Origin of the sequence: Aliivibrio fischeri ATCC 7744 = JCM 18803 = DSM 507, assembly GCF_023983475.1 — a bacterium.
Taxonomy (GTDB): domain Bacteria; phylum Pseudomonadota; class Gammaproteobacteria; order Enterobacterales; family Vibrionaceae; genus Aliivibrio; species Aliivibrio fischeri.
This window is the reverse complement of record NZ_CP092713.1, coordinates 173,014-230,684: the sequence shown is the minus strand read 5'-3', so window position 1 is coordinate 230,684 and position 57,671 is coordinate 173,014. Positions and strand designations below refer to the sequence as shown.

Annotated in this window: 56 protein-coding genes (2 of these 56 only partly in view); 35 read left to right on the top strand and 21 right to left on the bottom strand. The window is 37.0% G+C overall.

The features are described from left to right. A protein-coding gene (locus tag AVFI_RS14710) for a ParB/RepB/Spo0J family partition protein (RefSeq protein WP_005423904.1) crosses the window boundary here: on the bottom strand, positions 1–110 show its start. 865 nt of this gene lie to the left of the window's left edge; the window shows 110 of its 975 coding nt (coding positions 1–110); the start codon lies at positions 108–110; the stop codon falls past the left edge of the window. Positions 111–113: 3 nt separating this feature from the next. Further along, positions 114–1,337, bottom strand: a complete 1,224-nt coding sequence (locus tag AVFI_RS14705; RefSeq protein WP_005423906.1) for a ParA family protein — start codon at positions 1,335–1,337, stop codon at positions 114–116. 1,083 nt (positions 1,338–2,420) lie between these two features. Between AVFI_RS14705 and AVFI_RS14700 the strand changes: the two genes are divergently transcribed. The 3 genes from AVFI_RS14700 to AVFI_RS14690 all read left to right on the top strand — a co-directional run bounded on the left by AVFI_RS14700 (position 2,421) and on the right by AVFI_RS14690 (position 6,952). Next, on the top strand, positions 2,421–4,406 hold the full coding sequence (locus AVFI_RS14700; RefSeq protein WP_005421664.1) for a replication initiator protein RctB domain-containing protein: 1,986 nt from the start codon (positions 2,421–2,423) through the stop codon (positions 4,404–4,406). Between the two features lie 349 nt (positions 4,407–4,755). After that, positions 4,756–5,103, top strand: a complete 348-nt coding sequence (locus tag AVFI_RS14695) for a RidA family protein (protein WP_054775955.1) — start codon at positions 4,756–4,758, stop codon at positions 5,101–5,103. A 307-nt stretch (positions 5,104–5,410) separates the two neighbouring features. After that, entirely contained in the window at positions 5,411–6,952 is a 1,542-nt protein-coding gene (locus tag AVFI_RS14690) for a DUF4832 domain-containing protein (RefSeq protein ID WP_054775956.1), read from the top strand. Between the two features lie 8 nt (positions 6,953–6,960). Here AVFI_RS14690 and AVFI_RS14685 read toward each other — a convergent pair whose 3' ends face one another. Together AVFI_RS14685 and AVFI_RS14680 are read right to left on the bottom strand one after the other, a co-directional pair. Beyond that, entirely contained in the window at positions 6,961–7,131 is a 171-nt protein-coding gene (locus AVFI_RS14685; RefSeq protein ID WP_155650968.1) for a hypothetical protein, read from the bottom strand. Between the two features lie 179 nt (positions 7,132–7,310). After that, positions 7,311–8,417 (bottom strand): M20/M25/M40 family metallo-hydrolase, encoded by a 1,107-nt coding sequence (locus AVFI_RS14680; RefSeq protein ID WP_054775957.1) that lies wholly within the window; start codon positions 8,415–8,417, stop codon positions 7,311–7,313. 225 nt (positions 8,418–8,642) lie between these two features. Between AVFI_RS14680 and msrB the strand changes: the two genes are divergently transcribed. Next, positions 8,643–9,785: a peptide-methionine (R)-S-oxide reductase MsrB gene (gene msrB, locus AVFI_RS14675; protein ID WP_054775958.1), complete on the top strand. Its 1,143-nt coding sequence runs from the start codon at positions 8,643–8,645 to the stop codon at positions 9,783–9,785. Between the two features lie 74 nt (positions 9,786–9,859). Here msrB and gfa read toward each other — a convergent pair whose 3' ends face one another. Next, the gene (gfa, locus tag AVFI_RS14670) at positions 9,860–10,423 is read right to left on the bottom strand and encodes an S-(hydroxymethyl)glutathione synthase (RefSeq protein WP_054775959.1); all 564 of its coding nucleotides are present in this window, start codon (positions 10,421–10,423) and stop codon (positions 9,860–9,862) included. A 404-nt stretch (positions 10,424–10,827) separates the two neighbouring features. Between gfa and AVFI_RS14665 the strand changes: the two genes are divergently transcribed. The 7 genes from AVFI_RS14665 (at position 10,828) to AVFI_RS14635 (ending at position 18,732) form a co-directional block, all read left to right on the top strand. Then, positions 10,828–11,700: a patatin-like phospholipase family protein gene (locus AVFI_RS14665; protein WP_065594683.1), complete on the top strand. Its 873-nt coding sequence runs from the start codon at positions 10,828–10,830 to the stop codon at positions 11,698–11,700. Positions 11,701–11,754: 54 nt separating this feature from the next. Next, a complete protein-coding gene (locus AVFI_RS14660; protein ID WP_017019970.1) occupies positions 11,755–13,203 on the top strand; it encodes a catalase in 1,449 nt (482 codons plus the stop codon). A gap of 220 nt (positions 13,204–13,423) precedes the next feature. Then, complete coding sequence (locus tag AVFI_RS14655; protein ID WP_005421688.1) at positions 13,424–13,963, top strand: hypothetical protein; 540 nt, start codon at positions 13,424–13,426, stop codon at positions 13,961–13,963. A 267-nt stretch (positions 13,964–14,230) separates the two neighbouring features. Next, positions 14,231–15,409 carry a lytic polysaccharide monooxygenase gene (locus tag AVFI_RS14650; protein ID WP_188863779.1) on the top strand — a complete coding sequence of 393 codons (1,179 nt, stop codon included), beginning with the start codon at positions 14,231–14,233 and terminating at the stop codon, positions 15,407–15,409. A 211-nt stretch (positions 15,410–15,620) separates the two neighbouring features. Next, positions 15,621–16,160, top strand: a complete 540-nt coding sequence (locus AVFI_RS14645; RefSeq protein ID WP_054775960.1) for a porin family protein — start codon at positions 15,621–15,623, stop codon at positions 16,158–16,160. A gap of 227 nt (positions 16,161–16,387) precedes the next feature. Beyond that, on the top strand, positions 16,388–17,998 hold the full coding sequence (locus tag AVFI_RS14640; RefSeq protein WP_081301976.1) for an ABC-F family ATPase: 1,611 nt from the start codon (positions 16,388–16,390) through the stop codon (positions 17,996–17,998). A 95-nt stretch (positions 17,999–18,093) separates the two neighbouring features. Then, positions 18,094–18,732, top strand: coding sequence for a 3'-5' exonuclease (locus AVFI_RS14635; protein WP_017019964.1), 639 nt, complete (start codon positions 18,094–18,096; stop codon positions 18,730–18,732). Between the two features lie 45 nt (positions 18,733–18,777). Here AVFI_RS14635 and AVFI_RS14630 read toward each other — a convergent pair whose 3' ends face one another. Continuing rightward, a complete protein-coding gene (locus AVFI_RS14630; protein WP_188863780.1) occupies positions 18,778–20,244 on the bottom strand; it encodes a lipid-binding SYLF domain-containing protein in 1,467 nt (488 codons plus the stop codon). Between the two features lie 524 nt (positions 20,245–20,768). On the opposite strand from AVFI_RS14630, the gene rsgA reads away from it, so the two are divergent. From rsgA to AVFI_RS14585, 9 genes are all read left to right on the top strand, one after another. Beyond that, positions 20,769–21,830, top strand: a complete 1,062-nt coding sequence (rsgA, locus tag AVFI_RS14625) for a ribosome small subunit-dependent GTPase A (RefSeq protein ID WP_005421700.1) — start codon at positions 20,769–20,771, stop codon at positions 21,828–21,830. A 187-nt stretch (positions 21,831–22,017) separates the two neighbouring features. Further along, positions 22,018–22,434, top strand: a complete 417-nt coding sequence (locus AVFI_RS14620) for a glycine zipper domain-containing protein (RefSeq protein ID WP_065598191.1) — start codon at positions 22,018–22,020, stop codon at positions 22,432–22,434. 82 nt (positions 22,435–22,516) lie between these two features. Further along, the gene (locus AVFI_RS14615; protein WP_005421703.1) at positions 22,517–23,059 is read left to right on the top strand and encodes a porin family protein; all 543 of its coding nucleotides are present in this window, start codon (positions 22,517–22,519) and stop codon (positions 23,057–23,059) included. A 131-nt stretch (positions 23,060–23,190) separates the two neighbouring features. Further along, complete coding sequence (locus AVFI_RS14610) at positions 23,191–23,910, top strand: FadR/GntR family transcriptional regulator (protein ID WP_080562716.1); 720 nt, start codon at positions 23,191–23,193, stop codon at positions 23,908–23,910. A gap of 93 nt (positions 23,911–24,003) precedes the next feature. Then, the gene (locus tag AVFI_RS14605; protein WP_054775962.1) at positions 24,004–24,909 is read left to right on the top strand and encodes a 2-dehydro-3-deoxygalactonokinase; all 906 of its coding nucleotides are present in this window, start codon (positions 24,004–24,006) and stop codon (positions 24,907–24,909) included. Beyond that, on the top strand, positions 24,902–25,543 hold the full coding sequence (locus AVFI_RS14600) for a 2-dehydro-3-deoxy-6-phosphogalactonate aldolase (protein WP_017019959.1): 642 nt from the start codon (positions 24,902–24,904) through the stop codon (positions 25,541–25,543). The genes AVFI_RS14605 and AVFI_RS14600 overlap by 8 nt, the downstream gene beginning before the upstream one ends. A gap of 32 nt (positions 25,544–25,575) precedes the next feature. Further along, positions 25,576–26,568 carry a TRAP transporter substrate-binding protein gene (locus AVFI_RS14595; RefSeq protein ID WP_017019958.1) on the top strand — a complete coding sequence of 331 codons (993 nt, stop codon included), beginning with the start codon at positions 25,576–25,578 and terminating at the stop codon, positions 26,566–26,568. 57 nt (positions 26,569–26,625) lie between these two features. Beyond that, positions 26,626–27,132 carry a TRAP transporter small permease gene (locus tag AVFI_RS14590; protein WP_012534945.1) on the top strand — a complete coding sequence of 169 codons (507 nt, stop codon included), beginning with the start codon at positions 26,626–26,628 and terminating at the stop codon, positions 27,130–27,132. Next, on the top strand, positions 27,132–27,389 hold the full coding sequence (locus tag AVFI_RS14585) for a TRAP transporter large permease subunit (protein ID WP_236782094.1): 258 nt from the start codon (positions 27,132–27,134) through the stop codon (positions 27,387–27,389). Before AVFI_RS14590 ends, AVFI_RS14585 begins: the two co-directional genes overlap by 1 nt. 147 nt (positions 27,390–27,536) lie before the next feature. Here AVFI_RS14585 and AVFI_RS14580 read toward each other — a convergent pair whose 3' ends face one another. Genes AVFI_RS14580 through AVFI_RS14570 form a run of 3 tightly spaced genes read right to left on the bottom strand, consistent with a single transcriptional unit; the run spans position 27,537 to position 31,700 of the window. Beyond that, positions 27,537–28,976, bottom strand: a complete 1,440-nt coding sequence (locus tag AVFI_RS14580; protein ID WP_252653951.1) for a response regulator — start codon at positions 28,974–28,976, stop codon at positions 27,537–27,539. Further along, entirely contained in the window at positions 28,976–29,887 is a 912-nt protein-coding gene (locus AVFI_RS14575; RefSeq protein ID WP_188863915.1) for an ATP-binding protein, read from the bottom strand. Before AVFI_RS14575 ends, AVFI_RS14580 begins: the two co-directional genes overlap by 1 nt. Next, a complete protein-coding gene (locus AVFI_RS14570) occupies positions 29,880–31,700 on the bottom strand; it encodes an AAA family ATPase (protein WP_188863914.1) in 1,821 nt (606 codons plus the stop codon). The genes AVFI_RS14575 and AVFI_RS14570 overlap by 8 nt, the downstream gene beginning before the upstream one ends. 235 nt (positions 31,701–31,935) lie before the next feature. On the opposite strand from AVFI_RS14570, the gene AVFI_RS14565 reads away from it, so the two are divergent. Further along, the gene (locus AVFI_RS14565) at positions 31,936–33,339 is read left to right on the top strand and encodes an RES family NAD+ phosphorylase (protein WP_188863913.1); all 1,404 of its coding nucleotides are present in this window, start codon (positions 31,936–31,938) and stop codon (positions 33,337–33,339) included. Between the two features lie 157 nt (positions 33,340–33,496). Here the strand turns inward: AVFI_RS14565 and AVFI_RS14560 are convergent, their stop codons facing one another. After that, entirely contained in the window at positions 33,497–33,709 is a 213-nt protein-coding gene (locus AVFI_RS14560) for a helix-turn-helix domain-containing protein (protein WP_054776224.1), read from the bottom strand. 206 nt (positions 33,710–33,915) lie between these two features. On the opposite strand from AVFI_RS14560, the gene AVFI_RS14555 reads away from it, so the two are divergent. The 3 genes from AVFI_RS14555 (at position 33,916) to AVFI_RS14545 (ending at position 36,629) form a co-directional block, all read left to right on the top strand. Continuing rightward, positions 33,916–34,359 carry a hypothetical protein gene (locus AVFI_RS14555; protein ID WP_236782104.1) on the top strand — a complete coding sequence of 148 codons (444 nt, stop codon included), beginning with the start codon at positions 33,916–33,918 and terminating at the stop codon, positions 34,357–34,359. Continuing rightward, positions 34,356–35,756, top strand: a complete 1,401-nt coding sequence (locus AVFI_RS14550; protein WP_188863912.1) for a DEAD/DEAH box helicase — start codon at positions 34,356–34,358, stop codon at positions 35,754–35,756. The genes AVFI_RS14555 and AVFI_RS14550 overlap by 4 nt, the downstream gene beginning before the upstream one ends. A gap of 75 nt (positions 35,757–35,831) precedes the next feature. Further along, complete coding sequence (locus AVFI_RS14545; RefSeq protein WP_054776222.1) at positions 35,832–36,629, top strand: hypothetical protein; 798 nt, start codon at positions 35,832–35,834, stop codon at positions 36,627–36,629. 462 nt (positions 36,630–37,091) lie between these two features. On the opposite strand, the gene AVFI_RS14540 is transcribed toward AVFI_RS14545, so the two are convergent. The 4 genes from AVFI_RS14540 to AVFI_RS14525 are packed head-to-tail and all read right to left on the bottom strand — an operon-like array spanning position 37,092 to position 42,680. Continuing rightward, positions 37,092–37,550, bottom strand: coding sequence for a hypothetical protein (locus tag AVFI_RS14540; protein ID WP_054776221.1), 459 nt, complete (start codon positions 37,548–37,550; stop codon positions 37,092–37,094). Positions 37,551–37,553: 3 nt separating this feature from the next. Next, complete coding sequence (locus AVFI_RS14535; RefSeq protein ID WP_199414919.1) at positions 37,554–39,602, bottom strand: hypothetical protein; 2,049 nt, start codon at positions 39,600–39,602, stop codon at positions 37,554–37,556. Next, positions 39,602–41,362, bottom strand: coding sequence for a hypothetical protein (locus tag AVFI_RS14530; protein ID WP_188863911.1), 1,761 nt, complete (start codon positions 41,360–41,362; stop codon positions 39,602–39,604). Before AVFI_RS14530 ends, AVFI_RS14535 begins: the two co-directional genes overlap by 1 nt. Next, complete coding sequence (locus AVFI_RS14525; protein ID WP_199414918.1) at positions 41,355–42,680, bottom strand: tyrosine-type recombinase/integrase; 1,326 nt, start codon at positions 42,678–42,680, stop codon at positions 41,355–41,357. Before AVFI_RS14525 ends, AVFI_RS14530 begins: the two co-directional genes overlap by 8 nt. A gap of 105 nt (positions 42,681–42,785) precedes the next feature. Here AVFI_RS14525 and AVFI_RS14520 point away from each other — a divergent pair, with 105 nt between their 5' ends. The 5 genes from AVFI_RS14520 to AVFI_RS14500 all read left to right on the top strand — a co-directional run bounded on the left by AVFI_RS14520 (position 42,786) and on the right by AVFI_RS14500 (position 48,021). Continuing rightward, complete coding sequence (locus tag AVFI_RS14520; RefSeq protein ID WP_272872605.1) at positions 42,786–43,835, top strand: TRAP transporter large permease; 1,050 nt, start codon at positions 42,786–42,788, stop codon at positions 43,833–43,835. 11 nt (positions 43,836–43,846) lie between these two features. Continuing rightward, positions 43,847–44,995, top strand: a complete 1,149-nt coding sequence (dgoD, locus tag AVFI_RS14515; protein WP_065624547.1) for a galactonate dehydratase — start codon at positions 43,847–43,849, stop codon at positions 44,993–44,995. 2 nt (positions 44,996–44,997) lie between these two features. Then, positions 44,998–46,689, top strand: a complete 1,692-nt coding sequence (ilvD, locus tag AVFI_RS14510; protein ID WP_188863604.1) for a dihydroxy-acid dehydratase — start codon at positions 44,998–45,000, stop codon at positions 46,687–46,689. Further along, positions 46,686–47,591 carry a dihydrodipicolinate synthase family protein gene (locus tag AVFI_RS14505; RefSeq protein WP_054775697.1) on the top strand — a complete coding sequence of 302 codons (906 nt, stop codon included), beginning with the start codon at positions 46,686–46,688 and terminating at the stop codon, positions 47,589–47,591. The genes ilvD and AVFI_RS14505 overlap by 4 nt, the downstream gene beginning before the upstream one ends. Before the next feature lie 178 nt (positions 47,592–47,769). Further along, complete coding sequence (locus tag AVFI_RS14500) at positions 47,770–48,021, top strand: hypothetical protein (protein ID WP_005421716.1); 252 nt, start codon at positions 47,770–47,772, stop codon at positions 48,019–48,021. Between the two features lie 56 nt (positions 48,022–48,077). On the opposite strand, the gene AVFI_RS14495 is transcribed toward AVFI_RS14500, so the two are convergent. Together AVFI_RS14495 and AVFI_RS14490 are read right to left on the bottom strand one after the other, a co-directional pair. After that, positions 48,078–48,230 carry a hypothetical protein gene (locus AVFI_RS14495; RefSeq protein ID WP_005421718.1) on the bottom strand — a complete coding sequence of 51 codons (153 nt, stop codon included), beginning with the start codon at positions 48,228–48,230 and terminating at the stop codon, positions 48,078–48,080. Positions 48,231–48,375: 145 nt separating this feature from the next. Then, positions 48,376–48,606, bottom strand: a complete 231-nt coding sequence (locus AVFI_RS14490; RefSeq protein WP_005421723.1) for a hypothetical protein — start codon at positions 48,604–48,606, stop codon at positions 48,376–48,378. A 316-nt stretch (positions 48,607–48,922) separates the two neighbouring features. On the opposite strand from AVFI_RS14490, the gene AVFI_RS14485 reads away from it, so the two are divergent. Continuing rightward, on the top strand, positions 48,923–49,108 hold the full coding sequence (locus tag AVFI_RS14485; RefSeq protein WP_005421726.1) for a hypothetical protein: 186 nt from the start codon (positions 48,923–48,925) through the stop codon (positions 49,106–49,108). Positions 49,109–49,440: 332 nt separating this feature from the next. Further along, complete coding sequence (locus AVFI_RS14480; RefSeq protein ID WP_065594691.1) at positions 49,441–50,958, top strand: peptide MFS transporter; 1,518 nt, start codon at positions 49,441–49,443, stop codon at positions 50,956–50,958. Between the two features lie 42 nt (positions 50,959–51,000). Here AVFI_RS14480 and AVFI_RS14475 read toward each other — a convergent pair whose 3' ends face one another. Next, entirely contained in the window at positions 51,001–51,426 is a 426-nt protein-coding gene (locus tag AVFI_RS14475) for a MarR family winged helix-turn-helix transcriptional regulator (RefSeq protein WP_054775696.1), read from the bottom strand. A 147-nt stretch (positions 51,427–51,573) separates the two neighbouring features. Between AVFI_RS14475 and AVFI_RS14470 the strand changes: the two genes are divergently transcribed. After that, positions 51,574–51,876 carry a DUF3861 domain-containing protein gene (locus AVFI_RS14470; RefSeq protein ID WP_017019947.1) on the top strand — a complete coding sequence of 101 codons (303 nt, stop codon included), beginning with the start codon at positions 51,574–51,576 and terminating at the stop codon, positions 51,874–51,876. A gap of 111 nt (positions 51,877–51,987) precedes the next feature. On the opposite strand, the gene AVFI_RS14465 is transcribed toward AVFI_RS14470, so the two are convergent. After that, positions 51,988–53,226, bottom strand: coding sequence for an NADH:flavin oxidoreductase/NADH oxidase family protein (locus tag AVFI_RS14465; RefSeq protein WP_069582632.1), 1,239 nt, complete (start codon positions 53,224–53,226; stop codon positions 51,988–51,990). A 170-nt stretch (positions 53,227–53,396) separates the two neighbouring features. On the opposite strand from AVFI_RS14465, the gene AVFI_RS14460 reads away from it, so the two are divergent. Then, on the top strand, positions 53,397–54,305 hold the full coding sequence (locus AVFI_RS14460) for a DMT family transporter (protein WP_069582631.1): 909 nt from the start codon (positions 53,397–53,399) through the stop codon (positions 54,303–54,305). A gap of 74 nt (positions 54,306–54,379) precedes the next feature. On the opposite strand, the gene AVFI_RS14455 is transcribed toward AVFI_RS14460, so the two are convergent. Beyond that, positions 54,380–54,625, bottom strand: a complete 246-nt coding sequence (locus tag AVFI_RS14455; protein WP_236783569.1) for a LysR substrate-binding domain-containing protein — start codon at positions 54,623–54,625, stop codon at positions 54,380–54,382. A gap of 24 nt (positions 54,626–54,649) precedes the next feature. Here AVFI_RS14455 and AVFI_RS14450 point away from each other — a divergent pair, with 24 nt between their 5' ends. Further along, positions 54,650–55,114: a peroxiredoxin-like family protein gene (locus AVFI_RS14450; RefSeq protein ID WP_236733486.1), complete on the top strand. Its 465-nt coding sequence runs from the start codon at positions 54,650–54,652 to the stop codon at positions 55,112–55,114. A 124-nt stretch (positions 55,115–55,238) separates the two neighbouring features. Here the strand turns inward: AVFI_RS14450 and AVFI_RS14445 are convergent, their stop codons facing one another. Together AVFI_RS14445 and AVFI_RS14440 are read right to left on the bottom strand one after the other, a co-directional pair. Beyond that, positions 55,239–55,874, bottom strand: a complete 636-nt coding sequence (locus AVFI_RS14445) for a CatB-related O-acetyltransferase (protein ID WP_054775692.1) — start codon at positions 55,872–55,874, stop codon at positions 55,239–55,241. Positions 55,875–56,128: 254 nt separating this feature from the next. Continuing rightward, positions 56,129–56,503, bottom strand: a complete 375-nt coding sequence (locus AVFI_RS14440) for a hypothetical protein (protein WP_012534861.1) — start codon at positions 56,501–56,503, stop codon at positions 56,129–56,131. 246 nt (positions 56,504–56,749) lie between these two features. Between AVFI_RS14440 and AVFI_RS14435 the strand changes: the two genes are divergently transcribed. Then, positions 56,750–57,671, top strand: partial view of a Fic family protein gene (locus tag AVFI_RS14435; RefSeq protein WP_065624537.1) — the 5' portion only. The gene runs 434 nt beyond the window's last position; 922 of the gene's 1,356 nt are visible here — the first part of the coding sequence; its start codon is at positions 56,750–56,752; its stop codon lies off the right edge, out of view.

Below are 57,671 nucleotides of genomic sequence, written 5' to 3'. Positions count from 1 at the left end.
ACTTGAGCTTGTGATTTAGCTGCTTTTTGTGCTTCGACAGGCGTTGTTGCACGACGCTTATTAGTTTTACCAAATAATTTTGCGTTTAAGTCAGAAGTTTTAATCGCCATGAATTAGTACTCCCCTTTATTTAATGAATTCCAGTGACTGTGTAATACGCGTTCAAACTCTAGTGCGCTTTTCTTAACAGCATCTTGAGCTACAGCAAGTGTCTTCTTACCACCTTCAAAATCAGCGGCAGTTAAGTCAAATACGGTACTGTATGTATCTGCACAAATTTCAAATGCTCGGCTTCTTGGGATGGTCGCCATCATAACTTGATCAGCCAATAAATAATTCATTTCCGTTAACACAGAAACTTGTTTTTTATTGTCATCTTCAAACATGGTTGGCATTAAGCGAACAAACTCTAAACCGTGCCAGTCTTCTGGGAACATTTCATAAACCGTTGGTAAATGTTGGAAAAAGTTAACCGTTGAAGCCCAGTCTAAACGTTTTGCAGCACATGGAATTAATAACGAATTCGATGCGTACATTGCATTCCAAACTAATGGATCTACGTGTGGACCGGTATCAATCATAATGACATCAAATTGATCGGCAATTGGATCAATCACTTTTTCTTTCAATAATTTAACGATATCTAGAGAGCCATTTGTTGATAAATCTTGCCATGCTTCAGCATTAAACATTGCATCTTCAGGGAAAGCTGAAATCGTTTTTAAATTTGGATATTGCGTGTTTAAAAGCACATTTTTGGCCATGAACTCGCCATCAATAACCTCACCTTCAGGTACATTATCTAGCATAATATCAACAGCAGAATAAATAGTATCTTGTTCTGACACGCTAATCTGAGGGTTTAAAAATAGACGAAGTGAGCCTTGTGGATCTAAATCGATTAGACAGATACGGTATCTTTTTTCCAGGTTTAACGCTAAACATGCAGCCAAATGTACAGCTGTCATTGATTTACCAGTACCACCTTTTTGGTTCTGAACATTAACCACCCAAGGTTTATTGTTAGCATTTTTCTTCTGTTCATGAAATGTTGGAACGCCTGCCGCATCCATTAACATATGCGCTTCAGTCAAAGAAATTGAGTAATGATTCGCATTATTTTTTGTAAATTGATGACCTTCAGATTCTAAACGAGTAATCGCTTCATCTAACTTACGTCTTGTTAAACCAGAACGAGTTTCCATCATTGCTTTCGACATTGGAGGGAAGTGTTCATTATTTCTTTCTTCAAGTACTAACTCAATACGATCAGATTGAACTTGCTGAGTTTGCTCTGCCAATGCAGCTAAATTGGCAATGGTTTGTTCTCTATTCATTATATTCGCCATCAGTATTAACGATGAAAACAATTGTACAGCATAAAAGCAATAATTCAACAAATAGCTGAACATGAATTTAATTATGTGATATTCATTAAAAAAGAAATTTTAAATATCAAAGCTGACATTTACAGTTAAAAAACACTAAAAATAATCAAGATAATCACGACCAAAATAAGTTAAATTTAAAGTGTTACAGTGTCACCATTATTAATTTACAGTGTAAATTTTCACGGAAGCGTGAAAAAGATAGACTAAATTACGGCTGATGTATTTTCAATTAATTTTATGAAAAAATTTAAATGTAATATAAGAGATATATTGAGTCTATTCACTAAGCTATTTATATAAAATAGAAGCATGATCAAGGCTAATATTTCAGTAATAAACAGGTGTAAATCGATAGAATGTAAGTTCTGGACTAAGAAGCATGATCAAGAACTAATCTACTTCGGAAGCATGAAACTTTCCTCCTAAATTACAGAGGATGTATATCTGACAAGGCTTCAGAGAAGATCAATGAAAATATCAAATAATTCAGTCAGCTTGATCTCAGAAGAATGATACTTGATCATTCTTCTGAAATACGATTAAAACACATTAGACATAAGATCATCTTAATTTTATAGCTATAAATGAATTAAAAACGTATTTTAGACTAATCTTTGGTTCTTAAATGTCATCCATCAATAAAATACACCTCTCAAAAAGGGATAAAATAGAAATTCTGTGGATAACTTGTGTTTAGACCATGATCATTCTTCAATGAAACTCATGATCATCGATTCAAGTGGACTATGATCATGCTTTTGAGATTTAATGATCATTGATCCAGAACCATAATGATCATGCTTTCTAGATATTCTTGATCATGCTTTCATAAGTTTATTTTTTTAACCGTTTATTTTCAGCAACTTAAAAGTAAAAAACCAACCAGATCATAGATCAATATAATCATATAGATCAGAATTAATCATAAAGATCAGTTTAAAAGAATAATAATTTTTTTCTTTCTTTAAAGATCCATTTCCATTAACCTATACGAAAGAATGATTAAAATACAATTAATGTCAGTTGAAAATGAATCATATAAAACCTACAGATAAAGAAAAGATCTACATTCCTCTTCCAAGAGATCACAAAGGTGGACACTTATTTGAAATCCCAACAAACTTAGTTGACTGGATTTCACAGTATCAACACTTTAAAGGTGTCACTAAAAGCATTTTAGAATTAATGAATCTTATTTCTTTAAAAGGATTTTCATCTCCAGATGGTTTAGTTTCTACAACTGAAATAATTGAAACAACTGATGGTCATTTGACTCGTGCAGCAATACAGCAACGTCTGCGAACTGCTGTAAATATAGGATTATTTGAACAATTTCCAGTTCGTTTTGAACATGGCCTAGCTGGAAAAACCATGCTTCATAAATTTATTAATCCTTCTCAGCTCATTTCTGCACTTGGCATAACAAGTCTTAAATCAGAACAAAGTCACGAACAAGAAAAACAAAAGCGCTCAAAAGCATTAGCTCAAACACAAGTAAACCGACAATTCCTAACAGAACACGGTTTAAGTGTACCTCCTAGCATGCGTGATGAAGCAGATCAATTTGTAGTATCTCCAACTAACTGGGCAGGGATCATAGATCAAGCTTTAGCTCCACCACGAACAAGAAAAAATTATCAAAAAGCCATGGTTGCTATTTCAGGAACAAAAGCAATTATTGAAACAAGATCTTCCAAAAACATCATGACAGTTGATGATCTTATGACACTTTTTGCTTTATTTACTTTAACTGTTCAATACCATGATCATCATCAAGACGATTATCATATTCAGACAAAAACAATGGGAAATAAAACCCCTATTTATATTACTGATATTCTTACACTTCGTGGTAAAAAAGACTCTGGACCTGCACGAGATTCTATTCGTGAAAGTATTGATCGTATTGAATTTACAGACTTTCAATTACATGAATTAACAGGCCGTTGGTTAAGTGAAAATATGCCAAAAGGCTTTAAGAGTGATCGTTTTCGCTTTTTAGCTAGAACGATCACTGCATCTGATGAAGCACCGAAAGAAGGCAAAGATGGTGAGATCAAGATCAAACCAAATTTGTATATTTTAGTTTGGGAGCCATCGTTTTATGATGAATTATTAACCAAAGATTACTTCTTTTTGTTTCCACCTGAGATTTTAAAGCAGCATACATTGGTATTTCAGCTCTATAGCTTCTTCAGAAGCCGTTTAGCACGTCGAATGACTGATAACCTACTCCTAAGTGAAATTAACCAAAAACTCGCTCGTAACGTCGATTGGAGGCGTTTTTCATTAGATCTTATTCGAGAACTAAAGAAATTAGCGAAAGATAAAGTTACTGAAGAGCTGTTTATTGTTAATTTATGGGGTTATCACTTAACGATTTCGATGTTAGATAGTTCAGAAAAGTTGCCTGATTATCAAATTGATATTCGTTGTGATCCTGAAGAGGTGATTCGATACTCTCGCGCAAGAACAACGAATGCTGGAAAGCGTAATATGGCACCAACAATGCCAAACCCTTTACGTAACGAGATCATGCCAAAGCAAGACCTTGATCAGCTTTCCACGATCATTGATGGTGAATTTGAGCCTATTAAACGCAATGATCCAAGTAAGAGTGGTCGTTTAGGCCGTAGGGTTAAGTTACGTAAACATTCAGCTGAAATTAATGCTGATGAATTAACTATCACATTAACCAAATACACGTCAGAACAAGCGCTAGAGCGTAGTATTACTGCTTTATCTGCTATGACAGGGCATAGTTCATCCTCTATTTCTGATGAGTGCAAAGAACTATTAGATAAACTAGATTATTTGAAAGTTGCAGGTGAGATCTTACCTTACGAAACATTGAGTAAAACGATTGAATTTTACAATAGTCAAGATCATGGCAAGCATCTGTCCATTGAAAACTTGATCTCTGGTTTAGCTGTACGTAGAAAGATCTGTAAATTGGTTTATTCTCAGAACTATGATCAAGATGTTCTTCATGCATTAGATGAAATGGCAGGGTAGTCAATATATTGACATAGCTATGGCTGTTTATTGACAATATGATGACATAAAGAAAAGGGTGGAGGCTATTATTACTAACGAATAGACAACCTTTGTCCTTTACCAATCGAAAGATTGGCTCATATTGTTACACATCTTACTTTTATTGTTTAAATAATTGTATTGGCGAGCCTCAGAGCTCGCCGTTTTTTTATCTGCAATAAATCATTTTTACATTGCCCGTATCCTATGGCTCCATGATCATTCTTCCATTGAAAAATAAGGTGTTAGAGCGTTCGATACTCGTAATTATGAATAATTTTTATTACTCTATACGCCTATTTATTTTCTATTATTGAGATGACTTCCTATGATTGAACGCCAAGAAACAAAACAACGCATGAGCCGCATCGTAAAACACAATGGAACGATTTATTTGTGTGGTCAAGTATGTGCTGATGCAACAAAAGACATCACAGAACAGACACAAACTATGCTAGATAAGGTGGATCTTCTGTTAGAGCAAGCTGGAAGTTCTCGTGAGCATATGCTGTCAGCTACGATCTACATTAAAGATATGAAAGATTTTGCTGAAATGAATGCGGTATGGGATGCATGGGTTCCTGAAGGCTATGCACCAGCACGTGCATGTGTTGAAGCAAGTATGGCTCGTGACGCTTTATTGGTTGAGATCTCAGTTATCGCGGCTGAAAAGTAATGTAAATTAAGTGATTACCAATTTTTATTGGTGATCACTGTTTTTTAAATCAAACACTCTTGATCATCTTTCCGTAATTCTTCTGCTTTCTTTGATCCCTACCTCGTTACACCTTGATCATGTTTCTGTGAAGAGGATAAGATCTGCATGACTTATCATGATCATGCTTCTGCTCTTATTCAATTTTTTGTTATTTTTTATAGCTATCTATTTCATATATAAGAAATTTAATTTCCCTGACATTCCTCTAACAGAAAACTTTGTTTATTCCGTACACTGCCCGCGTCTTAATTAGTTTGGTTTTTTCATGTCTGTTTTCAAATATTCACCGCTCTTTTTCTCTTTGTTTTTAACTGCTTGTGGCTCTGATTCTGAAGATTCATCAGATACTTCAAGTTATTGTGATACGAGCATGGGGAGTAGGGTGACTGAAAATGGTGGAATGAAAACAACCTTTCCTAAAATCAGCTGCCAAGTTTTAGTGAATCCGGATATGGGGTTTACTGATTTTCATTCTATTTCAATTAAAGATAACCAATGGAAGCCTGTTCCTTCATATCCTGAAACAAGCACTGTTTATTATCGATGGGATTGGTCGGTTTTGCAGCCTACGGATTCTGATTCATTCGATTTCTCTGAAATAGAAGAAGTGGTAACTAAGGCGCAGAAAGCCAATAAAAAATTAGCTCTACGTATTGTAGCAATGGAAAATACGGGCTACGGAGCAGCAGAAAGCGAATTACCAACATGGTTAATGAACACTATTTCTGGAACAGATTCTCCGACTGGTGTGTTTGTTCCAGATTATACTAGTCCTGAGTTTTTAAATGCGGCCAATAAGCTAATAACTAAGTTAGGAGAAGTATTTGATGACCCTGATTTAATTACCAGTATTGATATCGGCATGGTTGGCTCTTGGGGTGAATGGAATTTAGAAGATGCTTATCCTGGTGATGGTACGTTAGGGTTATACGCTAGTGGTGAGAAAGGATTATTTTCTAATTTTTCTCGTTTTTCTGAATACGCTGATATGTTCGAATCTGCTTTTACTCAAGTACCTAGAGTCATGTTAATTGGTTCTGCTCATGAAAATGAAACCTTTTTAGCTCAAGCAACAAGCAGTACAAAACCAGCTGGGTGGCGTGCAGATTGTTTGGGTGATAAGTACGGTTATTTTTCTAATAGCTGGAGTCATATGGATGAAGGCTACCCTGAGGCATTAGCAAACGCTGAACAACATGGTTCGCCGAATATTAAAAGCATCTGGAAACAAGCTCCAGTTCAGTTTGAAACTTGTGATGATATGACGGTATGGAAAACACATCATTCATACACAATTGACGATGTCACTGAAGTGTTTAATTATGCGCTTGATCATCACGCCTCATTGATTAACGCAAAATCAAAACCGATTCCTGATGAATTTCAACCAGCGGTTCAAGAGGTACTTAAAAAGCTCGGCTATCGTTTTGAATTAATCTCTCTAACGCATTCTAAAGAGGTTTTAGCATCAAGTTCGATGTCAATTACGTCTGAATGGAAAAACAGTGGTGTAGCGCCATCTTACTATCCATATCGACTTGCTTACCGCTTTGTTGATGCTTCAGGAAATGTGGAAGCAAAACAAGAGACCTCAAGAAATGTTCTTGATTGGTTGCCAGCAGAAACAAGAACGGACAGGGCACCTGTGATTAATATTCAAGATAATATTAAGGCTCCTGCGTCAACAGGCATATATGATTTACAAGTCGCTTTAGTAAATGATCTTGGGGGTGCACAAATTAAGCTTGCGATAGACATGCCCCAAGAAAATAACTGGTACACGATTTCTAAGGTTACGATTAATTAATGTCTTATTTAAGGTAGTCTAAGTAATAAAAAATCGTAAAGATGTATGGTCTCTGAGCGAGTTGGTGCTTGCTCATTGATTTGGATTAATTGATGTTTAATCGTGTAGATCCGAAAACCGACAATAGAGATAAGAATAAACGCAATGACGTAGATAATTGTATGATTTGATATGTTCATGCTGCCCCACCTTATTGAAAAATCAATGATAACGACTGCTTAAATTAACCATATACTAATTGTGGTTTTAATTCTGATAACTGGATTAAAAAAACAGCATTAAAGTTGAATTTTTATCCAAAAAAAACAGCCACTATTATAGAGTGGCTGTTTTATTATATTTACGATAAACGTTAAGATTAACGAGTTAGATACGCTGCAACGAAACGAGTAATATCAACCATATCTGATACTTTAATGAACTCTTCTGTTGTATGTACTTTTGACATGCCAGTAGAAAGATTAACGGTTGTTAAGCCTTTTTCATTAAATACGTTTGCATCTGAGCCACCACCGGTCGGTTTAGTAAATGGTTCGATATTAATGCTTTCAAACGCTTCTTTAATGCTTGCAACATGTGGGTTTTCATCTGCAATTTTGTAAGCGTTATATGCACGAGTTGAGATAATTTCAATTTCAGCACCGTGTTTATCAGCTGCTGCTTTAAATGTTGATTCCATATGCTCAACTTGCTTCGCTAATTTTTCATCATCTAGAGAACGAGCTTCACCTTCAATGTACAACTCTGGCATTACAATGTTCGTTGCTTGACCACCACGTACGATACCGATGTTTGCAGTTGTTTCTTCATCAATGCGTGATAATGTCATATTAGTAATTGCATCAGCAGCAACCGTTAGAGCATTAATGCCTTCCTCTGGTGCTAAACCAGCGTGCGCTGGACGTCCTGTAATGGTTACTTTAAGGTTTTGCTGACCTGGTGCTGAGGTAATGATGGTACCGATAGGGCCACCTGAATCTAATACGATAGCGTAGTTAGATTGAATGTAGCTCATATCGAAATTCTTAGAACCGTGCAAACCGCCTTCTTCATAAACGGTAAAAGCAAGTTCCAGTGTTTTGTGCTCTTGGTTGTTTTCTTTAATTACTCGAACCGCTTCCATTACAGCAGCGATACCTGATTTGTCATCACCACCAAGAATAGTGTTACCTTTAGAGCGGATCACACCATCTTCAATAATTGGTTCAATGCCGTTACCCGGCGTTACTGTATCCATGTGAGAGCTAAATACAATGCTTCCCTCTAATGAACCGTCCAATCGAGCATAGATGTTGAAACCATTTGATACGTGCTCTGGTACTGGTAATTTTGATACGGTAAAGCCAAGCTCGCCTAATTGCTCTGTTAACGCTTCTGCAATGGCTTTTTCATTTTTTGATTCACTATCAATCTGGATAATATCTAGAAAGTGATTTACTAAACGTTCTTGATTCACTTGAGTCATGATTTTTCTTCTTTCTTAAAGGAAACTTAAAATCACTCTAACCAAAGAAAGCGCCCAGAAAGATGAACTGAATCAATAAAAGCGCCGACAGCTTTACCATATTCATGCGTTATATCTTAATAATTAAAAGGCATAACAAATAATCAATATTTTATAACATTTTGCAACTTTCTCGATTCATATCACTCTTATCTATATATTAATAAGAAAGGTAACGAGGTTGCTATGAAATCACGATTAAAAATCACAACAGTTGCTCTACTGTTTGCTTCATTTTTTGCTGTTATAACAAGTTTCTTTTCTACCGCTGAAGACATGACTCAGCCAATGAAAGGGGACAATGAGGTTGCCACTCTTGCTGGGGGATGCTTTTGGTGCACGGAATCTGATCTAGAAAAGTTAGATGGGGTGGTGGATGTGGTTTCTGGTTATTCTGGGGGAACCCTTGAAAATCCGACCTATAAACAAGTGTCATCAGGAACATCGGGTCACATAGAAGTGATTCAAGTGACGTTTGATCCAAAAGTGGTTTCTTATGAACAGATCCTTGATCATCTTTTCAGGCACATAGACCCAACAGATAATAAAGGATCGTTTGTTGATCGCGGTCCTCAGTATCGTCCTGCTATTTTTTATCATAATGAAGATCAGAAAGTGATCGCTCAGAATTTTATAAAAGATATTGATGCGGCAGGGGTTTTTCCAAAACCGTTAGCTACTGAGTTAATTGAGTATAAGACATTTTGGCCAGCAGAAGCGTACCATCAAGATTATTACAAGCGTAATCCTATTCGTTATAAATATTATCGTCATGGTTCTGGTCGTGATAAGTATTTAGATTCTGTATTTGGTGAAGATAGAGAGGAAAACCCGAAAACATTACGTCAGTACATTACTGAATATGAAATGGCAGTTAATGTGAAGCCTTACAGTAAGCCTTCTGAAAGTCAGATCAAGAAGTCTCTGACAGAACTGCAATATTATGTAACGCAAGAAGAGGGAACAGAACGTCCATTTGATAATGCGTATTGGGATAATAAAGCGGAAGGCATTTATGTTGATATCGTAAGTGGTGAGCCTTTATTTTCATCAACTGATAAGTATAAATCCGGGACTGGTTGGCCAAGTTTTACGAAACCAATTAATAAAGCGTACATTGTCGAAGAGGACGATTTTCAGTTATTTACTAAACGTACTGAGATTCGAAGCAAATTTGCAGATTCACATTTAGGACATGTCTTCAACGATGGTCCTAAGCCTACAGGTTTACGTTACTGTATGAACTCTGCTGCGATGCGTTTTGTTGCAAAAGCAGATTTAGAGAAAGAAGGTTACGGGACATATCTTGCATTATTTGAATCTAAATAAACAAAGATACGAGTAATAAAATCCGGATCATTCAGTGGGTGATCCGGATTTTTATTTAGTAACTATTTATTTAATTACTTATTTTGTGCTGCAATGTGAGTTGCAATTGCATCCATTAATGCTGGAGATAGGCAATCGTAAGTTGGTAGACCTAATTCAACAAAACGAGCACGGATCGCATCCATATCTTTAGGATCTGTACCTGTTTCAATAATAGATGATACAAATGCAGCAAATTGTGGTGCAGACCAACCTTTATCAGCTGATAGCTCTGTGTGAACAAAGTCTAAACCGAAGAACGGATGACCTTCGTTATCAATACGACCGTACATGTGAGTACCACACTCTTTACATGCATAACGTTTAATTGTTGCTGTTTCATCAATAACAACTAATTTTTCAGCATTTGCGATAACTTCAACATTGCCACGTGGAATTACAGCAACTTGAGAGAAGATCGCACCTTCTGGTTTCCAACATTTAGAACAACCACAAGCATGGTTGTGAGCAGTTTGAGCCGTTAGCTTAACCGCTACTTTATTCTCTTTACATTGACAGTGTAATGTACCGCCTTGGAAGTTTTCATCTGTCGCTGTAAAGCCATTGTCGATTGCTGGGTGTAGTTTTGTAATTGTCATTTTTTTTCCTGTAAATACGTTCAGTATTTTTCGTAATGCGTTGTTCAAGCTTTGAACCTTTATCAAAATTTAGTTAGTTGTTTTCGTTATTTGAGCGCTCAAACGATGGGAGGCATTTTTCTCCTTTCTTTGACGGTAAACAATTAGGTAAATTGTAATTCATTATTACTAATATGTAATAATGTGACTTGTAAATAACCATTCTATTACGTTAGTGTAATTTTTGTACTGATGCGTATTGTTTTTATCTTTATGATTTTTAAGATTATTATCTTTATTTTTTATGTTTATAAAATAAATAGCTATTTGATAGGTTTTGTAAATCATAACCATAAGTACAAGCTATTATCTTTAATCTATTTCTAGGTTTATTCTATCCCCGTAGTTTATTTGGGGATTTAGAGATGACAAAAAGTGCATTAGTTGTTGAAGGTGGTGCAATGCGCGGCATTTTTGCTAGTGGCGTATTGGATATTTTCATGAAAAATGAATTTATGCCTTATGATTTTGCAATTGGTGTTTCTGCTGGAGCATCTAATTTATTAGGGTATCTTTCTAATGCACCACAACGCAGTTTTCATGTCATTACTAAATTGGCTACCCATAAACGTTTTTTTAATATTCCTAGATTTGCAAAAGGTGGGGATTTAGTTGATGTTAAATGGTTAATCGATGAATCAAATGCAAGACATCCTTTAGATCTAGAACAACTATTTTCTTCAATACCTATGTATGCAGCGGTAACGAATATTGATAGTGGTAATGCTGATTATTATCAAGTCAAAGAAAATAATCTAAATGATGTTATTGAAGCGACAACAGCCTTACCCATTGCTTATAAATCAACGCCTTGTTTTTCTGGAGGGTGCTATACCGATGGTGGTGTAGCTGATTCAATTCCAGTGAGAGAAGCTTATCGTCGTGGCGCAAGAGATATTACGGTCATTTTATCTCATCCATTAAGCTATGAAATGAAGGCACCTAAGTCATCTTGGTTAATTACGAAATTATTGTCACGTTACCCACAAATTGCAAAAGCCATGCTTGTTCGTGCTGATAACTACAATTTATCATTAGAGTTCATTCGTAATCCTCCTGAGGGAACAACGGTTCGTGTTATTGCTCCACCTGAAGATTTTTCTGTTAAACGCCTTTCTATGAAGTCTCCTATATTAATGGAGGGTTATAAAATGGGTGTTTCTGCTGGGTTAAATCATTTATCAAGTCGTGACGGTACATTTGGGCTAGATACTGAAAATTGTCATTTTTGTATTTAAGCCTACTTTTATAAACAGTTTTATCGTGCACTTTACATAAACAAGGAACTAATCATGAGTAAGAAGTTAACAACGGCAGCAGGTTGTCCTGTTGCACATAACCAAAATGTTCAAACTGCGGGTAAACGCGGTCCTCAATTATTGCAAGATGTGTGGTTTTTAGAAAAACTGGCGCATTTTGATCGTGAAGTGATTCCTGAGCGTCGTATGCACGCTAAAGGTTCTGGTGCTTATGGTACATTTACGGTTACTCATGACATTACGAAATATACGAAAGCAAAACTGTTTTCTGAAATTGGTAAACAAACCGAATTATTCGCACGTTTTACAACGGTAGCAGGTGAACGTGGTGCGGCAGATGCAGAACGTGATATCCGTGGTTTTGCGTTAAAATTCTATACAGAAGAAGGTAACTGGGACTTGGTTGGTAACAATACGCCAGTATTCTTCCTACGTGATCCACTAAAATTCCCTGATTTAAACCACGCAGTGAAACGTGATCCTCGCACAAATATGCGAAGTGCAAAAAATAACTGGGATTTCTGGACATCATTACCTGAAGCACTTCACCAAGTGACTATTGTAATGAGTGACCGTGGTATTCCTGCAACATACCGTCATATGCATGGTTTTGGTAGCCACACATTTAGCTTTATTAATAGCGATAATGAGCGTTTTTGGGTTAAGTTCCACTTTAAATCACAGCAAGGTATTAAAAACTTGTCAGATGCTGAAGCAGCACAAGTGATTGGTCAAGATCGTGAAAGTCATCAACGTGATTTACTTGAAAGCATTGATAACCAAGATTTCCCTAAATGGACACTAAAAGTGCAGATCATGCCTGAAGCCGATGCGGAAAAAGTGTCTTACAACCCGTTTGATTTAACAAAAGTATGGCCACATAAAGATTATCCTTTGATTGAAGTGGGTGAGTTTGAGTTAAACCGTAATCCGCAAAACTTTTTTGCTGAAGTAGAGCAATCGGCATTTAACCCAGCAAACGTCGTTCCTGGTATTAGCTTCTCTCCAGATAAGATGCTGCAAGGTCGCTTATTTGCGTACGGTGATGCACAACGCTACCGTTTAGGTGTAAACCACCAACACATTCCAGTGAACGCACCTCGTTGTCCTGTTCATAGCTATCACCGTGATGGTGCAATGCGTGTTGATGGTAACTTTGGTAGCACACTAGGTTATGAGCCAAATAATGAAGGTCAATGGGCTGAGCAACCTGATTTTGCAGAACCAGCATTGAATCTTGATGGTGCAGCTGCGCATTGGGATCACCGTGAAGATGATGATTACTTCTCACAACCGGGTGATCTATTCCGCTTAATGACCGCAGAGCAACAAGCTATATTGTTTGATAATACTGCTCGTAACTTAAATGGCGTACCAAAAGAAATTCAACTTCGTCATTTAAGACATTGTTATAAAGCTGACCCAGCTTATGGTGAAGGTATCGGTAAATTACTTGATATTGATGTAAGCGAATTTAATTGATAAAAAAGTTAATATAAGGCGACGAATAAGTCGCCTTTTTTATGCTTATCATTTTGATTTAAATAAAATTTATTAAAATGATAAAGCCGTGGTTTTTATGCGGTTTTTCTCTTTAAAAAATGAGACCGAGTGTTCACTTTAAGAAAATGACTGTATTCATTTTTTTATTTCTGGGGATATAGTCAATCCAATTGCATTAAATGAACCGGAGAAGTAGCCCATGAGTGCATACATTCAATTTCCAAAAGAAACGTTTAATAAAACAGCGCCAATTGCTTATGGCGAAGATGAGCAAGAAGTGATGATAGATCAAGTCATTTACGACTATATCTTAAAATACAGCAAAGACTCTGCAGAGGCTCAAGGGCTATTATCATTGCTTGTATCTGAAAATAAAGACTTTATTGAGAAAGCTCGTGAATCCTCAGAGATTAAAGAATCTCGAGCTGATTATATTGTTAATTTGATGAGTTCTGCATTATTGAATGTGTCTCCTGTTCCGCTTGATGCTCATCAAGTTATTGAGATTAATTTTGATAATTTAACTTTTCAATGTGGAAAAACAGTAAGTCAGTGTTTCTCTATCCCAGCGTTTATTATGAGTATGATGAGCCAAAATGATGTACAAGAAGTCATTGAATCTGAGCTTATTCATATTGACGCAAAAGACTTTAATTTCGAACTTTTTAATAGTTATATCCGTGGTATTTTATTCTCTCGACTATTTGAAAATAAGATCACCGCAGATAACTGGGTCTAGTTTGATTTTATGAGCGGTTATCATTTTGGTATACCGCTCTTTATTATGATGGTTTACGTGAGTTTACATTGTAAATTTCATGAAGTGAGTCGAAAGCCAAATTGCTTTTTTCATTTTGTTCATGAGCGACTGGAAAGCAGATAACAAAATGATAAATCGCATTTAATAATGAACCGATATATTGAGTGAAATCTTCTTTTTTTGCTAGCTTTGTTGGGGTAAGTACTGTGCTACTGGTACTTTTCCGTTCATAAACAAGGAAAGAAAATGACTAATAAATTAACTTCGCTCACTATTGCTTTTGTTGGCGCATTATCTTCAATGGGAGCACAAGCACACGGTTGGGTAGAGTACCCAAGTGCAAGACAAAATACCTGTTATTTAGATGGTGGCTTCTGGGATAACACCATTCCCAATCAAGCGTGTCAGGCTGCCTATGATGAATCAGGCGCTTTTCCTTTTGTTCAGCGAAATGAAGTTGCCGCTAACGTACCTAATTATCAAGATATGGCACACGTTCAAGCGATTGTGCGTGATGGTCACTTATGTTCTGCAGGTGATGCTGCTAAGTCTGGATTAAACTTAGGCTCATCACACTGGCAGAAAACATCGATAACTCTGGATGAAAATAATCAGATAGAACTCATATTTAATGCGACGGCTCCACATAATCCTTCTTATTGGCAGTTTTATCTTTCTAATGAAAATTATGATCCAACGGCTCCATTAACTTGGGCAGACCTAACTTTAGTTGATACCGCAGGAAATGTTCCTGTTGGAGAAGATAAAAAATACCGAATTAAAATAACACTTCCGGTAGATAGGAGTGATTCAGCGGTTCTCTATACGCGTTGGCAGCGTGAAGATGCAGCAGGTGAAGGATTTTACAACTGCAGTGACATTTCTTTTAACGGCTCAGGTACAACTCCACCAAAACCAACCGATCCTGTAGAGCCCCCACAATATTCAGACTTAGGCTATTACATTAATCAAGGATTTGGACCTGTTGAATCTGGAGATACGGTTCGTTTCAGAACGTTTGATTCTACAGGAGCTGAAACTACGGATATTAGCTTAGCGATTACAGCAAATAATACATCAACATGGTCAGCCGAGTTGGCAGGGCAGTTTAATCAACTTAAGAACAAAGAGTGGTTCATTGGTATTTGGCATCAAGAAATGAATCATTATATGTATGATTCAAATAATATTTATGCAAACAAAGTCTTTGCACCTACAGCGAATGTGAGTTATCAGCTTTCTTTAATTAAAGCCGATATCACCCCACCTGTTGAGCCGCCAGTAGAACCGTCAAATCCATGGGATAAAACCGCAACGTACAATGCAGGTGATACCGTGGATCATAACGGAAAAGCATGGGTGGCACAGTGGTGGACAAAAGGTGAAGAGCCAGGAACGACAGGTGAATGGGGAGTGTGGCGATAAGAAGAACCACTAAACTCATATTCATTAAAATATATATTACCTAATATAAAAGTCCTAAATTACTCGTTTAGGGCTTTTATCATAAGTACTGCTTATGAATAACATAATGAGAGCTGCTTAGCCTAAATTACATTGATTCCATATTATGCACTCAATGATTAAGAACACGAATTCAAGGATGAAATCATTAATTTAAAAAATGAGAGTAATTATGAAATTAGTACAAAAAACACTTCTAGCAGCAGCGCTTTTATCTTCAACAACCCTTTATGCTAATGCTTTAGAAGGGCATCGAATCGGTTTAGGTTTTAACTCAACGAGCATTGATGATGTGGCTTTTGATAGCAAGCACTCTACAAGTGGCTTCACTTTAGCTTATGGTTACGACATTAATGATATTTTTGGTATCAACGTTTCTTTGAATAAAGGCAGTGGAAGTGAATCACTTTTTGACATAGATACCTCAACGTTTAAGTTTGATACTGATATTGGCTACACATTCCATATGGAAAATGCATCAATTAAGCCTTATGGGGTGTTAGGCTTTGCTAAGTTTAAAGAAGAATTTAGCGTATTAGGCCAAGATGTTGGAAAATGGGATGATTCAACCATATTCATAGGTGTTGGTACTCGAGCGACATTTAACCAACATTTTTATACTGATTTAAGATTGGATTTTATGAATCTAAAAGACAGTGGTGATAATATTTTTGCCGATCAATTCTCTTTTACTGTTGGTTATAAATTTTAATTAAGCTTGATTAATACGTAATTTAAGTTCTCTTTGTCATTCTTAAAGCTCTGGATTTTTCTGGGGCTTTTTTATTGTGTATTAAAACGTCATACTTCTCGACAATGTGATCGAGATCTCTGTATAATCCGCGCCTAGATTTTCTCATTCATCATACTTTCGTCCTTCATCTTTTGGCTTTTTAGCGCCTGATCATGACTTGTCAGTAAACCCTAGGAATTATTTCGTTGATACAATCAAACAATATCACCATGCAATTTGGCGCAGAGCCTTTATTTGAAAACATTTCAGCAAAATTTGGCAACGGTAACCGTTATGGTTTGATCGGAGCAAATGGTTGCGGAAAATCAACGTTCATGAAGATTCTTAGTGGTGCCTTAACGCCGAGTTCTGGCAATGTATCAATGACGCCGGGACAAAAATTAGGCGTATTGAGTCAAGATCAGTTTGCGTTTGAACAATTTAACGTAATTGATGTTGTGATCATGGGTGATAAAAAATTATGGGAAATCAAACAAGAGCGTGATCGAATCTATTCACTACCTGAAATGAGTGAAGAAGATGGTATGAAAGTAGCTGAGCTTGAAAGTGAATTTGCTGAAATGGACGGCTACAGTGCAGAGAGCCGTGCAGGTGATATTCTCATTCAAGCAGGTATTGAAGAATCACTTCATTTTGGTTTAATGCAACAAGTGGCACCTGGCTGGAAACTGCGTGTGTTATTGGCACAGGCATTGTTTGCAAACCCAGATATTTTGTTACTTGATGAACCAACCAACAACTTAGATATTCATACGATTAACTGGTTAGCAGAAGAGCTAAACAAACGTAAATGTACCATGATCATCATCTCGCACGACAGACACTTCTTGAACTCTGTATGTACGCACATGGCTGACATTGATTACGGTGAATTGCGTATTTACCCTGGTAACTATGAATATTTCTTAGAAGCATCAAGCTTGATCCGTGAGCAACTGCTAGCTGGAAATGCGAAAAAAGAAGCTGAGATCAGTGAGCTACAAGATTTCGTAAACCGTTTTGGTGCAAATGCATCTAAAGCAAAACAAGCCAGTTCTCGTGCTAAGAAGATGGAAAAAATCACACTAGATGAAGTGAAATCGTCTAGCCGTATGAGCCCATCTATTAATTTTGGTGAAGGTAAAAAATTACACCGCCAAGCATTAGAGCTTGAAAATCTAGGTCATGGATTTGATGGCGAAGTATTGTTTAAAGGTGGTAATTTACTGCTTGAAGCTGGTACACGTTTAGCGGTAATTGGTGAAAATGGTGTAGGTAAAACAACCTTTTTACGCTGCTTAGTTCAAGACTTAAAGCAAAACGAAGGTATTGTTAAATGGTCTGAAAACGCTTCTGTTGGTTATTGCCCTCAAGATAGTACTGCTGATTTTGATAATGATTTAAGCATCTTTGATTGGATCTCTCAGTGGCGTACTGTGAAGCATGATGATCTTATGGTCCGTGGTATTTTAGGTCGTTTATTATTTACGGCGGATGATGCAAATAAGAAAGCGCGCAACTGTTCTGGTGGTGAGAAAAACCGTTTATTATTTGGCAAGCTAATGATGCAAGATATCAACGTACTTGTTATGGATGAACCAACAAACCACATGGATATGGAGGCGATTGAAGCGTTAAATGATGCACTAAAAGTGTATCCGGGTACGTTAATCTTTGTTAGCCATGACCGTGAATTTGTATCGTCACTAGCGACTCATATTATCGATATCAAAGATAAAAACATAATTAATTTCCAAGGCACTTATGAAGAGTACCTAGACCATCAAGTTAAAATGCTACAGGTTAATATTGCTTAATCATTTAGCTTTACGTTAAGATTATTTAATCTATTTAAAAACGCGAGTTTGATTACCAACTCGCGTTTTTTTATTTGTTTATTTAGGAAACTCACATGTCATCCATTTGTTCTAAAAAAGCAACGCCAGCAAATACTGTTGTTGTACTCGATTTCGAAACCACAGGTCTATCTCCCAATCAGGGGGATCGTGCGATAGAGATTGGTGCAGTAAAATTAGAAAATGGTGTGGTGGTTGATCGCTTCCAAGGTCTAATGAACCCCGGATTTCGAGTCAGTTCATTTATCGAGAACTACACGGGTATTTCTAATCGTATGCTTGCAGATGCAGCCAGTTGTGATGAAGTAATGAATGAGTTTGCCAACTTTATTCAAGGTTGCAATCTGGTTGCTCATAATGCTTCGTTTGATAAGCGCTTTTTAGATGGTGAGTTAGCGTTAATCCAGCGTGAATATGATGGGGATTTTGCTTGTTCACTATTAGTTTCTAGACGATTAACTCAAGAAGCATCATCGCATAAATTAGGTGATTTGGTCGCTTATCATCAAATTGAAAATGATGGTGTATTTCACCGAGCATTAGCTGATGCTGAAGTTACGGCATCATTATGGCTGGTATTATTAGAGACGCTAGAAAGAGAGCACGGAATAGTAAATCCAAGCTTTGAATTAATGATGAAGATAGGTAAAACACCTAAAGCATCCATAGCTAACTTTTTGAAAAAGAATCGCTAGCGGATCGTAATAAAGCGATTTATTTATCGTTATACACGTTGTGATCTAAAAGCGTCGATTTAGAAGTGTGATAAATTGTCTTTTTCTATCTGACTTCCATCCGTATTCCATGGCTAATGACCAATTTTGATTAAATACGTAATTAGCCCCAACTAAGCTAGCCCATTTATCCGTATTACTTTGTTTTACTTTATAGTCAATGCCAACTCCTTCGTAATTATACGTTCCGGTTAGTGTCAATGTACTATCTAAATAGGTACCTCCGGCATATACGGCGATAGATTGAGGGCCTGTGATCGGGAATATCTTTCCTACTCTAGGTGAGATATTGACGATTAACCCTTCTGCGTCATTTTTTTTCATATCAGCGTAAGTTACTGAAATAGGTAGAGTAATAAAATAACTGTTCCACCCAGAAGCCAATATGGTTCCTAAGGTATAGTTTGTACCTTCTAAATGCGCGGTAACACTAACATTAGGATTTTTTCCTTGTAGCCTACATGATGGAGGCTTTAATATTCCGCTGCAATCTCTACCTAATTGTTTAATTAAATCATCGCCGCTGAATTGTATTCCTATATCAGCTGTCCCTTTAATTTTCCCTACTGCTCCAAAGACATTCATAAAAGGAAATAACCACGCATCTAGCTTTAACTGAGGCGATCTCGTGTTATTACTGTTGTTATCAAAAGAAATAAAATCAATAGGATACTGTTTAGACCCATTAATCCCCACATCTAAATCACTGATATCCATGTATTGAAAAGTATCTGTATAGATGATGCTTATGCCATAAGGTTTGGGTAATGAGTAACCTTTATCAATGACGGCTTGTGCATAGAAAGGAAGTGATCTCTCCCATTTTTTCGGCGCTTTTGTTGGTTCTAGTGAATAGCTATCTGCTTCTGTAGGTTCGGTTTTATTTGGAATGGTAAAGTCACCTAATCCAGTATCGTTTAAATCGTGGTTAACGGAGGTCGATAAGTATCGTAATGTTCCTGTTGCACCGAAACCTGAATTTGATAGTACATAAACTGGAACATCGTTTTCTGCATCAAGAAGTGCGGCTGAAGTTGTAGTTCCTTCATCATCAAGGTTTAAGGCCGCTTCAAGAGAAAGAGTGTGAACGCCTCGCTTGTACTCTGCTATTGCTTCTTCAGTATCAAAAATTGCGAGAGCTTGATAATTACCAAGAGCTAAACCTATACCAAGATCATATCGGTTAACATCAATATAAGTAATTGAAGAATCTTCATTGTTATAGATAGCGCCTCTTCCTGTCGCTCCTCCAATTGCAGGAACCATGATGCCAGATAAACTGACTGTACCATAACCTTTTGCTGATTGAAGTTGGTCTGCTACATCAGGGTAGTCTTTGCTGATTTTAGTGATGATCTCAGAAGAGGTGGTATTTATTTCGTTTCTTACGTTATCCCTGTCTTTTTTGGGAACATGAGAGCTGCAACCTACCAAGATTCCCAAATAAAAAAACCATAAAATACGAATCACCATATGCATAATCCTTTAGCTAAGCTGATCGGAGCGAAAAAGAGAGTGGGATCTAAAGCGCATTAATTCTTTTGGCCACCGTATTTGTGAATAAGTAAGTATAAGGTATTTATTTGTGACTGTTTGGCTTTTAAGGAAATAAAATCATTATTTGTCGTTTTCGTTATTCATTGCCGCTTTTGTTCAATTTTCAAATAAATAGGAAGGTTATCATACTCTGAACTAATCATATTTTTTCTGTAAAAACGGAAAAATAGTGGGGCTAATTGATGAGAAAAAAAGTAAAACTTCATTTGTTTATCATCTTGTTGTAAATAATTGCTACCAAGATCTTAAAACGATGAAAAAGAGAGGTTCATCGAAAAACTTTCATTGCTATTTTTTCTGTATACGGTGGTAAAATCTCGGAGCAAAATAGAGCAGTTTAAACACCTTGTTTTATTAAGGACTTGCATTAGATTGCTTACCATTGATTTTTATGTATCCCTATCAATGGTAAACAATCTACCATATGTATGGAGCAACAAATGAGTGAGCAAATTCTCACACTATCGCAACTAGGCTGGCGACCTTATTTTCAACAACAACTGACTTTTGAAGATTTAACAGATTTTCAGGTTGGTCGAATTATTGAACAGCATCGAAGCAATGTGATTGTTTTGAGTGAGCAAGGCCAAGTGAGTTTATTACCACCATCTGGTGATGAGCGTGTTTGTGTGGGTGATTGGGTACTATTTGATGAAGATCTACGAATTCAGCGTGTACTAGATAGACAGTCATTGTTTGATCGTAAAGCACCGGGTTCTAAAGTCGCATCACAGCTGATTGCTGCGAATGTTGATAGTGTCATGATCGTATGTTCTTTGAATAACGATTTCAATTTGAGCCGTATTGAGCGTTATCTTGCTATTGCAAAAGAAGCGGAAGTAGAGCCAGTAGTTGTTCTGACTAAAGCTGATTTATGTGACGATGCTGATGATAAACAAGATCAAGTGCAAAAACTGAATCGTATGATGAGCGTATACAGTGTGAATGCGCTAGATGCTAAAGAGCTAACAGCGTTACATAGTTATTGTAAAAATGGTCAAACTATCGCTTTCTTAGGTTCATCTGGTGTTGGTAAATCGACATTAGTGAATGGTTTACTTGGATTTGAAGCTCAAGAGACGGGCGAAATCCGTGAAGATGACAGCAAAGGTAGACATACAACAACACACCGAGCTCTTAAGCTAATGCCTCAAGGCGGTTTGTTAATGGATACTCCTGGAATGCGTGAATTGCAACTAGCAGATTGCGAGCAAGGTGTTAATGCAACATTCAGTGAGATTACTGACCTTGCGTTAACGTGTCGTTTTAGTGATTGTTCACACACCAAAGAGCCGGGTTGTGCTGTACTAAAAGCGGTTGATTCTGGTGAGCTAGATGAGCGCCGTTTGGTGAGCTACCAAAAGTTAATGCGTGAGCAAGCTATTAATGGTGCAAGCCTAGCTGAACAACGCGCAAAGGATAAAGCCTTTGGTAAAATGGTACATGGTGCTATTGCTGAAGCTCGTAGCCGTAAAAAAGGGTATGAGACAAGCGCTTATTAATACCATCATATTATTATGAGCTAATAAAAAACCGCCCATCTGATTGGCGGTTTTTTTATAACCGCTTTTTAGCTTTTGGATAGTGTGATAAACCGTGGTTATCAGCGCTATAACTAACGTTCAATTCTCTCCTTCCTCTATCTCTCTTATTATTCATTTGTTCCCACAAAACAGAGAGAGTCTATTTATGTTCTTCCTAAACAATAAAGTAAAAGCAGTATTGATTGCCTCTACATTTGTTGTCACAGGATGTGCTTCACCAGCGATGGATGCTGATAATGAAAACGCAGCAAGAAACCGAGGCGCGGTTGGCGGAGCCTTGGTTGGTGCTACTTTAGGTGCCGTAACTGGTGATGCGAGATTAGCAGTAAAAGGTGCAGCCGTTGGTGGTGTTACTGGTGGTGTTGCTGGTTCAATGAAAGACTTAGAAGATTCTCGAAATAGTAAAGATGTTCAAGTTTTAGCTGATGGTCATTCACAAGATAATCGTGGTGATGCAGAAAAACGCCTAGCTGAGCTTGAAGCTGAAATTAAAATTCGCGAGTTAGAGCAGCAACTGGCGGATCTAGAAGAGCAGAATAATCAAGATAATGAAGAAAGCTAATTTCTATCTTATTCACTCCAATACGAAATGATTAATTAATTTTTATTGAATGGATTCGATAACCCAATAAGCGAGATTTATTATGAACAATACTCCAAAAATTTTACTAGCAAGTCTATTTACTTTAGCTTTAACTCCTTCAGTGTCAGCTTCTATTTTTGAAGACAATGAATTTAGTGGCCACCGAATTGGTGGTGGTTACTCGAATACAGAATTGGTTTTTGATAACCGAGGAGCTGATTGGGGGGATGGTATTAAACTTGAGTATGGTTATGATATTAACCAAATTTTTGGCATTAATGCATCATATCAAAATAATAACGGCAGTAAGTACGGTGTTGATTTAGATGGAAGTACATTAAAAATAGATTCTGATATTGGTTACACGTTTAAATTTGAAGAGTGGTCAGTAAAACCATATGGTGCAGTAGGCCTAGCTCGAGTAAATGAGAAGCTATCATATGATGGTATTAGTGATTCATTTAAAGAAATTTCATTAATGGGAGGTATGGGTGTACGTGCTAATTTAAATATGGGATTGTATACCGATCTTCGTTATGACTTCTTCAATATTGATAATCAAGACCAAGATCAATTATCGTTAACTGTGGGTTATCGTTTTTAATTATCGAAAGTCGAATATAAATAAAACCGCCTTTATTATTTTGAATAAAGGCGGTTTTTTGTTATCTGGCTATACAATCACCAATATTACGCATATTATGTTCTTAATGTCTTTTAACTTGTATGATAAGAATGAGCCTTTCTAAAACAGAAATAGTACAGCAATATGTAGTGAAATTAATCTTTACTAATGACTTAGTTTGTGGGGACTCTCTAATGGGAGAAAACTACCTTGCAAAGGAACTAGATGTATCAAGAACCTCTGTAAGAGCAGCATTACAGAATTTATCAAGTAAAGGGATCATTACTATAATACCGAAAAGTGGTAGTGTGGTTAACTCTCCAGAAGAATGGAATTGGTTGGATAATGCCGTACTTAATTGGGTTGCCGAATTTCAGGTAAATGATGAGATTATTGGCCATTTAATGGCAACAAGATTAGTTTTTGAACCAAATATAGCTTCTCTTGCGGCGATAAATGCAACAGGAAAAGATCTTGCTCTTATAGAGGAAGCCTATGATTTAATGGTAAAAGGTGTGGAGTTAAAAGATCAGGAAATGATGACAAAAGGTGATGTTCGCTTTCACCACTCATTACTTTTAGCAACACATAACCCATTTTTAATCGCAATGGGAGATGCTTTGACTACAGCCATGACAGTCTCGTTTAAGCAAACTTGCGATAACGATTTGACTTTAAGTAAGCCTGCATTGGATGAGCACTTTAGAGTTATGGATGCTGTTCGTATGAGAGAACCAGAATCAGCTCGTAATGAAATGAAGATGATTGTTGTTAATGCGATAAATAAGGCTACCAATGTTGCAAATAAATACATTAAGTATATTAATTAATCAATTTTAGACAGTGATCACGGTATCACTGTTTTTTTACCTCTAGTATTCTTGTCATACAAGTTGTTATTGTTTGTCTGACTTGGAGGTCTGGTGGAAAATAATTGGATAGCGATAGATTGGGGGACAACCAATTTCCGTGCATTTTTAATGAATGAGCAAGGGGAATGTCTTTCGCGTGTAGAAGAATCAAAAGGATTATTGAGTGTTAAGAAAGGGGACTTTCCTAGCACTCTTGAAGGATTAATTGGTCATTGGCTAACTGCTTGTCCAACTCTTCCGATTTTGATGGCTGGAATGGTTGGCTCAAAACAAGGTTGGAAAGAAGCCCAGTACATAGAAACGCCAGCAAGCACTTCAGAGTTTGTAGGAAATACGGTTACTGTCTTTAATGGGCAAGCTAATATTATTGCTGGTGTGAGTTGTTCTCATAATTCGGTAGGAATGCCTGATGTAATGAGAGGTGAAGAGGTACAGCTGATTGGTTTGTCAGATATTATTAAAAAGTCTACATTCTTTTCTATTTTACCTGGAACTCATAGTAAACATGTTTACTGGAAAGATGGTCTTTTAGAGCGTTTTTCTACCGTAATGACAGGAGAGTTGTTCTCTCTTTTAAAGCACCATTCCATTCTAGGTAAAGACTTACCTATTCAACATAACTCTCAACATGTCTTTTTAGATGGCGTTTGTTTAGGACGCCAACATCCGCTAAATCAAATTTTATTCAGCGTTCGGACAAGGCGATTATTCGATCAAATTGATGAACACAATATTGAATCCTATTTATCTGGTTTATTAATTGGCCATGAATTAAGTCAATTGTCGATAACAGAATCGTGTTTTGTTGTTGGTAATTCTTTACTGACTGAACGTTATGTTCAAGCGTTGAACCATCTTGGTTTTGACGCTCAACAAGTTAGTGGAGATGAGTGCTTTTTGGCTGGTATGAATCATTTATATCAATCATTTAAAGGAGAAAATAAGAGTAATGACTAACTTAAAAGCAAATCCATTTTTTCAATCATTACCTCTTGTCGCTATTTTACGCGGTATTTTGCCAAGTGAAATTTTACCAGCAGCCAAGATACTGATTGAAGAGGGGTATCGGTTTATTGAAGTTCCTCTCAATAGCCCTGACGCATTAATGAGTATTAAGTTACTTGTGGATGAATATGGTGATAAAGCTATCGTAGGAGCTGGTACAGTAACCGATCAACAAAAATTGATTGATGTATTAGAGACTGGAGCAAAATTAATTGTCACACCGAATATGAATCCAGATGTAATTAGTATTGCATCTAAGCGGGATTGTATTGTTATGCCGGGAGTTCAAACAACAACAGAAGCGTTTACTGCATTATCTTGCGGTGCTTCTGCATTGAAGTTTTTTCCTGCTGAAGTGATTGGAGCAAAAGGAATAAAAGCAATGAAGTCTGTACTGCCAGAAGGAACGGTTTGCCTTCCTGTTGGTGGTGTGGCTGCAAACAAAGAAAGTATGCAAGAGTATTTAGATGTTGGGGCTGATGGATTTGGTCTTGGGTCTGGATTGTATCAAAAAGGTATGTCGCTAGAAGAGCTAAAAAGCCGTAGTCATGCCTATAAAAAAGCTTGGTTAGGCACACAAAAATAAAACAATTTACTCTCCCTACAAAGGAATAAATTATGAAACTGAACAAACTTTTTACGCTATGTGCTGTGTCGATGATTGCTGTTTCATCCTATGCGAATGCTGCTAAAACAATGAGAATCGGGATTGGGGTTCCTGAATCACATTTCGAATACGCTGCAATGAAGAAATTTGAAGAACACGTTGAACAAGCAACGAATAATAGTATCGATGTGAAGGTTTTTGCTAATAATCAGTTAGGCAATGACCAAGAAGCTCTCGAAGCGATTAAACAAAATATTGTACAAATGAACCTTCCATCTCCAGCGGTACTAGCAAATATCGTCAAGGATTTTAATATTTTATCTTTGCCTTTTATTTTTCCTACAGAAGATATTGCTAACCAAGTTGTTGATGGTGAATGGGGACAGAAGTTAGCATCTAAATTAGAAAGAGCAGGCTATGTTGGTTTAGGGTATGGGAACTTTGGTTTTAGACATGTAACGAATAACACTCGTCCTATTGCTACAGCAAAAGATTTCGATGGGCTAAAATTAAGAACCATGCAGAATAAAGCGCACCTAGATTCATTCCGTGCTTTAGGTGCAAACCCGACTCCAATGGCTTTTTCTGAGCTGTTTTCATCACTTCAACAAGGCGTGGTAGATGGTCAAGAAAATCCATATACCAATATCTATTCACAGCGTTTGTATGAAGTACAAAAATACGTATCAAATACTGGTCATGTGTATAGTTGGGTTGTGTTTGTTGTTGGTAAGCGATTCTACAATGGCTTATCTGAAGAAGAACAAACGGCATTAAATGATGCAGCTAAAGTTGCTATCGACCATATGCGAACTTCAGTGCGTGAACAAGATAAGCAGTCATTACAAAATATGATTGATGCTGGCTTGGTTTACACTGAAATCTCTCCAGAAGAAAAAGCAAAAATGCGTGAAATTGTAGCGCCTGTTGTTCAGCAATTTGCTGATGATATTAACCCTGAGTTATATCGTGAGCTAACAGCAACTGTAGATTCTCTTCAATAAACATGGAAATAGAGCTCCTTTTCTCTATAGGAGCTCTGACTGTTTTAGGTTTGTATTATGAAAAATAAAATTAATTATTTTATGAATAATATTGAAGAGTACGTCAGTATATTACTGTTCTCTTCTCTTATTATTCTCTGTTTTTTGCAAATATTATTTCGTTTTGTATTTAACTTTTCGTTGTCGTGGACAGAAGAATTATCTCGATATGTTTTTATTGCACTTGTTTATATTTCAGCAAGTTTAGCGGTTATTCGAGGTGCACATGTTCGTGTTGAGGTGATTGATAATTATATCAAAGGAGCAAATAAGCGAATTTTAGATACTATCATTGATTTGTCTTTTGCTATCTTTATGATTTATATCGGTTATTACGGTATTGAAATTACGATTGAAACTCTTGATGTTGAGCAAACAACGCCAGCTCTTGGGTGGAGTTCTGGTTGGGTATACGCCGTTGTTCCTTTTTCATTTTATTTAATATCACTGCGCTTAATTCAGCGTGCTTATTTACGATTAACAAATAAATTAGATGAATCAAATATATCAGTGGGGTGTGACTAATGGCTACTTTCGGAATCGCGATGTTGGCTTTTGTGGTCTTACTTTTTGTTGGTATGCCTATTGCCATTAGTATTGGTATGACGACGGCTTTTGCTCTATTTTTAAGTGATATCCCTGTTTCATTTATCGCTCAACTTTCATTTTCAGCATTAGATTCGTTTACCTATCTTGCAATACCTATGTTTATTATGGCCGGTTTTGTGATGGAAACGGGCGGATTATCTCGTCGTATAGTTACAAATTACTGTCACAGGTAAGTTCTGTAATAAATCTGGAAAGGCTTGTGTAATAAGGTTTGTAAGTTTTTTCCAGAAAAGCAGCATTCTTTCGCTGTTTTTCCTAAAACTTGAACTTTGACTATATTATTTTCCAGAGACGGTATCTTCATTATCTATGAGATATCGTTAGCTTTGTTGATACAATCGATAAGCAGTGTTGATCAAAGAGATAGCATGCTCTTTGTTGGTACCCTCATACTTTAATTGTCGCAATGCGTATGCGTACAAACAAGCAGCTAACTCTCTGTTACCAACACCTAACTCTGTAGTCCAAGTTCTGCAGAAAATTATACTCTCCTTAAAAGGACACCCATCAACAAAAGCTTCAAGGTTTTCCCAGTTTTCTCGGTTTGTCTCTGTAGGCCAAACGGAGAGTGCATCACTTGTTTTTGGGTGGAATAAAAAACTGCATTCTAAGGTTAACGGGTCGATGATACTGACGCCTTCACATACATCACCATAGTCGATGAGAGTGGCTTTCTGGGAAGATATATCCAATAAAATATTTTCTCCATGGAAATCACCATGTGTACAGGAGGTTTTACAAATTACAGGCATAGTTTCAAAGTTTAGTGCTTCAGTTAAACCAAACTCTTTAATAAGCCTTTCTGCAATTGTATCTGAAACTAACTGAGAGCGAATTTCACGAATTAGTTTTTGATCCTGTCTCATATTTTGATGCCAGGGGGCTAACATTTGCTTGATAGCTTGCATTAGGCCACCCCCAAATTCTTGATTGAGACTCGCCTCGAAAAACGATGTTTCGTAATTTTCAGCCAGCCCATAGAAAACACCGCTACTGTCTCCCGCTGCATATTCTAAGTGCCCTAAGATTCTTGGTGTGGCATCAGGTTTTAATCTATTGATATAGTTATGGTAATTTTTAGCATCTGAATTGATATCTTCTTTTGGGCCACATTTGCAAATAGCGGCGTGCAATGTACGTCCAGAGACATCTTGAACGAGCACAGAGTAAACTTTTGCGGCAGATAGTCCTCCTCCTATTTGACGTATAATCCCCAAGCTAGCATTTCGACTGTTAATAAAAACACGTAATAATCGGTCGTGTTTAATTGGTAACTCTAAAGTATTGGTGACTAATTCAACATTAAAAGAAGATGAAAACTCTTGATTGATTTGAGCTATTTTATCAGCTAACTCACCTATACGTGACTTTGTAAGATGCTCAATAGTACCTCTTGTATTTCCGCTTCCCCAAATATCGGTCAAATTTGAGTGATTTAAGAAATCTTGAATCATATCTACAGTACTTGTGCCTGTTAAAACTAGTACCGGCGTACCTGAAGACACTTCGATTATTTTTCCTAAAACGGCCAATCCATTAGATGCATCCGTATCGAAACTACCATCTATATCTGGAATAGATAGGTCTAATGTTACGTAGTCAAAAAATGCTTCGCTATCTAGAATCTCAAATGCAGCATTTCTAGAAAAGGCTTTTATTACGTTTACTTGTAGAAACTTGGAGTTGAAAGTACTTTCAATGAGGTCTGATAGCTCAGTATCATCTTCAACTACTAAAACATTAAATACTCGGTTTGACACTAAAAATTCCCCCATCTCAATAATAGTTTTGCACCACCTGTTTCGATATTAGAAAGCTCAGCATAACCACCTATGTTATCCATAGCTTGCCTCATTATTCCCATACCAAAGCCTGTGTGCCCTTGTTTGCTTGTTTTTCCTAGTTTGAAAGCTACCTCTGGATTACCTATAAATCCTATCCCGTTATCTATAACGCTAATCCATGAATCTTTATCACTCACACCCCATGAAATTATTAAGCTTTTAGGTTCGCTACTGGTTAGTGATGTGAGAGATTCATAGCTATTTCTAACAGCATTGGAAAAGGCTAAAGTAATCAGAGCTGGGTCGGAGTTAATAATGCATGGTTGTATGCCTTGGAAGCTTATATTTATTTTTTCTTTTTCGATGACTTCATCGTGAACGATGTTCTTTATTAGTTGAGAGAGGTCTGTTTCTACGCTTTCTGGTTCGCGTGTAGATTTTCTGAGGCATTCTATAGCTCGGAATATCTGGGTAAGTCGCTCTACGAATCCTTTAGCTTTACTACTATCATAATTGTTAAATTCTTCTTTGAGACTCGCATCTACCAACCCTAATTTTGGAGCTAATTCATGAAGAATTACCCCTGAAAATTCGTCAATGGCTTGGTTTTTTAAATGTCTTTTTAGTTGTTCAGCATTTTCTAGGTCGCCACCTAGCTCTGCATCATGTGAAGGCAGTGGCGTTGGGGTACTATTTGATAGTAGATAAAGAGCTTTATCTAAAGCCATTTTGATGTAACGAACTTTTTCAGTCCTTCTGCAAGTCTCTAAATCTTTCTTCATATCGGTATGAATATTTTGTGCAAAATAAGTAGCACTTTGGAAGCGCTTAATGGTATCTGTCGATGTGAGATCACTTTTGGCATTTTGGTATGCTGGATTAGTCATAAAAGTTAGCTCTACAATTAAATGCCTCTCTTCCACCTTCCATTACGGATGAAATAGCGTCTACAATATTTGCTTCCATTAAAGGACCGCTAGCCATCACATAGCCTCTAGTGCCATCAGAATTTAAGTGTATTACTTCTTCTGCCTCACCAAGAACAGGGACATTTGCATTGTGTGTCGTAACAATTGTTTGTCCCTGACCTTTACGGCGCTTGATGGAGGCGATTAATGTTTCAACGATAAATGCGTTATCTATATGGTCTTCTGGTTGATCTACGATTAATGAAGAGTCCCTATGTTCTAATATAATTGGGAGAATGACAGTGCATCTTTGACCAGTAGAAAGTTCTGACAGATCTTTAGTTTCAGAACCATCGAGTAACTCAAAAGTAATTTCATCTTCTAATTTAACAGTAGCTATAGAGTTTATGCTTGATTTTAAAGCGTTGAGTACTCTAGATGCCCTGTCTTTAGTTACGTTCAATAAAGAAAGAAACATATCTATGTCATCATTTTCGGTTATTTGCAGTAATAGTCGGGGAGGTATAGATTCAGCAATGAGAGGTGCTAGGTCGTTATATTTTATACCGCTTCCTTTAAGTGCATTGATAATAACCTGCTGATACTCGTCTAGTTGACTATATTCTTCGAGGTGAACTTTAATGCGTGGAGATAAGCTATCAGTTAAATCACGACAGACAGTTTCTCTGAGTTGAGATTTTTCATTTCTTGCTTGCTCCAGATTATTTAGTGCATTGTCTCGTTCTATTTTCAACTTAGATATTCTGTTTCTTTTGTCACCATTATTTTTTTTGATGCTCTCAAGTTTGCTTATTTCTTCTTTTAAATGTTGAGTTTTGCGAGATAATTCACCAGCCCCTTTTTGAAGTGAGTCAACTTCAGCTCTAAGAGCTTGTCCACTTTTTGTTATATCTGATTGAAGGCTGTGTAGTGTGTTTAACTCTTTTTTAGCTATGACTAAAACATCGTCCAATTTTGAGTTTGCCAAAACTATCAAGTCATAAGCTTCTTTTTCCACAGAGTACATTTTAGTAATGCCATCACTTTTGGTTGATAGATCTATAAAATGGGGGGATATTTCCGTAAGACTATTCTTAGCCTCTTCTTGTGCCTCTATATATTGCTTTAACTGTTCTATATCGCCAGTAACTTTAAGATAGTTGTCTGATAGCATGTTTAGCGCTTGACTCTTTGAGTGCGCTTGAAAAGATACGGCTGCAAGCTTTTTTTCTTCATCCAATAGTTCTATTAGACTACTTTTAAGTTTTGGTAGTATTAAAAGTTTGTCTTCGGTATCACTGATTGTGGATGAAAGCTTCATCATTTCAGATGAGAAAGATTCAATCTGGGAAATAGCTGATAGCTCTCGTAACTCAAAAATCTCAATATCACCGATGAAATCATCGATTAGTTTTAGTCTACCATTGGATACCAACCCTATATTTTCAACCTCGGTTTGAGAAAATATAAGGGGTAGTTGTAAATCTTTATGTGTTGGAGGAATAGTGTCACCGTCAGCAGTGCGCGAATAATGATATGTCTGAACACCATCGGATAGAGTCACGGAAACTTGCCCATCTTTTAAAACAGATTTAGCATGAGCAAGTGATTTTGAGTGGGATTCGGATGTATGACCTTGTATACCTAAGCAATATCGAATGAGTTCTATGAAAGTTGATTTCCCTGTACCTCTAGCGCCTATGACAGTGTTTAGCCCCTTTTTTAGCTCTAAGCTCATGCCATCTAAAAAGCCACCTTCAACCTGTACTTTTTCAATAAATACATTACTCATCAAGAAACTCACCTACACCAATTGTTTATAACGATTGGTGTAGTATATACCTTATATATACTAAACGTATCAAGTACTAACTTTCTAGATGGGAGGGGAGTGCGTTTTTCATCTTAAATAAGATGAATTACTGTAATTGGGCAACAATGAATTACAAACCTTAACTTACAGACAATCACTATGCATGCGTTGTAGTATGTAACAAATTAACCCTATTAGATTTGAGATGGTATCAATGGAAGATAACCTAGTTTGTACTGTATGTATTGGTGAAGAGTTCTTAAGTCAGCAGATAAATAGCCTTAACGTTCAAACTTGTGATTACTGTAACGAAAGTTTTCCTTGTACGAGAATCAGAGATATATCATCTCAAGTCGAAAACGTTCTAATTAAACATTTTAAGCGGACGCCAAATAGTCCAGAATCATGGCAAGAAGCTGCTTTACGGGACAAGGAAATTGACTACGAATGGTATAGAGATGGTGACCCACTATTAGATGTCATCTGTGAGATACTGCAAGTTAACCAACAAATAGCTGAAGATGTACTCGAACTTTTACCAGAAAAGTCCACATATGATGATTTCGATGAGTGCGCACATGATGAGTCTGCACATTATATTGACTCTCGTAATGTTGACCCTGAGTGGGAAGCAATGTGGCGAAATTTAGAGACATCAATAAAATCAGAAGCTAGATTTTTTAATCAAACTGCTACACAGGTTCTAGATGAGGTTTTTAATAATGTAGGTGACCTAAAAACACATGTCGGCTCACCAGCTATTGTCGCAGCTGGACCAAAAACAACGATCGAATACTTATATCGAGCAAGAGTTCATAGGGATGATTTTTCTCTTCAAAAAACACTGTCTTCTCCAGATACAGAACTAGCTCCTCCTCCTTCATATTTAGCTTCTGCAGGGCGAATGAACCCTAGAGGGATTTCATGTTTTTATGGGGCTATAGAACAATCTACAGCCATATCTGAAGTTAGGCCCTTCGTTGGTAGTTATGTAGTTGTTGGTAAATTTGAAATTATACGACCGTTAAAACTTATTGATATTTCTGCGTTGCGAGATATTAGAGCAAATGGAAGCCTGTTCGATTCAGATTATTATAGAGCTGAGCAGCAAGCTATTTTTTTAGAGACTCTTAGCAATCAAATATCACGCCCAGTTCAGCCTCATGAAGCTGAACTGGAGTACCTTACGACGCAGCTTGTTGCTGAGTATTTAGGCGTTAAATGGGATGGAATAATCTTTTCTTCTTCTCAAACGGCAACACCTTCTAAAAATATTGTACTCTTTCAGCAGGCATCTAAGGTCGCAATTATTGATAAAGAACCATACTCTGATGTAAAAGTTAAACTTTTTGAAATTGATGAGGATTCACGCTATTTTTCTCCAACGGTGACTAGAATGGTTTTTGAGTCCACATCACCTTCAATAAAAACGGAGGGCAATAAGCCTCCAGAACATCAAATTAATATTGACGAAAGTTCGAGTAACGAACGAGTTGATACCTTAAAGATTGATGGTAAAAAGATTACTGTTGAGGTTATCAAAGGTGTAAATTACACCTCAGAAAGCCACGAAGTGATAGATTATTGTTTTACCTATAATGAAGATGAATTGTTCTAGGTTTTTCTGAGTGCTTGATTTCAGTTGTTGTAATTATTGCTACAATATTGAAGTGTAGAACTTTAACATAGCCTGTAAAAACATGTTTTTTAGTGATTCCATAAAATAAAGAAGCTTGATTTTTTACCAACACAGCTACATCTAATATTTATAACCTTCAAATATCTGGCAACAACTCGGTGACATTACACTTTAGTGCCTCCGCTAATTCGTAGACTTTCTCAAGTGTAATATTGACTTCACCACGCTCAATACGACCAACATAACTTCTATCTATCTCTGCTACTAGCGCTAGTTTATCTTGAGAGAGTCCCTTTAGCTTTCGGACTTCTCGTAATCTTTTCCCAAAGCTTGCTGCTAAGTCTTTCATTTATGGTCCAGATAAAGACTAAAACTATCCTTAGTTGCGGTATATAAATCCACGGACTATAATCCGTATTTTCAGATAGAGTAATTGAACTCCGGTAACCATCAAACATGCCCAACAAATCAGTAGACTTAGACCATTCCCTTTATCAGATCCTGATTGAAAACCAACTAGATAATTTCTCAGTGTTAGAACTCAGAGATACATTTATGAAGTTCACCAATTTAGGACAAGATAAACATAAAGTAAGGCGTTTCGTTTACCGGCATATCTTACGCTTAGAAAGACTGAAGCTACTGGAGAAAGTAACTGAAAAATCATTAACAAAGCCTAAGTACCAAAAAACATCCCAGTTTTCTAAAACGAAATGGAATACAGCGATTAAAGGCAGTGAACTTGAGTCTGAACCAATTGAACTCAAGCACCAAAAGGAAAATCGTTTTTTTCCTAAAATTACACTTCAGAAGCGACTTGAGCAATGCGAAAGTGATTTTCTGGCGTGTATTCATGAGTTTGAAACCTATAAAAATCTGTGTTTGGATTATCCTCATTTAGCGGATAGCTTGCTTGATATCCAACGGAAAACCAAAACGCAGAGTTCCAAGCTTGTTGGTGAGATACGAGCAATTAAGATGGCCCTTACGTTATCATGATGTCTCTACGACAATGGCAAGAAGAGTGCGTGAAACTGACGTTAGAGCGTTATAATGAAGGTCAACCGCACTTCCTTTGTCTAGCTACCCCTGGGGCTGGAAAATCTGTTATGGCAGCAGAAGTTGCTTTTCGTCTTTTCAAGGTAAAGAAAATTGATTTTGTGTTGTGTTTCTCTCCTTCTACTTCCATCTCACAAGGGTTGGAGCAAACCTTTACTTCACGTTTAAACTGTCGTTTTGATGGCATCATTGGTGCTTTAGGAGCATCCTATACCTATCAAAATTTACAGTTCTTTGATCGCCAGTTTTGGGAGTTGATAAAAAACAATCGCGTACTGGTGATTTTTGATGAAATTCATCACTGTGCTGGTTCGAGCCTTAATGATGCGAATTCTTGGGGAGAAAAAATAATTGAAAATATTCAATCCCAAGCAACATATACTCTCGCTCTGACGGGGACGCCATGGCGTTCTGACAAAGCTCCAATATGCTTATCTAATTACACAGATCCCAATAATCAAATCGAATGTAACTATGTTTACGGATTAAGCCAAGCTGTGAGCGATGGTGTTTGTCGTTCACCTAAAATTGTTTTAATCGATAACGCAAAAATCACCATAAGAAGCGCAGAGTCTGAATCAAAGAATTTTTCTTGTATTAATGATTTTTTAAAAGACTCTTCTGGGTCATATCAGGCGATTATTAATGATGAAAAATGTATGGAGTACTTGCTTCAATGTGGCATAAACAAACTAGAAAAAATCCGGAAAAATAAAAAAAATGCAGCCGGATTAGTTATAGCATCATCTGTTGAGCATGCATTAAAGCTGTTCTCAATATTATCCAGAAAATACAAAAAAAACACTGTTTTGGTTACCTATAAACATGACGATCCAGCCGGTAAGATAAACCACTTCCGACATAGCGAAGCAGAATGGATCGTAAGTGTTGGTATGGTGAGTGAAGGTACTGACATACCTCGCCTTCAAGTATGCTGTCATCTAAGTCGAGTTAAAACCGAACTCCACTTTAGGCAGGTATTGGGCCGGATCCTTAGAGTAAATAGGGGGGATAATCAAGAAGCATGGCTATACACATTTGCTGAACCGAATTTGGTTAAATACGCACATAGGGTTGATAAAGAGATCCCAGAACAGAATCTACTTTTTTGTGACGATATGAGCGGTGTATTCTTTTCTTCTTTAGAAAAAAAAGAAAATGGTTCAAAAGACATGATGTCTAACCTAAGAACCGATTTAGGAGAGTTTAATTCTTTAAATGAAAATAGTGATGAATTCCAGATCATGGAACCATTAAGCTATTTAGCAGAGTCGCATGAACACTACTTTGATATTGTAGGGAGTTTTAGACAACAGATAGTTGATGTATTTCAATAGATAGAAATGGTGGAGGGAGTAACTAAACTAGTGCAATATGAGACTGTCGTAGATAAAAGTTAGTATGTTTAATTAATGACTCAATCTATGTTCAGTAAAACAACATTACAATTACCGAGAATCTTAATGTTATTTTGGACACCTGATATCACGAGTCATTTTTGTAATTGGCTCAACTCAACAACTGAGCAAGTTCTGTGCTGTGAACTTAGTCCCTGGAATGGTATCAGTTCTTCTGAATTTGAAGGGAGGTTATCTAGTGACAGTAGTCGTTCATGTGTATGTTTAAATGTTAATGGGGAGCATATCAACGGGATTATTGATACGATCTGGCGACATGCTGCCTCTAATGAAAAAGCTGTTGAGGCATTTCTTAACAAGATTGGCAAGTATCATAGCGATGAACTAAAAAAACAAATTAATTCAGGCTCACAGCCAGATTTAGGCATCTATGATTGCGTTGATCTGCTATCAAAATTTGAAGGCGATACACTGTTATGTATTCGCGTCAGTGACGCTGTATCGAATTATTTAATGCCTTGGGTTGAGTATATTATTAGCACTACAGGTATTAAAATTCTTTTTCTCCCGAAGAAAATATGTAGGATTTCCCAATTTAACGGTCTAAATAGGATCGTTCTTCCAGAGTTATCTAAAGTGTGTATTGTCGATACATGCCAGAGTGCTGTTTATAAATTGACAGGATATCATATACCGCGTTCTGAGTTAGATATTGCACTAGCTAACAGCTACTCCCTGAACGAATTTATATCAATAGTACAAACGGCTACTTTGTCTAAATGTGCTATATCATCTGTAGTAGATCAACCATTTCTTAGCCGATTATACTCATATGACGTTAAACCTAATTAGAATGTCTATCAGTCGTGCCTAAACAGTTGTTATCTGTCTTGTATTGGTATTACGTTTAAGCCTTCTCATTTCTCGATCATATAAAGCAATTGTTGTGAGTGGATTTATTAGTATGAGCAGTTACATAGTAAATCAAACTTGCTTACAGAAACACAGAAAGCAACCATATTTTTCCGAACGTTCATAGACAACCACACTCCGAATCGTAATAACTGGATGTATGATTTGAATTCTTAATCTAACTTATGATGTTAAAGGAATTGAAGTTTTATCGAGTACGCTTTCTAGGGGGATATTATTATGACGCAACTTGCGTTACGCAAGGTGCATCATGAGGTAGAAACTAGCCATATCATTTTTTATATCTAACTTTGTTTTTGAGATATGTTTAAGAAGCTCCCTCAGCCATTTTATCTATAATTGTTGTTAACTTTTTAGGTTTTTAGCATTACAACTAAAGATTTACTTTAATGCTGTAATGTTATTCCTATTCGCTTTAGCAAGCTGCTTACGTAAATCTATATTTTCATAATTAAGATCATCAATCCGAGCTAGCGCTTGAACTAATTTATCGTTGAGGTGATGTTGTGCTGCTGCAAATAGAGCTAGCTGATCTTTTATTGATTCATATTTTTCTTTATAGTTTTGCTTGATACGTTTTTGTTCGTTGAGCTTGGATCGCACTGATTGAATATCTGTTTGTACATGTATGCCGTTATCAGTAGCTATATTTGCTTTGGTTTTTTTTACCTTTTCAACAAACTCAGGGTAATAGTAGCCACTACCATTACCTAGGCTCGCTTCTTCTTCAACAGCCCTTACACTAAGTTTTCTTGTTGTAGGGATATGTTTAGGCTTACCTTTTGCAATCCGCTCTAATGCTGCTTCTAATGCGATTAAGGTGTTTTCACTTTTTCTCATAGTTTATATCTCCGTGACCTTAAGTTCAGCTTCAAAAGGTGTGAATTTCATATGAAAATCGGTCATTACATTTTCAGCGGCTCGTATTTGTGTGATGTAATGACTTCTATCTGTCACTGAGATATCTTCTCCTATTTCCATGTAACGAACTAAATTGTTATGTTTGTTTTGCCACCATTTTGCTTGGTCTTTGTCTATAATGCTTCCTTGTCCATTGCAATCTACACAAAACTGAGGAATAACAACACCATCCATATCGCAATCATAACCATTTTTGCAGTAGCTATGTGCTGTTCCATGTAAAGTTAATGTGCCTTTTTTAACTGCTTCATAGATTGTTTCCCAAGAGCTATAAATAGAAGGGATATCTCCTCTCATTTTTACAATAGCTTTTCCATATGAGCCTGATAGTAATTCGTCAGTGTGCCATTGCTTGAATATCTTATTCGTGGTCATTTCTGAGTTAATGATATCCAGAGTTTGCTGGATGTTTTTATCAATAACTAATTCACGAATACTAGCCAATTGCCCTCCATTGGTGTACCACTCAGTCATTGAAAGGTAGAGATGCTTAAACTGTTGCTTTAGAGCAACTTTGGTCCCTAGCCGGTGTTTGATGGTGTAAAAAGCTAGTGAGCGACGAAACTGGTGAGTTGCTAAGGGCCAAGGCTGTCCAATTACAACACTCTCTTTAATTTTGTTCATTGAGCTAGGATTTGATTCAATACATTCTTGATAATCTTCTTTGGTAACAAGAAAACCGAATTGCTTACAGAAACGATGTAGTCGTTCATTCCAAGTACTAATTAATACGGGAGGTCTTGAGCGTAAAATTTGGTTGCACCAAAGTAAATTGGTGTAACGAGGATCTGGATATTCGACTTGGCCTCGCCATGCTTTTGTTAATGTAGATACTAATTCAATTGCTTTTTCTGCAATAGGTGCTGCAACCCAAGTTTCTCGTTTTTCACCGAGTTTAAATGTATTGGATTGGAGCATATGAAAAACATGGTCATTAAAATTATCTTTGTAATAGCTATTGGGTGTGAGTTTATCTAACTCAGAGTCACGCATACCAGAAAAGCCTCCACAAGCGATATAACAAGCTGTAATTAGTTGTCCAAAATATTGTTGGAAGTCCCTGCCGTTATGGATCTTTCTACCTATTTTTTGATTGGAAAGTGGAGCTATAATAGTTTTGATCTCTAAAGGTAGATAATCCGCAATAGCGGTTAAATATTTACGATTATTAATAATTTCACGAGCATTGTTGGTACAAGTTAATTGAGTGCCATTTCGGATCTTGGTATCAAGTATATGTTTAGCTTCTAGGTAGTTTTTTTGTAAGTTAACTTCTGTGTTAGCAATTAATAATTTGTAAGGTAGGGCTTCTTCGATTAATTCAATAGCTTTCCCATAAATTGAGTCACTTAATCGTTCTGGGATTACGAGAGTTTGCTGAGCTTTTTTGTTACTTAGTTCTCTTGATAGTTTTACTGTTTCAAATTTATTTTTGAAGCCAAATGAAAACTGAAGCCAAGATTCGAGATCCATAGACTTATTAATAGAAACAAAAACTTTATCTAAAGTGTTTTGACTATAATCTTGCTCTATTAGGGCATTTTTGAAATCTTCAAGTGTTCTACAATCTGATAACGCCGAAAGTGACTTTATATTCATTAGTTTAAGATGTCGAAAGACTATATTTACTTTATATAACCGCTGAATAATAGTTGTGAATTTAGGGGCTTTCCCGTTATTACTTTTATGAAAAAGCCAACCATAAGCTAATAATTTGAGTTCAAGTTGTAACTCAAATGCATCATCCCAATCTTCAAATATGAATGAATAGTGGCTTTTGCTTCTGGCATAAGGCTTAAGATTCCATTTACTTTCACCAAAACGAGCCGTTACCACTCCATTTTTATCACGACAGACAACGACATTATTAAGTGCATTCCAATCTTTTTTATAAAATAAATGAATAATATCAATATCTTTATGTTCATATTGTTTGGGGAAATCAATAGCATATAAATATGGATTACTCATCAGTTCAATTCCTTAGGCATCTTTGAATGTGTTTTAGGTATCATAGCAATGATGGATTCAGCATCATCCCAATGGGGATGTAAGCCTTTATCGTTTAACATGACTTTGGCTTGTTTTAGAATGTTTTTTTTCAGTTTTGGTATGATATTTTCTGTAATGAAAATGATTGTTCTTTCAAAGTTTTGGCGATAATGATGCGTATTTAAATGTAGGTACAGTGACTCTTTAATACACTCTTTAAATGATAGGAGGCACCAAATATCGCTTACCGATTGAACTATGACCTGTTCTGGGCACCCAAAGCATTTTAGTAAATCAGCACATGCCAGTTTTTCACCATCTTTCAGCAAATTTCTTTGTTTAGCTTTTCTATTGTATGCCTCAGATTTCTCCCCAAAAGGGTTAGCACAACTGCCTCCGTTTGGAGTGCGAGATAATTGAGGGAAATTCGTTCTGTTTTCTTCTTCAATGGTAAGTACTTCAATACCAAGAGATATTTGAGCTTCTTTAGCACTGAGTTTAGTTATTGCCTGTTCTTGGCGGATAGATGCAACATCTTGCATTATGGCATTGTTGGTATGTTTGTTACCTGTAGAGTAATGTCTTTTTCGAATATGTGGAGTGTTGTCTAGTGTTATGTTATTGGCTAATTCTCCTTGATAGGCTGTTGTGATCTGTGACCCAGTTTCTCGAAAACGGCTGATTGTAGGTCTAAGTCTACGACCTTGTTGATCGATAAAAGGAAAGTGAACTTGTAACCAGCGCCTGTTAAAGTCCTCAAGGGTTGTTCCCGTAAGGGGATGTATATTTTTATACGCAATAGTCTGGAGTAATAGGGCATTATTAGAATTATCTAAGGCTTTTGATACCTTAAGTAAGGTATCAAAAAAGGTAATGCAGTATTTGGGTATGTCTAAGAAGCCGTGCTCACCCATTTCAATAGTAATCGTCTTGAAACTTCTACGTTTAAACGCAGGCATGGTATACCAAAGTTCCCCAATTGATATTGAGGCATTATTTGGACGCTTTAACTTAAGTAAAGTACCCGTGTTTAAGTAGGTGTAATAGCTCATTAAAAATGTGGCAGCGCACATCATCTTTGAAACAGCACCACAAAGATTGTAGTCTTTTTCTTTCCAATGAAAAATCATGGTTTTTACATTGTTATGTGCTTCTATGTGCTTCTTGGGGTTTTTAAGGAATTGTTTAGAGGTCTGATTAAAAAGTTGCCTTAAAAATGGAAGAAGTTGATTTAAATCACTTCTCGTATATGCTTCGAACGGTTCCAGTTGATCTCGACCAACTGATGGTATATCTCGAAACCAGTTGGCAGGTAGGTCGAGGTAATCGCGAAAAATAACTAACAGATTAGACCTTTTTCGGTTGTAGCTTGTATTTTTTAGGTCACCAAGCCTCACTTGCTCGAAAAGATACTGAAAATGGCTTTCTATAGAATTTTTATTGAATGGATTGATGCATTCGCTATCACACCATTTTATGTAATTAGTTATGCTATAAAACAAGTGATAAAGTGTACTATCTGAAACTCCTTCTTCTTTTTTTTGTTCATACTCTTCTATGAGTTGAAAAATAAAGTTGTCTCGATTCGCTGGCTTGAAGGTATTTTTTTTGTGTAAACTTTTGGTGGTAGGGACTCCTTTATAGAATAATCGATTGAAATCACAATACCGATTGTTACTAACATCCATTAAAAAATATAAGTCCTTATCCCATCCACTTAGGTAAGTCACTTTATTCATATTCATCACCTATAGCTTCGTGCATGATAGAATCTAAAATACCAAATTTTACCTTGAATATTTCTTTTCGCTTGAGGAAACGCAGATACTTCCAAGTGGTGCTTTCGTTTTTATGTCCCATCCATCCCATAAGAAGCTCTAAGGACTCTATCGTTCCTAAGTTAGCCTCTAATAAATCATTTAGTCGATATGTTCCGTAAGTCGCTCTAAGATCGTGAAATCGGTATTTGAATGTTTCATTTATTTGTTGAATATGAATTCTTAATTCAGACCATCTGGCTTTTACTGTCTCACTTGTAACAGGGTTACCTTGTTGGCTGATAAATAAAGGTTCGTGGCGTCTACATTGTTCTAGAATTGCTATAGTTTTATTATTTAGTAATACTTCATTGACGCTAAGTTGCTTTATTTTTGTATATAATTTATTGGCTCTAATTAACCTGCGCTCAGACGCTTGGTATTTACGCAAGGCTTGAAGTAAATCGACAGAGATTTCAATACGTCTTTGTTTATCGAATTTAGTTTGAACTCCAGTGGCTTGAGGGCACAAGGTTATTTCATAACGGTGCTGACTCTCAGCTATGGGAGTTGCGGTGTGTAATGCATCTAGGGTGAATGTACTAACTTCTTCAACTCGCATTCCTGTGTCTATAGAAAGTAGTACTTGTAGTCTCAATTCTTCTGAAGCATAGGGTAGAGAGTATATTAATAAATCAAGTGAATTTTGAGTTAAAGGAGAGAGAGGGCGAATATTTTTTGAGGTGCTATCTCTAGGTACTTTGATTCGAAGATCACTACTTTCGACTGTAAACACTGGTTTGATATGTGCCAACATTCCTAGGTTATTAACGTTAATTAATTCTATTTTAAATGGAGCTTCTTGTTCCCTTTTAATTTTTAGATATCCTTCGCTCATAGCCCATAGATAATAATTCTTGATGTGATTCATATAGTGATTAGCAGTGCTATGTGCTAATTCTCTAGATTTAATCGACTTGAGTAAGTATGAACGAAATTGATAAGTAGGCTTTAGTCTTTTGATTGGGGGAAAGTGATCCCACTTTAATTGTTCGACTTCTAGAAATTGATAGTATTTTAGTAAAGCCTGAGAGCATGGATTTAGGTCTTTAGCGCCTTTAATGGCTTTAAGATAAAAGAGGTAGCTATTTGGCTCGTGAAGAAATTCTCCATCTTGATTAAATAGAGTCGGAAGAGAACCAATATTCCCTTTGAATGGAGTGCAATGGTAAGAACCATCATTTTTGATGTGTAGTTCTGTTTTCTTAAAAACATCACTGGATTGGATTAATAAAGTCATTGCTCACCTAGAAAATATCACTGACGATACATACAGCATAGTCAGTGAATTTTTATTTTCCAGATTTACAAACGTGTATTTTATGTATTTCTACATTAACGTGTCATAGTAAACTTTGCTTCAAGTCTTGTTGGGCGTACTGCTGGCGGCTTAGGTATTGTTACGGTCGTGGCGTGTATGTTTTTTGCCGCTATTTCTGGTTCATCTCCTGCAACGGTTGCTGCCATTGGTTCAATGATGGTTCCATCGATGATAGAAAAAGGTTACAACCGTCATTTTGCAGGTGCATTAACTGCATCCGCAGGCTCACTTGGTATTCTTATCCCACCTTCAATTCCAATGATTATTTATGCGGTTACGGCTGAAATATCCATTGGTGATATGTTTTTAGCAGGGTTTATTCCTGGTGCGATGATCGGTACTGGACTTATCTTAGTCGTGTACTGGATCTCTAAACGTCGTGGGTATAAAGGCCAAGATGAAGACTTTAGCCTACAGCAAGTGAAGACCACCTTAAAAGAAGCAAAATGGGCACTACTAACACCAATTATTATTCTTGGTGGTATCTATTCGGGTATTTTTACTGCGACAGAAGCTGCATGTATTACGGTAATTTATACCTTAATTATTAGTTTGTTCGTTCATAAGGAAATGAAGTTTAGTGATTTACGCCCAGTGATCGTTAAAGCCGCACTGACGACGGGGTGTGTCATTATTATATTAGGCTTTGCTACGGCATTTGCTCGTTACTTAACGATCAGTCAAATACCACAAATGATAGGCGAACTTATTCTGTCATACACTAATAACGCGACACTTATCTTAATGATTTTTGTTGTGCTTATTATGTTTACTGGCCTGTTTATCGAAACGGCTGCTCAAATACTTATTTATACCCCACTATTTTTACCTATTTTGGTTCAGCTTGGAGTGAGTCCATATCATTTCGGTATCATTTTAATTGTTGGTACTGAGTTAGGGCTTATTACTCCGCCTGTCGGGGTTAATCTCTTTGTAGCAAAAGGCATAACAGGATCATCAATGGTTCAGTTAAGTCGAGCAATCGTACCATTCTTATTAAGTATGTTATTGGTTCAATTCTCTCTCGTTTTACTTCCTGAAGTTATTACGTTCTTACCTAATCTGTTTGGTTAATTGGTGATGATATGAAAATTGTAAGTTATGAAACATTCATTGTTCCACCTCGTTGGGGCTTTATCAAAATAGTCACTGATGAAGGCATTGTCGGGTGGGGAGAACCAAGCTTAGAAGGGCGAACACACACGGTACATACTTGTGTTGATGAAATGATGGAATACCTAATAGGGAAAGATCCTAGGGATATTGAATTACATTGGAACTATCTTCACCGTTCGTCATTTTATCGTGGTGGTCCTGTATTCATGAGTGCATTAGCTGGTATTGATCAGGCTTTGTGGGACATAAAAGGGAAGGCATTGGGTGTTCCTGCTTATCAACTCCTTGGTGGAAAGTGTCGAGATAAAATTCGTACTTACTCATGGATAGGGGGAGATCGCCCAGACGATGTGGTTCGAATGGCTAAAGAAAAGCAAGATGAGGGATTTACTGCGATAAAAATGAATGCCACAGAAGAGCTTAATTATATTGATGATTACAGTAAAATAGATGCTCTGTTAACTCGTGTGCAATCCATCCGAGATGCGGTTGGATCTGATATGGGTATCGGCATTGATTTTCATGGTCGAGTGCATAAAGCGATGGCAAAAATTCTTATGCGAGAACTTGAACCTATGCACCCAATGTTTGTGGAAGAGATTGTTTTACCAGAACATTTAGATGCGATTCATGAAATAGCGCAGTATGGAGCAATCCCAATTGCAACGGGTGAACGTTTACACTCTCGTTGGGATTTTAAAGCACTTCTTGAACGTGGTGGTATTGATATTATTCAGCCTGATGTATGCCATTGCGGTGGCATTACTGAGATGAAAAAAATTGCGAGCATGGCTGAGACTTATGATGTTGCTCTTGCCCCTCATTGTCCTTTAGGTCCGGTTGCATTGGCTTCATCTGTTCATGTAGATACGTGTTCTCAAAATGCGATTATTCAGGAGCAGAGCATTGGGATTCATTATAACAAAGGTAATGATGTTCTTGATTATATTGATAATAAAGATGCTTTTTCCTTTGACGAAGGCTATTGCCTAAATTTAGAAGGGGACGGTTTAGGCGTTGAGATTAATGAAGCATTTATGCGAGAGCAGGGCAAGATTAATCCACGCTGGCGTAATCCTCACTGGACAAACAAAGACGGTTCATTTGCGGAGTGGTAATCATGAGTAATTGTAATTCTTGTAATCAATGTGGCACACCGCATTTTAATGATATTTTGAAAGAAGATAATGGTGCACTAAAACGCGCCTTATATAAATCTATGGGACATTCAGATGAAGGGTTGCGTAAACCCATCATTGCCGTCGTAAACAGTTATACCAATGCCACGGCAGGTCACGCTAATTTAGATAAAGTTGGTGCAGAGGTTATTAAAGGGATTGAAGAGGCCGGTGGAACAGCCATGACTTTTGGTACGATTGCTCCATGTGATGGTATTGCAGAAGGTCACATAGGAATGCGATACATTTTGGCTGCTCGTGAGGTGATTACGGCATCAATTGAAGTGATGGTAAGAGCTCATAATTTTGATGCAATGGTACTTCTTGGCTCATGCGATAAAATCGTTCCAGCAATGTTAATGGCAGCTGCACGTCTAGATATTCCTGCAATAATGGTTAATGGTGGACCAATGTATCCTGCAGAATACAAAGGTAAACATTGGGATGGAAATATCGTAACGGAAGCCATTGGATGGAAAGAGCAGGGCCAGATTGATGAAGAAGAATTTCGCCATATTGAGGATATTGCAGAGCCAACTGTTGGCTCATGTACCATGTATGGGACAGCTAATACCATGTCATGCTTAGCCGAAAGCTTAGGGATGACATTACCACAAACCTCAACAATCCCTGCAATTGCGCCAGAGCGACTCAATGTTGGTTATTTAAGCGGTAAACGTATTGTTGATATGGCATACGATGGAGTTAATGCTCGTCAAATTATCAACAAAAAATCAATTCATAATGCTATTTGTTGTTTATTAGCAACAGGTGGTTCGACTAATGCCATTTTACATCTACAAGCACTTCATTATGAAGCCGGATTAGGTGAACTCGCATTAGAGGAGTTTGATAAATTAAGTAAAACTATTCCATTAGTTGCCTCTATTTATCCTGCATCTGAATACGATATGATTGATTTTCATGAAGCGGGAGGAATGGCTGCGGTAGAAAAAGAAATTGCTTCTTTGCTTCACTTAGATGCGATGACAGTTGTCGGGACAAAGGCGGAATCTCTTTCTCAAATTACAGAAACGACTCGTCGTGAAATTATTAAGCCTTTGTCATCTCCATTCTTAAAAGAAGCCGGTGTTGGTGTTTTAAAAGGGAATTTATCTCCTTTAGGGGCTGTGATTAAGCCAGCTGCTGTTCCTGCAGATATGTTTACCTTTAAAGGAAAAGCCGTGGTCTTTGATTCTGAGATAAGTGCTATCGAAGCCATTATGGATAAAAAGATTAAAAAAGGCTCTGTACTCGTTATTCGATATGAAGGCGTAAAAGGTGGTCCGGGCTTACCTGAGATGTATAAGCCAATGAAATTGTTAGAAGGTATGGGACTCGCCAATGAATGTGCTTTGATTACTGATGGTCGTTTTTCTGGCTCTAATCGAGGGTTATTTGTTGGCCATATCTCACCTGAAGCCGAAGAGGGTGGCGTTATCGGTTTGGTTGAAGATGGCGATACAGTTACGTTTGATTTGGATAATCGAGATCTTACCTTAGAGGTATCTGAAGAAGAGCTTGATAGACGCAGACAATATTGGGCACCAATTAATAAACAAACACCAAACGGGTTTATGGATTTGTATCGTGAACGAGTAGGAACCTCTGCCACAGGAGCTATTTTACGATGATAAATGCAAAAGACATTTATGGGGTAAACCCTATTGTTGCTATGCCCTTTTTAAGTAATGGTGAAGTTGATTTTATTAGTTTTATTAAATTATTGGATCATTTAAAACAGACACAATGCCACGGATTAACGCTCTTTGGTATTGCGAGTGAGTTTTATAAATTAGGTCAAAATGAGAAACAAATATTAGCAACAGAGTTTATTGGTAGTTTAAAAGACAGTGATATTTATAGCTGCATTTCTGTAACTGAACACTCTACAGAGCTCGCTGTAAAGGCGGCAAGAGAATATCAGAACAAAGGTGTCGACTCTCTAATGCTATTGCCACCATTCTTTTTAAAGCCGAGCAATAAGCAAATTATTGAGCACATTCGAGCGGTATTAAGTGCTGTAACTGTGCCTGTATTAGTGCAATACGCACCAGCTGAAACAGGGTTGCCTATTGAACCGAGTGAAATGAACGCACTAGCAAAAGAGTTCCCTCACGCGGTCTTTAAAATTGAATGCAATCCGCCTGTTGAATATACGCAAGAGCTATTATCTCTTTGTCCTGAAGCGGTTGTGATGAACGGTTATGCTGGATTGTTCATGCTAGATATGTTGAGTATCGGCGGTAAAGGCGTGATGCCGGGATGTTCGTTTACTGAGGTATATGTTCAAATATACCAACATTGGGTAAGTGGAAATCGTAGTCGAGCGAAAGAGTTACATAATACACTGTTCGAATACATAACTGAGTGGATGGGACATTGTGAATATATTATTGCTATTGAGAAGCGGATTTTGCAGAAGCGCGGCATTATCAGTTCCGATTATAATCGAAAGCCTGACTACCAATTAAATGAACGTGATGAAGAAAGGATAGAACAATTTCTTAGTGAATTTAAATTGAGTTATAAATAATGTTACATAGCCTTTATCTAGATAGTTAAAGGCTATTTTATTTGTTTCAGTTCTTTGAATGGATTGCCTTGGCAGGCTAAACACCGTAACATTCTGTTTGTTTCGAAACTTGTAAAATAGCTCGTTTTAGATGCACGATTAAAAAAGAATCAATATAGCCCAGTAAGAGTATGTAATTATGAACAACGATGCAGACATCATCACAAACCTAGAAGATCTAGAAACGTTTTTAATCTCAATTGAAAATGGTGGTTTTGGCTTAACAAATGTTGCCGGCATTGCATTAGCAACAAGCAATAAAGATGGTCGCCGTTTTGTTGCCGTATTGGATGATAAGCATCAGCTTTTACTGTCTCGTTGGGTAACAGAGGAAGTGTTTCAAACGGGTCAAGATTTAGTGCGTAACGGTCCAAGCCGAACAACACATTAATTATTGTTCTGAGTTCTATTGTTTCTAACTAGGAAAACTGATTTATAAAGTAATGGTTAGGAACAATAGAAAGTAATGATTGCGCATATGAAGAAAACAAATACCATTGCTTCAATCAGCCACTCTTTGTCATCCCAACCTAATAGTTTTATCTCTGCTTTTGTGAGTTTGATTTCCAAGTCTTCAAAATCATCATTTAAATCGCACATAGCCATTCCTTTTTATGTCTGAAATTTAAAGTGATCTTATCGTTCCTTTTAGTTTAGAAAAATTGAATAATTTAAAACTAGTGTTTAATTAAATTAAATAAATGAAAAAGAAGATAAGGGGCGCCACTCCCTTTTTATCTACTGTTTATTTGATTGTATCCTTTCGATTCATGTACTTAGCGATAAAGTAAGGAGGAATTAAAAAGATTAAAAAATAGATGGATTCATGGATGAATATGGATGCTATTTTCTCTTCATGGTTTAAGTAAGCAAATAAAGCCGATATATCCAAAAGGATATAGAGTGTTGCTAATACACTTGAAATGATGAAAGCCAAGCCGAGAATATCTCTTTGATAAGCTTTTGATATCGTCATTTTTATTCCTTCAAAAATGTTAGGTACAAAATAACTTACGCCTAATCATCCGGTGATTTTTTGCGCTATATCAATAATTATTTTTTGTGCGTGGAAAGTAAGATTTACTATTTGATAATTAAAGAAAAATTGGATTATTGCTGTTAATTTCGTTCTTTTATAGTGCTAATTAATTGGTAATAATTAACACTTAAATAACTATTTTTATACAACCTCTTGATAAGAAAGAGAAAGTTTGAGAATTATAAGTCAAAAGTCTGGTTTCATAATATGAAAGTGGTAGCATGATCTGGTGTGTTATTTAAGGAATAGAAAAATGGTCACCACCACTCCAACGCGTTTTAAAGTTAAAGTGAACACAAGCAAAGGAAGCTCTTATTGGACACTTAGTGGTTCTACAACCATTTTTGAAGAAGCTGTTGTTTTTACTATGGAATCCATGCCAGATTTCTTTCGACAGTCGCTTAATCAGGATTCAATTGAATTATTACCTGTTGAGTAAAAGAGAAAAATGCAATTTGTAGTGCATGAGTATAAAGGACAACGTTAATTTAGCGTTGTCCTTTTTATTTAATAACTACAAATAGCTACATATGTAGATGATTTATCTGCAATGATGCGTTATTTTTAATTTATATGAGTGCAAATAACAATATTGTTAGTTATTAATAAATAAATTTAAGGGTTGGTTCTCATTCTGTTAAATAGAAAAAGTTGACACTTAAGTTTGGGACTTATGCATCAAATGGTGAAAGCTTCAGATGATATAAAGGCAAAAAATACACCTACAAAAAGTAGGTGTTAATAATGTCATTATAATTCTGGAGTAGTAGTATGCAAGACAATAATGCACGATTTCCCACGATAGCTAAGGTTTTGATCCTCAGACAATTTTTATGGGGTGCCGCTTTTTATGGTGCCTTTGTACTTCTCACTAAATTCTTTCTCGATGATCTTAATTATAGCGAAGCTGACACCATCATGATGATGGGGGCCTTTGGTGCGGTTGGCCCTGTATTTTCTGCCGTTGGTGGTTTTTTAGCCGATAAGTTTATAGGTGCATTTCGTGCTGTATACATAGGTTATGCCACTTATTTAGCTGGTTTTTTATTACTAGGTATTGGTGCGAGTCATCTTAATGTGCCTATGAGTATTCTGGCTATTGCCTTAATTGGCTTTGCTCGTGGATTATCAGCAACATGCCCAACGGTTCTTTTTGGTAATTCATATTCAGAGACGAACCGCGAGGCTTTTCAACAAGGTCTTACCGTAAATTATTCAATTAACAACCTTGGCTCTTTTTCTGCTAAATACCTTTTTCCTTTTTTAATTGCTTACCTAGCTTACCAAGGCGTATTTTTTGTATCTGCTATTTTAATGGCGCTAAATTTACTTATGTTTTATAAGTTCCGTAAAGAGCTAGTGAGTGTTGGTAATGATTTAGATAAAACGCCACTGCCATTAAAAACTTGGGCACTGTTTTTTGCTGGTTCAGCAGCTATGCTCGGCTTAATATTTTGGATTTTCTCAAATCTTGATACAGGTAAATACATTCTTTATACCTTAGGCTTTGGCGCTATTGGTTACTTTATTTATGAGATAACAAGAGCGACGCGTGCATACCAATACAAAATGGTCGCAGTATTAATTACGGTTTGTATTCTTATTGTGTTCTATTTCTTTTATGGCCAAATGTTTACCTCAATGAACATGTACGCCATTAATTTAATGGATGATACGTTACTTGGTTTTATTCCTATCCATCCTGAATCGAATATGGCGTTTAACCCTCTATGGTGTTTTGTTCTTGGTGGGCCAATGATTCAACTTTATGCATGGTTAGATCGCAAAGGCTATTCACCAACAATCCCGACTAAAATTGCGGGTGCATTTATGCTAAGTACGATTGCTTTTGGATTGTTAGGGCTTTCTGCTGGCTCAATTGGCGAAAATGGCAAAATATCAGCGGACTGGATTTTACTGGTTCATTTTTTCCAATCGGGTGCTGAGCTTATTGTTGGGGCTTTGGGGGCTGGGTTTATTTTTGAAATGGTGCCACGTTACCTTGCGGCGTTTTCAATCGGTTTACGTGCGGTTGCTATTTCATTAAGTGGCATTTTAGCTGCGGTAATTGCAACGAAAATCGCGTTACCAAAAGACATCGTATTTACACCAGAAGTGGTGGAGACGGTATACACCAGCTATTTCTATATGCTAGCGCAAGTGGCTGCATTTATGGCGGTATTGACGCTAGGGTTATCTAAAGTTATTCAAAAATTAATTGCGCGTGGTGAAGCGTTAGAAGCAGAAGAAAAAGCGAAAATATCAATGGACCCTGAAGTTCAGAGTTAAAGCTTAATATTTTTGTAATAAAAGGGCGAATTTCGCCCTTTTTTAGTTATTAAGGTTTCTCGCCATCTTCTCTGCAATACGCTTAAATTCAGCGATCTCTTCATCAGAGAGATCCATCGACATCTTTTCAAACATACTTTTATCAATCCTCGAGATTTTCTTCATGATCTCTTTTCCATCTTCAGTGATACGAAGGCATTGGCTGCGTTTATCTTCAGGGTTTGGTTCTTTAATGATGAGTTCTTGTGCTAATAAACTGCTTAAGAGACGTGTTACTTGAGCTTTATCGCGATTTAAATAGTTAGCAATATCAACGGCTGTGCAATGCGGTTTATGGTTAATTATTTTGATAACACGCACATGCATAGGCGTGATCCCAAGATCTAACTCTTCTATTTGATCATGTAAATTGCGTTTAAATGTATGCACTAACGTGAACAAGCTATCTAATGATTTTCTATCAGACATAAATATTACCATTTAAAATATGGTTGACATTGTCAACTAAAAATATATAGTTGATATTATCAACTTAATTGAGTGTTCTTTCAAGGGGAGACTCAAATCAGTTTGTTGTTATTTACGACACAATTAAGATTATTAGAAGGTAGAACTATGATCCCTAAAATTAGAAAAGATAAGTGTTACCGAGTGACGATTGAAGAGATAACACCAGAGCAAGAAATAGCTCAAACATTAGCGTTTGAATTTCAAGATCGTGAAGATGTTTTTAATATCGTGAACAAATTAAAGCAAAAAAGTGGTTTAGAACCAGAAACAGCAACAAAGGTAGGCGTAGCATTGCGCTTACTCGGCCCTGTTATGATGGCAAACCGTAAACATGAATTGTTTGCTGATTTTATGCCGCACTTTAAAACCTTTATGCAGAACTTGAAGAGTAAAGTGAAAGGCAAATAAGAGAATATTAAAAATTCGAAGTTGAATGATAGGTATCCATATTAGCTACGCGATATAGCATAACTAATATGGTTCAGTCGTTAGAGGTGTGTTGGTCTCTACCGTCTCTGCTTACGCTCTCCGCTTTTTAAAAGCATACCAACCGGCGCTTAGTAAGGTTTTAAATACTACACCAAATGCACTTAATTGAGGATCAGCTTCCTTTCCATCTGCAATACGCCACATTTGGTGTTCATACCAAACAAGCCCAACCATTGCCATTTTATCTAATGCAGGTTTGCCCGTTGTAGGTTCTGCTAGTGGCATCCCATGGCTTGGATCTTCAATTAGTTTATTAGGAAAATCAGGGTCAACTGCCATAGTTCGTGCAATGCCAATAAAGTCAGTTGCAGAGGTGTTTAAGGCTTCATTCATTGCTGGAGCAGTACGAAAACCACCAGTGACAACCAAGGGTGTATTGACCAGTTTTCTTACTTTTTCCATGTAATCCATAAAGTAAGCTTCACGTTTAACGGTGCTTTCTTTTATAGGCTTATTTTTATTTTTGGCTCCCATCATTGATGGACTCTCGTAAGTACCGCCGGATATTTCGATTAAATCGATGCCGTTATCACTTAGAGTTTGTACAACCTGCATGGACTCATCTTCTGTGAATCCACCTTTCATAAAATCGGCACTGTTAAGCTTAATGCCCACCGGAAAAGTATCACCAACTTCTTTACGGATAGCGCGATATACTTCGAGAACAAAACGCAGTCGATTCTCTAATGATCCACCCCATTTGTCGTCGCGTTGGTTGTGTCTTGAGGATAAAAACTGGCTGATAAGGTAGCCATGAGCACCATGAATTTGTACTCCAGTAAAGCCTGTTTGCTTTGCTAGTTTGGCACTGGTAGCGAATTTAGTAATGATCTCATGAATTTCACTCTCAGTGAGGGCTCGTGGAGTATTAAAGCCTTTTTCTAACCCACGCTCTAGTGAGATAGCTGAGGGAGCAACAGGGTTAGCACATAAAAATTTGGGGATTTGCTTACCTGGATGGTTAAGCTGCATCCATATGTGTGAGTTATTTTGTTTTCCGGCCTTAGCCCACTCAGTAAATAACGTAAGGTCACTTTTTTCATCTAAAACCACATTCTTAGGCTCGCCAAGGGCGGTTCTATCCACCATGACATTACCTGTCATCGATAAACCAATACCACCTTTAGCCCAACGCGCGTATAAGGTTACTAAACCGGAAGTAGGGTTATGCTGCTTATCGCCAAGCTGTTCACTCATTGCCGATTTGAATAGACGATTTTTAATAACTTGACCATTGGTAAGAGTAAATGGCTGATTTATCGAATTCATGTGTGCTCGCAGTTAAATTATTATGTTGTTAATTAGTATGCCTTATTTTTTTGATAGTTCCGAATGTTGAAACTAAGTCTATTTCATTATGTTCACAAGTATGATTATTCTGGGGATGTAATAGAATAAAGGCTATCATTCATTACCTTCTCAATTTGGTTGATGTTGTTATGCCTACTGTCTCTTTTTCACTGATCCCAACAGGGGTTAGGTTTATGTTTTTGTCTGCGCTTGGATTTGCGCTCATGTCGGCGTGTGTAAAATACGTGAGTAATTACGGTATTCCTGTATTTGAAATTGTGGCAGCAAGGGCATTAGTTTCTTTGATCATTAGCTATGCAGATGTGAAACGAAAAGGCATTTCGATATGGGGAAAGAATAGGCCATTACTTCTTGCTCGTGGGGCTGTAGGCACAACGGCTCTTATGTGTGTTTACTATGCAGTGACGACTCTACCTTTGGCTGAAGCAACCATTTTGCAATACGTCCATCCTATATTTACCGCATTGCTCGGTGTATTGTTTCTTAAAGAACACATTCAAAAATCAACCATGATCTGCATTGCGTTCTGTCTTGCTGGGTTGTTTGTCATGGTTCAACCAAGCATGAACACTGGCAGTACAAGTGAATTGCCTATTTTTAGTATCGCTGTTGCTTTGTGTGGTGCGTTAGGGAGTTCGATTGCTTATGTGATAGTTAGAAAACTCAGTCAGACAGAAGACAGCTCCGTTATTATCTTTTATTTCCCATTAGTAGCATTACCTATATCAAGCGTACTGATTTGGAATGACTTTGTATGGCCAAGTCTATTCCTTACGATGATCTTGATTTTAATCGGTATTTTCACGCAAATTGGGCAATATGGATTGACCAAAGCAATGCAAACCCAAGCCGCGGGTAAAGCGTCTGCTTACTCTTATGTACAGATTGTCTTTTCAGCGTTATTAGGTGTCTGGATATTTAATGAAATTCCATCCATTTGGACCTATCTAGGTGGTGGATTGATTGTGACTGGTGCGCTAATTAACGTATTCGGGAAACAATCTGTCACTATCCCTAAGAAAAGTAATTTGAAATAAAATCAATGAAGCGCTAATTTATTTAAGTTAGTGCTTACTTTCTTTATGAGTTAGGTATGACTAAAGAGTTATTATTACTCAGACAGCTTTTGTTTTAAAAAATCAACAAAACAATGGACTTTTAAGGGCGTATAACGACGTTGTGAGTAGATGGCATTGATCGGTAAATTCTGGCCTGAATATGCCGTCATTATATGACGTAAACGGCCTGCTGTTACTTGTTCTTTAGCCATCCAAATAGGTAAGAAAACAATGCCCACACCAGTTAAGGCGACATCTAATAATACGTCACCATTATCGCTCTGAAAGTTCCCCTTCACGGGTACAGAATACGCTTTATTTTTATGATTAACCTTTCGGAACCACTAAATGGGGCTGATTGGAAATTGGTGGTGGTTTATCGTGGTAAGCATTGTCCGTTGTGTACTCGTTACTTAAATGAGCTAGAAACACTAAAAAGTCGTTTTCTTGAACTGGGAGTGGATATTGCTGCGGTATCAGCTGACAGTGAAGCCCAACTAACGACTCATATGACACAATTATCAGTGAGTTTTCCGATTGCTTATGGCTTGAGTGTAGAGCAAATGCAAACGTTGGGATTGTATATTTCAGAGCCTCGTTCTGAGCAAGAAACCGACCATTTATTTGCTGAGCCGGGCCTTTTTGTTATTAATGAAAAAGGGCAGGTACAAGTCATTGATATTTCAAATGGACCTTTTGTTCGTCCTGATTTGAATGTATTACTCTCTGGCCTTGAGTTTATCCGCAATCCAGAAAACAATTATCCTATCCGTGGTATGTATAATTAATCGCAGGCGGCAAGTAATAGATTTATAAATAAAAAAGGTAATTGAACCCAATCAATTAACCTTTTTTTGAACCGTTTGAACTATTTGGCAGAATTACTTGATGATATTCACTAATAGTGACGCTTTAATTAAGCTCGTCATATGAAGCGATTGCTTGCTTTAGTTGCTCAAAATCAGGGCTGCATAAATGCGGTTTGAGTGCATTGAATTTATCAGTAGGCCAATCGTAAACTTTAAAAGACAGCAACTCTTCTATCACGGAAGGTTCAAAGCGATATTTCACATGCTTTGCTGGAGAGCCTGCAACCACGCTGTATGGCTCAACATCTTTGGTGACGACACTATTTGCGGCAATAACGGCTCCTTCTCCAATCGTTACGCCGGGCATGATCATTGATCTCATGCCTAACCAAGCGCCGTCATGAATGTGAGTGTCCCCTTTGCTCGCATAAGAGTCGTCGATAAAGTCCATAAATGGGTATAAACAAAACCAATCTGTTCTGTGGTTATGGTTTCCGCCCATTAAGATAATAACTTCAGCGGCGATACAGACGTAGTCACCAATATGAAGCTGATCGATTTCCCATCTTGGCTCCCATTGGCGGCTGATTTTATCTCCGTGTAAATACCGAACAACAGAGTCTTCAAAGCCGTTATCCCAGCAATCGCTGTAATAGCTATGAGTGCCTTTAATGTGAATGTTTTTGTTGGTTACAACTTCATGGAGTAACTGAAACGTTGACCAGTGCTTTTCTTGCATAATAAACCTTTTAACTTATATAAAAATAATGGGGTTGGCATTAATTTAAAATAAGTCAGTGGATTCTAGGCTGTTTCAGTAGGGGGATAAGCTTCATGATTATTGTCCTCACAATTTGAAGGGATAATAACACATTGATTTGTTTTATGGGGTACTTCTGATATTTAGAAATATCGAGAGGCAAAAACAAAAAAGGCATTAGCAAATTTAACTCTGCTAATGCCTAGAACTTGTATATTGAGCGTTATTAACGCTTATTCAACGTCACAATCCATACAGCTTTGTAGAGCAACTTCGTGTTCAAATACCACTACTTCGTTACCGTCTTTTAGCAACTCAGCGATTTCATCTGCCACTTCTTTCTCATCATCAGCTTCAATTTGACCTTCTAGCTCTTCTTCAGAGTAACCGTAGAAATTCAGCAATAAGTAATCACGAGCTTCAGCTTTAGTACAAGTTACGTTTACTGAAAGATCAGCTTCAACGTTACCTTGCTCGATAATAGCAGCCAATTGTGCTTGAACATCATCTTTCATTGTTGCTGTTAACCAACCAAGATCAGTGTTCACTTTGGTTTTTTTACAGTTAAAACAAGGCAGCTTGTGAAAGTAATATTGAAAATTAGTCATAGGTCATTTCTCTTTGAGTGTTGTATAGCAAGATTATGCGCGTTTTTGAGGAAAATACTATATTAATAGGGCGATTACTCTGAAACTAATTTTCTGTGGACTAAAGATAAGTAGGTTAGCTTTTAGGGCATTAATCCAAAGATGCCTATATTTTACTGTGACACTCTTGTTGTCACTAAAAGATAAATACGCCATAATTGTGACACCTTTATTTAGAAAAGTGTCACAATTAAAAGGGTTTATGTCATGAATAGGTTTGAAATCCAGCGTTATATCGAGCAACAATGTCACCCTGTGTCTATCTCAGACATTATTTTTGATCATCCAGACTTAATTCGTCGAACACTTCAGCGCTGGCTTAACAAACTTATTGAAGACAAACAAGTAGAAGCCATTGGTGAGGGGCGTTCTCGTAAATACATTGCGTGCATTGTTAGAGAAGAGACAGTTAATTCAAGCCATAACGAGCACGATAGCTTTCCTAAATCGATCCCACTTTCACCTGACAGTCATGACATTCTTAATTATTTAAGTAAGCCTATTTTTGAGCGTGATCCTGTTGGTTATTCACGTGATTTTTTAGATGACTATATCCCAAATAAAACATATTACCTTTCTGAGCCTATTCGCCGTCAGTTACATCGCATGGGTAAAACCATCTATGCAACGCAACCCGCGGGCACGTATGGAAGAGACATCTACAACCGTTTATTAATTGATTTATCTTGGGCATCAAGCCACCTTGAAGGCAATACCTATAGCCGATTAGACACTGTTGAGTTAATTGAGCATGGCCAGTTTGCACAAGGAAAAGACATCATCGAGACCCAGATGATTTTAAATCATAAATCAGCGATTGAATTGCTGATTGATAATGTCGATTCCGTTGAGTTCAATCGTTTTACCATATTGAATTTGCACAGTGCGCTTTCAGAAAACTTATTATCCAACCCGTTTGATGAAGGCCGAGTGCGTAGTCATGTTGTTGAAATCGGTGGGAGTGTCTATAAACCGATGTCATCAGAAGAGGTGCTCTCTATTCAACTGGAGTCGATTCTTAATAAAGCGAATCAAATCATTGACCCATTTGAGCAATCATTTTTTATCATGGTGCATTTACCTTACTTGCAACCTTTTGCGGACATTAATAAGCGCACCTCTCGTTTAG

Bases quoted from the DNA above. Each gene is read 5' to 3' on its own strand.
- AVFI_RS14630 (WP_188863780.1), bottom strand. From the start codon at position 20,244: ATGGTGATTCGTATTTTATGGTTTTTTTATTTGGGAATCTTGGTAGGT.
- AVFI_RS14685 (WP_155650968.1), bottom strand. From the start codon at position 7,131: ATGAACATATCAAATCATACAATTATCTACGTCATTGCGTTTATTCTT.
- AVFI_RS14615 (WP_005421703.1), top strand. From the start codon at position 22,517: ATGAACAATACTCCAAAAATTTTACTAGCAAGTCTATTTACTTTAGCT.
- AVFI_RS14450 (WP_236733486.1), top strand. From the start codon at position 54,650: ATGATTAACCTTTCGGAACCACTAAATGGGGCTGATTGGAAATTGGTG.
- AVFI_RS14610 (WP_080562716.1), top strand. From the start codon at position 23,191: ATGAGCCTTTCTAAAACAGAAATAGTACAGCAATATGTAGTGAAATTA.
- AVFI_RS14535 (WP_199414919.1), bottom strand. From the start codon at position 39,602: ATGAGTAATCCATATTTATATGCTATTGATTTCCCCAAACAATATGAA.
- AVFI_RS14445 (WP_054775692.1), bottom strand. From the start codon at position 55,874: ATGCAAGAAAAGCACTGGTCAACGTTTCAGTTACTCCATGAAGTTGTA.
- AVFI_RS14665 (WP_065594683.1), top strand. From the start codon at position 10,828: ATGACAAAAAGTGCATTAGTTGTTGAAGGTGGTGCAATGCGCGGCATT.
- AVFI_RS14495 (WP_005421718.1), bottom strand. From the start codon at position 48,230: ATGTGCGATTTAAATGATGATTTTGAAGACTTGGAAATCAAACTCACA.
- AVFI_RS14505 (WP_054775697.1), top strand. From the start codon at position 46,686: ATGATAAATGCAAAAGACATTTATGGGGTAAACCCTATTGTTGCTATG.
- AVFI_RS14470 (WP_017019947.1), top strand. From the start codon at position 51,574: ATGATCCCTAAAATTAGAAAAGATAAGTGTTACCGAGTGACGATTGAA.
- AVFI_RS14440 (WP_012534861.1), bottom strand. From the start codon at position 56,503: ATGACTAATTTTCAATATTACTTTCACAAGCTGCCTTGTTTTAACTGT.
- AVFI_RS14705 (WP_005423906.1), bottom strand. From the start codon at position 1,337: ATGAATAGAGAACAAACCATTGCCAATTTAGCTGCATTGGCAGAGCAA.
- AVFI_RS14590 (WP_012534945.1), top strand. From the start codon at position 26,626: ATGAAAAATAAAATTAATTATTTTATGAATAATATTGAAGAGTACGTC.
- AVFI_RS14595 (WP_017019958.1), top strand. From the start codon at position 25,576: ATGAAACTGAACAAACTTTTTACGCTATGTGCTGTGTCGATGATTGCT.
- AVFI_RS14575 (WP_188863915.1), bottom strand. From the start codon at position 29,887: ATGACTAATCCAGCATACCAAAATGCCAAAAGTGATCTCACATCGACA.
- AVFI_RS14555 (WP_236782104.1), top strand. From the start codon at position 33,916: ATGAAGTTCACCAATTTAGGACAAGATAAACATAAAGTAAGGCGTTTC.
- AVFI_RS14475 (WP_054775696.1), bottom strand. From the start codon at position 51,426: ATGTCTGATAGAAAATCATTAGATAGCTTGTTCACGTTAGTGCATACA.
- rsgA (WP_005421700.1), top strand. From the start codon at position 20,769: ATGAGTGAGCAAATTCTCACACTATCGCAACTAGGCTGGCGACCTTAT.
- AVFI_RS14645 (WP_054775960.1), top strand. From the start codon at position 15,621: ATGAAATTAGTACAAAAAACACTTCTAGCAGCAGCGCTTTTATCTTCA.
- AVFI_RS14465 (WP_069582632.1), bottom strand. From the start codon at position 53,226: ATGAATTCGATAAATCAGCCATTTACTCTTACCAATGGTCAAGTTATT.
- AVFI_RS14695 (WP_054775955.1), top strand. From the start codon at position 4,756: ATGATTGAACGCCAAGAAACAAAACAACGCATGAGCCGCATCGTAAAA.
- AVFI_RS14700 (WP_005421664.1), top strand. From the start codon at position 2,421: ATGAATCATATAAAACCTACAGATAAAGAAAAGATCTACATTCCTCTT.
- AVFI_RS14550 (WP_188863912.1), top strand. From the start codon at position 34,356: ATGATGTCTCTACGACAATGGCAAGAAGAGTGCGTGAAACTGACGTTA.
- AVFI_RS14460 (WP_069582631.1), top strand. From the start codon at position 53,397: ATGCCTACTGTCTCTTTTTCACTGATCCCAACAGGGGTTAGGTTTATG.
- AVFI_RS14620 (WP_065598191.1), top strand. From the start codon at position 22,018: ATGTTCTTCCTAAACAATAAAGTAAAAGCAGTATTGATTGCCTCTACA.
- AVFI_RS14525 (WP_199414918.1), bottom strand. From the start codon at position 42,680: ATGACTTTATTAATCCAATCCAGTGATGTTTTTAAGAAAACAGAACTA.
- AVFI_RS14500 (WP_005421716.1), top strand. From the start codon at position 47,770: ATGAACAACGATGCAGACATCATCACAAACCTAGAAGATCTAGAAACG.
- AVFI_RS14650 (WP_188863779.1), top strand. From the start codon at position 14,231: ATGACTAATAAATTAACTTCGCTCACTATTGCTTTTGTTGGCGCATTA.
- AVFI_RS14565 (WP_188863913.1), top strand. From the start codon at position 31,936: ATGGAAGATAACCTAGTTTGTACTGTATGTATTGGTGAAGAGTTCTTA.
- AVFI_RS14530 (WP_188863911.1), bottom strand. From the start codon at position 41,362: ATGAATAAAGTGACTTACCTAAGTGGATGGGATAAGGACTTATATTTT.
- AVFI_RS14570 (WP_188863914.1), bottom strand. From the start codon at position 31,700: ATGAGTAATGTATTTATTGAAAAAGTACAGGTTGAAGGTGGCTTTTTA.
- AVFI_RS14485 (WP_005421726.1), top strand. From the start codon at position 48,923: ATGGTCACCACCACTCCAACGCGTTTTAAAGTTAAAGTGAACACAAGC.
- ilvD (WP_188863604.1), top strand. From the start codon at position 44,998: ATGAGTAATTGTAATTCTTGTAATCAATGTGGCACACCGCATTTTAAT.
- AVFI_RS14540 (WP_054776221.1), bottom strand. From the start codon at position 37,550: ATGAGAAAAAGTGAAAACACCTTAATCGCATTAGAAGCAGCATTAGAG.
- AVFI_RS14560 (WP_054776224.1), bottom strand. From the start codon at position 33,709: ATGAAAGACTTAGCAGCAAGCTTTGGGAAAAGATTACGAGAAGTCCGA.
- AVFI_RS14690 (WP_054775956.1), top strand. From the start codon at position 5,411: ATGTCTGTTTTCAAATATTCACCGCTCTTTTTCTCTTTGTTTTTAACT.
- AVFI_RS14585 (WP_236782094.1), top strand. From the start codon at position 27,132: ATGGCTACTTTCGGAATCGCGATGTTGGCTTTTGTGGTCTTACTTTTT.
- AVFI_RS14480 (WP_065594691.1), top strand. From the start codon at position 49,441: ATGCAAGACAATAATGCACGATTTCCCACGATAGCTAAGGTTTTGATC.
- msrB (WP_054775958.1), top strand. From the start codon at position 8,643: ATGAAATCACGATTAAAAATCACAACAGTTGCTCTACTGTTTGCTTCA.
- AVFI_RS14635 (WP_017019964.1), top strand. From the start codon at position 18,094: ATGTCATCCATTTGTTCTAAAAAAGCAACGCCAGCAAATACTGTTGTT.
- gfa (WP_054775959.1), bottom strand. From the start codon at position 10,423: ATGACAATTACAAAACTACACCCAGCAATCGACAATGGCTTTACAGCG.
- AVFI_RS14660 (WP_017019970.1), top strand. From the start codon at position 11,755: ATGAGTAAGAAGTTAACAACGGCAGCAGGTTGTCCTGTTGCACATAAC.
- AVFI_RS14655 (WP_005421688.1), top strand. From the start codon at position 13,424: ATGAGTGCATACATTCAATTTCCAAAAGAAACGTTTAATAAAACAGCG.
- AVFI_RS14490 (WP_005421723.1), bottom strand. From the start codon at position 48,606: ATGACGATATCAAAAGCTTATCAAAGAGATATTCTCGGCTTGGCTTTC.
- AVFI_RS14545 (WP_054776222.1), top strand. From the start codon at position 35,832: ATGACTCAATCTATGTTCAGTAAAACAACATTACAATTACCGAGAATC.
- AVFI_RS14680 (WP_054775957.1), bottom strand. From the start codon at position 8,417: ATGACTCAAGTGAATCAAGAACGTTTAGTAAATCACTTTCTAGATATT.
- AVFI_RS14600 (WP_017019959.1), top strand. From the start codon at position 24,902: ATGACTAACTTAAAAGCAAATCCATTTTTTCAATCATTACCTCTTGTC.
- dgoD (WP_065624547.1), top strand. From the start codon at position 43,847: ATGAAAATTGTAAGTTATGAAACATTCATTGTTCCACCTCGTTGGGGC.